A 57671-nucleotide genomic window follows, 5' to 3' on the forward strand; every position below is an offset into this window, starting at 1 on the left:
CGACCGCGACCTCGAGCGCGCGATCGCCCGCGGCGCGGAGGAGCGGCGCCTCGGCCGCGAGGGGCTCGTCGTAGAGCAGCGCGTCGGCCGCGACCCTGCGGACGCCGGGATCGCGGTGTTCGAGGGCGGCGATCTTCAGCGGCTGGAAGCGCGGCTCCTGAAAATCGAACGTCATCGTCTCGATGGCCTCCTTGTGGAGCGGGTGCGCGGGATCGCGCGCGACCGGCTCGACGAGGTCCGCCTCGGCGCGCCCCATCGAGAGCAACGCGTGACGGCGGAGCACCAGGTCGCCCTCCGCCCACGTGGTCCGGAGCCACGCCCCGCTCGGCTGGAGCCCGGAGCTCCTCAGGATCACGCCAGCCGCCTCGCGCGCGGCCTCGGGGAGCTCGCGCGCCGCGAGCATGCGCGTGAGCGGCGCCTCGGCGCGGGGATCTTCGAGGGCCGCCAGGGTCGTCGCGATCTCGTCCCGCTCGGCCGCGGGGAGATCGGGCAGCACGAGCCAGCCGAGGAGGCGCGTGGTCCATGAACGATCCTCGTCCCTGCGAATCTCCTCGTGAGGGATCGACGTGATCATCGGGGCGCCGGGGGGCCGCTACAGCGGGCCGAATGCCCTCAGCGAGCCGCCTTGCCGGCGGGCTCGACCGCCCTCGCGACCGGCTTCACCGGCGGCCAGCTGGCCATCGCCCGCGTCACGACCCCGCGCAGCACGTCGCGGCGCGCCGCGGACTCGAGCAGCACATCCGCGGGCTGGCCGGCGGCCTGGAGCGCGCGCGCCCGCACGAGATCGATCGCCGCGCGGTGCTCGGGCGGCAGCCGCCCGAGCGCCGGGTTCTCCGCGCCCGTGATCACATGATCGACGAGCGCGCGCCAGGGCACCTGGAGCTCCCGGCGCGGCGAGAGGAGCCGCTCTGCCATGTCCATGTCGCCCGCGCGCGCGAGCTCCGTCCCGAGGAGGATCGCCACGGTCGCGTCGATCCGCTGGAGCGCCGTCGGCCCGGCCGAGGCGCACGCGCTCCACGCCTTCGCGGCGCTCTCGCCCGCCTCGTGGTGGATGCGCACCATGTCGGCGGTGTCGCGGTCATCCATCGACGCCATCGGCGCCTTGCCCAGCAGCGACCGCGCCCACAGCCCGGTCCACGCGCCGTTCGGCGTCGCCGCGAGCCTGTCGACGTACGTCCACGCGGGCACCGGCGCCTCGGCCGGCGCGAGCTCCGCGACGCGCGCGTACGTCACCGCCAGCACGAGATCGTTTTGCTTCTCCGCAAAGCTCTTCTCCGCCGCGCGCGACAGCCGCTCCGCGGCCTCCTTCACCCGCCCCAGCGCCACGAGCGCAATCGCGTGCTCCTCCACGAAATAAACGTAGCTCGGGCTCGCCTCGGCCCTCTTGAACAGCACGTCCGCCTCCGCGTGGCGGAGCTCGAACACCTCGATCAGCGCCTTGCGCAGGAGCAGCGGCGGCGCGTCCGGGTGCCGGCCGAGCGCCTCGTCCAGGACGACGTGCGCCTCGCTCGGGGGGAGCACACGCGCGAGCAGCGACGCGGCCTCCGGGCCCTTGTCGCCGGCGGCATACCACGCCCTGTACTCGTCGATCACCTCGGCCGTCCGGCCCAGCCGCAGCATGTAGCTCTGGTGGCTGCGGTGGGCGTCCTCGTCCTTGGGCATCTCGTCGCGCCACGCCGCCGCCAGGGCCGCCCCGGCGACCTGCCCGCCCACGGCCTCGGTGAAGTGCAGCGCCGCCGCCCTGGCCGCGAGATCGCCCCGCTGCGCGCGGCTCACGGCGCGCGCAAGGCCCGCCGCGACGTCCGGTTGCTGGTTCGCCGAGAGGTAACCCGCGGTCGAGCGCCAGCCCCCCGGCGCGACGTCGGCGTGTGTCTTCAGGAGGTTGCCAGAGGACGATTTGGTCGACAGGGACGAGGGCGGCGCCTCGAAGACGTAATCGACCCCGTACCGGGAGGCGAACGGTCGGCCGCCGAGGAACTCGACCTTCGGCTCTTTCTCGCGCCGGTCATCCGTCCTCCTCGCGTACTCGACGGTCTCCACGTAGACCGGCGCGGCGCCGAGCACGTTGTACACGTGCAGCGCGTTGCTGCCGGCCTCCTCCATCCAGAACGCCCCCTCGTCGATCACCGCGCCCTCGCGCGTGAGGACACGCGCGCGGTGCATGCCCGTGCTCGTCCACGAGGACGACCTCTCCCCGGGCCCGACCTCGCGGCGCGCGCCGTCGATCTCGACCACCACGGGGACCTCGAGCCCGTTCACGACCCACAGCGGCGCGTGCCGCAGGTAATACCCGCTGCCGGCGAGGCCGAGCAGCAGGCACACGAGCAGCGCCGCGGGCACGTTCGTCGACCGCCACCGCGGCGGCGTGGTCTTCTCAGTTGCCATAGGGCGAGCTCCCCTTGTACGGCGCGTTTTGCCGGCGCAGCTCCTCGACGCCCCCGAGGCCCAGATCGGCGAGCAGCGCCCGGAGGAACTGCGCGTAGAGCCCCGCGAGCCCGCTCTCCGGCCCGGCCCCGGCCGCGCTGGCCGACGTGGTCACCGCGAAGCTGCGGCGCTCCGCGCCCCCCGCGACCACGCGCACCTTCCACGCGGCGTCGATCTGGCTGCTCCCGCCCGCCCCCGCGCCCCGGGTGAGCGTGCAGTCGACCTCGATCGCGTTCGCCTCGCCGGAGCGCCCGCCCGCGCCGGGCGCGCGCTTGATCCGCGCGGATCTCAGCCCGGCCTGCGCGAGCGTCGCCCCGAGGTCCGCGCCGAGGTTGCCGAACACCGCGTCGGCGTCGCCCGCCGGGACGCGCGCGCCGCCGTCCGAGATCGCGAGCGAGAGCGGCACGACGCGCGCGCCGCTGTCCTCCACCGCGTGGCCCAGCGCCGCCAGCGCCTCGGCCCCCGGCGCGCGGCGGTCCAGCGCGAGCGCGAGCGCCTCGGCCCCTCGCTCGCGCCGCCGGATCAGCGCGCGGCGCGCGTCGTCGGCGAAGCGGCCGTCGGGGCGCGCGCGCAGGTAGGCGTCGTACGCCGGCGCGGCGTCGCGCGTCAGGGCGTCGCGGAAGGCCAGCTCGTCCGCGTACCGCGCCCCGCTCACCATCGCCCCGACCCAGAGCACGAGCGCGACGCCCGCCGCGGCGGCGAGCCGGCGCCGCTGCGCCCAGAGCCGCGCCCCCGTCGACGGCGGCGGGCGATCGAGCTGCGTCGGCGGCAAGAGCTCCACCCCGTGCTCGGCGTCGAGGTACCCCGCCGCGAGCAGCTCCAGCGCGCGCTTGCGCGTCGCCAGCAGGTGATCGAGCCACGCCTGCGCGAAGCCCCCGTCGAGGAATGTCAGCGACACCTCGGCGCCCCCGAAGCCGAGGCGGAGCACCGTGTGGGAGTACACGCCGTTCTGGCCGTGGTGCACCCCCTCGGAGCGGCTGAGGCAGAAGAGCGGGTAGAGCTCCGTCCGCTCCGGGTCCGCGCGCACGAGGTAGAGCGGGTGAACGGTCGTCAGCCCCTGGATCGGGCTCTTTCTCCGGACGTGGACGACCCGCGCGACGTGCGCGAGGAGCAGGGCGACGCCGCCGAGGAGCGCCGCCATCACGATCGCGCCGGCCGCCGTCCCGGTGAACGGGACCGACGCCGCCGCCTCCGTCGCCGCCGCCTCGGTCGCCGGCGCCGGCGCGCTGTAGAGGAGCAGGTAGGCGATCAGCGACAGCGCGCCCGCGCCCGCGGTCGCCTTCAGCGGGCTCCCCCACGGGTTCATGCGGAGCGTCGGCCCGTCCTGCGCCCGCTCCTGCTCCGCGAGCCACTCCAGCGCGGCGGGCGGCAGCGCCGACGTCTCGAGCGTCGCCTTGGACGGGTACGGCCGCAGGACCAGGCTCTCCGGGTGCAGCGCCCGGCACACCGAGAGCAGGTTGTTCGCGCGCGAGCTCCGGTCCGCCGCGAACAGCGCCGCCGCCGGGGCGCCCAGCTCCGACGCGACGTGCTTCGGCAGCTCCGGGTCGCCCGAGGCGCGCACCTGCTCGACGAGCCGCTGCACGGCCTCCTCGGCCTCGTGCGGCCGCATCGACTGGTAGAGCACGTGCACGCGCCGGAGCTGGATGCTGACGCCCTTCAGGCTGCTCGCGTCGTGGCGCGCGGCGGCCTCGTCCAGGATCGCGAGCGCCTCGTCCGCGTGCTCGTTCCGCGTGAGCGCGTCCACGAGCGCCGCCTGGATGCCCTCGTGGTCCGGGGCCAGCGCGTGCGCCTTCCGCATGGCCTCCTCGGCGGCGTCGGGCTTCCCGAGCGCGCCGAGCGAAAGCGCGCGGAGCAGGTGGTACCGCGCCGTCTCCGGCGACCGCTCGATCAGCGCGTCGAGCGCCGCGATCGCGCGCTCGTGGTCCTTGCTCCGCGCGTACGAGGCCGCGAGCTTCTCGCGCAGCAGGAGCACGCCGGGGTGCGCGTCGATCGCCTGGCGCAGCGCCGCCTGCGCCGCGTCCTCGTCGCCGGCGGTCGAGGCCTGCTCCGCGGCGGCGAGCGCCGCCGCGACGGCGTCCTCGTACTCGCGGTACCCCTTCTCCTGCGCGTCGTACCGCTCGCGCGCCTCGGCGTCCGAGAGCACCTCGTACGCGGCGCGGATCCGCTTGAACTCGTCCGGGTGCGACTCCGGCGGGTACGTCCGGATCAGCGCGAAATACGCCTTCTTGATGGCGCGCGCGTCCGCGCTCCGCTCGACGCCGAGCGTCGCGTAATGATTCGAGGAAGACGGTTCGCTCATGCTCCCCCCCACACGGCGTCGATCGCCTCCCGCAGCGAGTCGACGAACACCACGCTCAGCTTGCCCTCGATCTCGCGCGGCAGGCTGCGGATCGCGGCCAGGCACCGCCGCGGCGCGATGACGGTGCGCACGTCGCCCAGGTACGCCGCGAGCAGCTTCTCGGCGAGGCCCGCCACGGGCATGACCGCGCCGTCGAGCGAGATCTGCCCCGTGGCGGCGAGCGCCCCCGGGAGCGGCCTGCCCCGGTAGGCCGAGAGCGCGGCCAGGGCGAGCGCGATCCCGGCCGACGCGCCCTCCTTGCGGAAGTCCGCGTCGGCGTAGTGCAGGTGCAGGTCGCGCTCCACGACCTGCGCCTCGATGCCGAGCTGCCTCGCCCGCGCCTTGAGCAGCGAATGCGCCACCCGGGCGGCCTCCTGCCCGGATCCGTGCACGTTCCCGGTGAGGCGCAGCTCCCCGCGCCCGGGCACCGCCTCGGCCTGGAGCGGCGAGACGATGCCGCCGGTCGGGTTCCAGGCGAGGGCGCCGATGCGGCCCGCGGCGGGCGCGCCGTCCGCGGCCGGCCGGCGCGGCGCCCTCACCGCGGCGATCTTCGCGCCCAGGAAGACCTCCGGCCGGATCGCCATCGCGGCCTCGTACCGGCCGAGCGCGTCGTCCGGGCGGCCCAGCTGGTAGAGCGCGTCGCCGAGCGCCTCCAGCACGTCCGCGTCGTCGGGCGCGAGCGCGGCGGCCGCGGCGAGCGCGGCCTCCGCCTCGCCGGCCCTCCCCGCCTCGAGCGCGATCTCGCCGAGCCGCGCCCACGCCGTCGCCGCCTCGGGCGCGCGCTCCGGCGCGGCGCCGAGCGCGCGCCGGAGCGCGGCCTCGGCGATCGCGCGATCGCCGCCGACGAGCGCGATCTCCGCCCGCAGGAGCTCGAAGAGGGGCGTCGCCCGCGCGCCTTCCGGGGCGGTCACGAGCGCGCGCTTGGCGCCGGCGACGTCCCCCGCGCGCAGCGCGACCGCGGCCGCGCGCAGCGGCCCCGCGCGCGCGGCCTCCGCCCACGGGGGGCCGCCGAGCGCCCGCTGCGCGCGCGCGAGCACGGCCGCGGCCCCCTCGCTCAGCGGCGATCGCAGCACGCCGGCCACCTGCCCGGTGTGCGCCCGGACGGCCTGCATCCGGCTCGCGAGCTCCGCGTCCGGCGCCGCCCCGCCCCGGGCCTGCTCGATGTGCCGCGCCGCGCGCGCGGCGAGCCCGTGCACGATGCACAGGTCGATGACGCGCAGCCTCCGCGAGCGGTGGGCCCCGTCGACGCGCAGCGCCTCTTCCAGGTGCAGGATCGCCTCGTCGTACCGGCCCGCGTCGGCCAGGAGGTCCGAGAGCTCCTCGCGCGCCGCCGCGTCGTCCGGATCGCGCTGCACGGCCTCGGCGAGCGCGCGCTCCGCGAGCACGGGCCGCTCCTGCGCGCGGTACGTGCGCGACAGGAGCCGGCGCGCGGCGGCGTGCGCGGGGTCGAGCGCGAGCGCCCGCGTGAGCTGCTTCTCGGCGCCGTCGAGATCGCCCTCGCCGAAGAGGGCCTCGCCGAGCTCGTACCGGGCGTCCGGGTCCTCCGGCGAGAGCAGCACCCGCCGCTTTTTGTCGGTCAGCATCCGCGATCCACGCCCGCGCGCCTCCGGTCATCCACGGTCAATCCAGCTCGAAGAGCACGTCCGTCAGCCGCGCCTCGTGCCGCGCGATCGCCGCCCGGTCGCCCGCCTTCAGCGCCTGCTCCAGCGCCGTGATCACCGCGCCGAGCTCCGCCGCCTGCGCGGCGGGCAGGCCCGCGAGCCTGCGCCTGCCGGCCGCCAGGAGCTCCCCCTCGGGCGCGGCGGCCGCCGCCGTCGCCGGCGGAGGCGACGCCGCCGCAGGCGACGCCGCCGCAGGCGACGCCGCCGCAGGCGACGCCGCGGCGCCCGCCGGCCTTTCGGGCGCCCACTCGCGATCCAGCCGCGCCGCCGAGGACGTGCGCTCCTCGATCGACATGCGCTCGGGCGACTTGTCGATCGTGATCGACGCCTCTTTCCCGGTCGACAGCACCTTGGTCGTCACCTGGAGGATGCCGTTGATGTCGTACGAGAACGTGATCGCCACCTTCTGCGAGCCCTTCGGCCCCGGCGGGATGCCCTCGACCGTGTATTGCCCGAGGAACACGTTGTTGCGCACCATGCGCGCGTCGCCCTGGAACACGCGCACCTCCACCACGCGCTGCTGGTCTCCGGCCGTCGCGTAGATCTCGGTGCGCGACACCGGCACCGTCGAGTTGCGCGGGATGATCGGCGAGAACATCCCCCCGACGAGCTGCGAGCCGGCGGTCGCCGACACCTCCACCCCGAGCGTGAACGGGCAGACGTCGGTGATCATGATCCCCGTCTGCGCCGAGATCGCGCCCGTCTTCAGCCCCGCCTGCACGGCCGCGCCCAGCGCCACCGCCTCGTCCGGGTCCACCCCGCGCCGCGGCTCCTTGCCGAACAGCTCCGCCACCATGCGCCGCACGAGCGGCACGCGCGACGAGCCGCCCACGAGCACGACCTCGGCCACGCCGCGGGCCTCGACCTTCGCGTCCGCGAGCGCCGACCGCACCGACTCCAGCGTGGATCGCACGAGCGGCTCGATGCGCTCCTCGAGCGTGCGCCGCGGCACCTCGACCTCGAACGACACGGGCGCGCCGCCGCGCGCCGCGATGCCGCCCAGCGCCACGACGGCCGTCTCGCTCCCCGAGAGCTGCCGCTTCGCCTCCTCGGCCGCGGCCAGCACGCGCGCCCGGAGGCGCGGATCGCGCCGCGCCTCGACCGCGTGCGCGCGCTCGATCTCGTCGAAGATCCAGTCGGCGAGGGCGCGATCGAAGTCGCCGCCGCCGAGCCGGTTGTTCCCTGCCGACGCCTTCACCTCGAGCACGCCCTCGTACATCTCGAGCACCGAGACGTCGAAGGTGCCGCCGCCGAGGTCGTACACGACGACGGTCTGCTCCTTGTCGAGGTGGTCGAGCCCGTACGCGAGCGCCGCGGCCGTCGGCTCGTTCAGGATGCGGTCGACGCGCAGCCCCGCGAGGTGCCCCGCGTCCTTGGTCGCCTGCCGCTGCGCGTCGGTGAAATACGCGGGCACGGTCACCACGGCCTCGTCCACGGCCTCGCCGAAGAAGCGCTCCGCGTCCTCCTTCAGCGCGCGCAGGACGAGCGCCGAGATCTCGGTCGGCGAGTACGTGCGCTCGCCCAGCCGCACGCGCTCGGCGCTGCCCATGAGCCGCTTCACCTCGGCCACGGTCCGCTCCGGGGCCACGGTGAGCTGCGCCTTGGCTGCGTCGCCCACGAGCAGCCGGCCGCGCGCGTCGAGCCCCACGACCGAGGGCGTCATCCGCGCGCCGGTCGCGGCCGGGATGATCCGCGGGCGCTCTCCATCCATGAACGCCACGAGAGAGTTCGTCGTACCGAGATCGATCCCAACAATACGTCCCATCGCGAAAGCGTCCCTTCGGCCTCGTGATCGTCGTACGCGCCGTCGCCTCGTTACGTCAACACACCAGCACCTCTGCGCTGTCGCCGGGCGGCGCCGCGCGCCGGAGCCACGCCTCGCCGCCCGCGCGGAGCGCGGCGAGCACGTCCCCATTTCACTCGAGGGTACAGGACCTCGCGGCGCGAGCACCAGGGCCGCAGCCGCTTGTCCCCGCGTTGCTCGTGCGGCCGGCAGTTGAGCGCGGGCCTCAGCGCAGGGCCCGCGCGAGCGACGCATCGTCGATCTCCTCCTCGGCGGCCAGCTCGAGCGCCGCGCGGAGCCCGTCGTCGACCGTCGCCTCGGCGGCGACGCGGATGTGCTCCTGCGCCTCGGGGTGGTCGGCGATCCGCAGGAGGAGGGCCGCGCCGATCCGGCGTTCCGGCGGGGCATTCGCGTCGTCGAGGGTGCCGAGCGCGTCCTCCGGCGTCAGGCCGGCCGCGCGGTAGTCGCCGGCGCCGAGCAGCTTGCGGAGGTCCTCGCGCCAGGCCGCGACGTCGCGCCCGCACCGGTCCAGCGCCTCGACGCCGCGCGGGGCCGCGCCCCCCGCCGCGCGCTCCTGCGCCTCGCGGATGCGCTGCGCGAGCGCCTCGGCCAGGCCGTTCCCCGCCCGGAGCGCGACCGGACGATTCGTGCGCCGGGCGAAGAGGAAGAGCTGTTCATAGTACGTCTCCACCCCGGTGAGCTCGGCATAGGGAAGCCAGGCGGTCGAGAAGGGGCGCTCCACGCGCACGCCGTCGCTCCCTATCACGACCTGCACGGGGCGAGCGGCGCGGCGGAGCAGCCAGGTGGGCACCAGGCTGAGGGCCAGCCACGCCGCGATCACCCACGCGAAGGGGGTGGAGCGGAAGCCGTGGGCCTCGAGGAACGGCAGGAGCACGATGGCCCACAGGAACATGAAGACCGGCAGGCCGGAGCAGCCCGCCACGAGCTCGCCGCTCGGGCTGCCGAGCGAGACCGCGACGCGCCGCTCTGCCGCGCCGAGCCCGAGGGCCGCGAGCAGCCGTGCGCCTTCCTCCTCGGTCGCGACCCGCAGCTCGAGCAGCTGCCCGCGCCGGAGCTGGAGCTCGACCCGGGAGATAGGCCCTGGCACGACCAGACCGGAGCGGATCCCGGCGCGCGGGATCCAGCGGCTCGCGTTGCCGCGGCGGAGGCGCAGGCCGGTCGGGCCGGCGGCCACGCGCAGCGGTCCCCGGAGCTGCTCGGGCGACCGGGAGACGATGAGGCTCCCCAGCGCGAGCGCGACGGCGACAGGCAGGGAGATGCCGCTCAGCGCCATGGCCCCGCGAGCCGTGCTGCGGAAGCTCGGATCGCCGAGCACCTCGCCGAGGAGAGCGATGAGCGCGCCCGTGATGAGGGGCCCCACGGCCGACAGCAGGGCGAGGCTGCCGAGGACGCGGCCGAGGCCGCGGTGGTGCGTCGCGACGTGGTGGCTCGTGCCCTCGAAGGGGAATGGGGAAGAGGGCGGCACGGGACGGGATTGTCACGCTGCCACCCCCGGCTGGCAATGCGCGCCGGCGCGGCGCGCTCGCCGGCGCCGTCCGTCGCGTCGCCGCGCCGGGTTACACGATATTGCTCGGCCGGTACCAGTCGAAGTTGTTGGGGAACGGGAAGCTGTTGATCCCCAGGCTGATGCTGACGTCGAGCGCGCGGACGTGGTGCCACCAGCCGACCGGGATGAAGAGCGCCTCGCCCGGCTCGAGCACGACGTCCTTCACGAGCACCGGATCCATGGGGTCCCGCTCCGGGTCGCGGCCGGCGTACATCGCGCGCGCGCCCTCGAACAGCGACGTCTCGAACGGCGCGATCATGCGGTAACGCTTCCGGCCGTACACCTGGCCGAAGAGGATGTTGGAGGTGTCGTAATGCAGCGGCGTGACGGTCCCCGCAGGCCCGAGCCACAGGGCCGAGCTGCCGATAAGCCGCTGCATGGCGCAGTAGCCGTCCGGGAGCACCACGTCGTTCAGCAGTGAGCCCAGCCGCGTGCGCTCGAGGACGCGGTTGTTGGCGACCATGTAGAAGTCGTTCGTCTCCGCGCCCGCGGCCTCGACGCGCGCGACGAAATCGCGCAGCGGCGTGCTCTCGGTGTGCCGCGCGGCGTGCATGTCGTAATCGGGGTCGCTCTCCCGCCCCGTCGTGACGTCGACCGTGACGTCGCCGAAGTGCTCGGAGAGGTACGCCGGCGTCCACCGGCCGAACGCGGGCCAGCGGGTCACGACGTCGGTCAGGATGACCGGCGTGTTCCCGGCGACGAACACGTCGCGAAGCTCCGCCGCGGACACGCCGGAGCGCCGCGGGATCCCCGTCGGATCGAGCGCGGCCTGCGCCATCCTCTGCTGGAGCCGCACGAGCAGCTCGTGCCGCCGGGCCGCTCGGGCGAAGGGCCGGGCGGCGACGAAGATGGGCGAGCGCACGATCGCCGCGATGAGCTCCTTCGCCTGGGCGCTGCTCACGCCCGCGGCCTGGAGCTGCTCCGAGACCTGGCCCTCCTGCACGCCGCGCAAGAGGTTCTCCGTGGCCCAGCGCCACCATTCAGGTGCAACTTCCATCGCGCGATCCGGCTCGCCCATCTCAGACCTCATGACGCTCGAGAATGCATCGATGCGACGGGGAAATGACCTACTCGCACGGCGGCGGCATCGGCGGCGGCATCGGCGGGATGGGCCCATCGTCCTCGTCCGCCTCCTCCGCCGGCGGCGGCATCGGCGGGATGGGATCACCGCCCTCGTCCACCGGCGGATGCATCGGCGGGATGATCTCGCCTTCTTCATCCGGCGGCGGCATCGGGGGTGGCATCGGCGGGATGGGGTCGCCTTGCCCGTCCGGCGGCGGCATCGGCGGGATGATCTCGCCTTCCCCGTCCGGCGGCGGCATCGGCGGGATGATCTCGCCTTCCCCGTCCGGCGGCGGCATCGGCGGGATCACATCCGCGCTGCTTTCGCCACAGTCGCCCTCAATCTCACCTTGCGTGGTGCCCTGGTCGCCATCGTCCCCTTGTCCGGTGCCCGGCGAGACACAGGCGATCGAGAGGACGGCTGCGGCCGCCGCGGCAGTCCGGGACACCGCCCGGACCAGGGCCGGCGTTCGCGGCGGGGGAGTCGGCAGCGGCGATAACAAGGCCGCATCATCGAAGCGAGAGAACTCGGACATAGAACCTCCGCGATCACCCCAGTGCATAGCCGATGCCAGTGCCACGCCGCCGGAAGGCGCCCAGATCACCATCCCGCAGCGATCCCCGCTCGGGCCCCCCCGCCCCATTTGGCTCAAGGTGGCTCATCTGCCGTGTGCCGTGGTGTGCGACTACCGCGGATCCTCCACGTGCTGCGAGGTGCCCTCCAGCGCCGGGAGCCAGTGCTCGCGGCGTTTGATCCAGATCTCCTGTCCCGGGGCGAGATCCGTGGGCGCGTCGTCCAGACACCCCAGCTTGACCTCGACCTCGCCGTGCTCCTCCCGCAGCGAGAACAGCCGCGATCCGCACGTAGGGCAGAAGCTGCGCCCGTCCCAGCACCTCGTCTCGCCCTCGGTCTCGAAGCTCGCCCACGGCCACACCGCGTACGCCATGAAGACGCTGCCCGTCTCCTTCCGGCACGACGTGCAGTGGCACAGCCCCACGAGCGCGGGCTCGCCGCGGACTCGAAAGCGCACTGCCCCGCAGGAACAGCTGCCGTTACGGACGCGCTCGATCTCGGTTTGCATCTCTCTGCCTCCAGCCGGGGGCGCGCAGGACATGATAGTCCACGTCGGTCGAGCCCCGCGGCCTCCTACCACGGCCGCGGCGCCGCGCGGCTCTCCTCCTTCCTCTGCTCCCCTTCCCCCTCACCTCCTCACTCCCCCTTCGGCAGCGGCCGACTGCCCGCTCTCCGCCCGGCCGTGTGGAGCTCCACCGGGCCTCCACGAGGGGTCTTGACGCTCGCGCGCCGCTCGACTTCCTACCCCCCGAGCGCCGCGCATGCCGTTCTCCTCCTTCGCCCGCGCCACCGTGCTCCACCCCGAGTTCCGCCGCGGCGCGCGCGACATGCTGGCGCTGTCGTTCGGCATCGCCGCCTGGGGCCTCGTGACCGGCGTCGCGATGGTCAAGAGCGGGCTCGCGCCCCCGCTCGCAGCGCTGATGTCGGTCCTGGTCTTCGCCGGCAGCGCGCAGCTCGCCGCGATGCCGCTCATCACGTCGGGCGCGCCGATCTGGGTCGTCTGGGCCACGGCCACCTGCGTGAACCTGCGCTTCGTCATCTTCAGCGCGATGTGGCGGCCCTACTTCGCGCGCTTCCCGCGCTGGAAGCGGTGCCTGTTCGGCTACGTCAGCGGCGACCTCAACTACGTGGTGTTCATGAAGCGCTTCCCCGAGCCGACCCCGGCGCCCGAGCACGAGCCCTACTTCTGGGGCGGCGTCGCCACGAACTGGTCCGCCTGGCAGGGCTCCTCCCTCGCCGGCATCGCGCTCGCCAACGTCGTCCCGGTCGCGTGGGGCCTCGGCTTCGCCGGCGTGCTCGCGCTGCTCGGGATCACCTGCTCGCTGCTGCAGGACAGGGCCACCTGGCTGGCCGGCGGCACCGCCGCCACCGCCGCGGTCGCGGCCTATGCCCTGCCGCTGAAGCTCAACATCCTGCTCGCGATCGCCGCCGCCATCGCGGTCGGCCTCGGCGTCGAGGCGGCCGAACAGGCGCGGCGGCGCGCGCGCGAGCGCGCCGAGGAGGCCCGTCGATGAGCTCGTGGGAGACCGCCGTCACCATCGTCGGCCTCGCGTTGATCACGGTGTTCACCCGCAGCTTCTTCCTGTACCCCGACCAGGATCTCTCGATGCCCGGCTGGCTCCGGCGGGGCCTGCGCTACGCGCCCCTCGCGGCGCTGGTCGCCGTGATCGCGCCCGAGGTGCTGATGACGCAGGGGCACCTCATCGAGACCCTCAAGGACGCGCGGCTGCCCGCCACCGTCGCGGCCGGCGCCTACTACTTCTGGCGGCGCGACATCCTCGGCACCATCGTCACCGGCATGGCGGTGCTCCTCCCGCTGCGGCTCGGGCTGGGCTGGTAGGCGCACGCGCACCGTCAGAACAGCACGGGCAGCCGCCCTATCCCGCGCAGGAAGGAGTCGCCCCAGCGCACCTCGTCGGCGGGCACGGCGAGCCGGAGGTCCGGGAAGCGGCGGAAGAGCGTCTCGAAGGCGATCTGCCCCTCCATCCTCGCCAGCGGCGCGCCCACGCAGAGGTGGATTCCCTTGCCGAACGCGATGTGCCGATCGGCGTCGGGGCGGGAGATGTCGAACACCTCCGGGTCGGTGAAGCGCTCGGGATCCCGGTTGGCCGAGGCCAGGCCCACCATGATGGGCTCTCCCTTCGGGATGGCCGTCCCGCCGATCTCGAGATCCTCCTTGGCGATCCGCCGGCTGATGAAATCGACAGGACCCCAGCACCGCAACGTCTCCTCGACCACCCCCTTCACGAGCCCCGGATCCGCCTTGAACTTCGCCAGCTGGTCCGGATGGGTGAGCAGCCCGAAGACGCCGTTGCCGATCAGGTTCACGGTCGTGACGTGGCCCGCGAGGAACAGGATGAGGACCATCGACAGGACCTCGTCCTCGTCGAGCTTGTCGCCGTCCTCCTCGGCCCGGATGAGCTGGCTTATCATGTCGTCCGCAGGGCTCCTTCGCTTCTCCGCGAACAGGTCGCGCAGGTACGCGGTGAACCGCCGCATCCCCGACCGGGCCTCCTCGCTCAGCTCGCGGCCCCGGCGGTTCACGTTGAGCAGGTTCTCGGTCCACCCGCGCACCTGCTCCCGGTCCTCCCGCGGGATGCCGAGCATGTCGCAGATCACCGTGACCGGCAGCGGGTAAGCGAACGCCTTGATCAGCTCCATCGCGCGGTCCGGCGCCGCCTCGCCGCGCTCTTCGGCCGCGCGCGCGGCGTCGTCGAGGAGCTCCTCGGTGATCTGCTGGACGCGCGGCCGCAGCGCCTCCATCGCGCGCGCCGAGAAGCTCGGCTGGACGAGCTTGCGCAGCCGCCCGTGGTCCGGCGGGTCCGCGGTGAGGATGCTCCTCTCGAGCGGGCGCAGCTCCTCCGGCAGGGGGGGCAGCTTCTTCTTCTGCTCCGGGGTCATGGCCGAGCGCGGGTCGGCCGAGAAGCGGCTGTCGAGCAGCGCGGAGATCACCTGCTCGTACCGCGTGACGAAGAGGTGATCACGCGCCAGGAACTCGCGGAACTCGGGCGCTCCCTCGCCTTCTTTGCCCTCGAGGGAAAAGGACACGCGGACCACCGGCGCCTTCGCGCGCACCTCCGCGTAAGCGTCGTAGGAGACATGGGGGTCCAGGTGGAGCTTCGCGACGTCCGGCTGCGGCGCCTCCGCCGGCGAGGCGGCGCTGCCTCGCTCCGACCTCGGCTGCGCCAGCGTCTTTTGTGTTGCGTTCGACTCGTGCATTGTCATGTCAACCTCCCTCCTCGTCCTTGGGGTAGATTCTCAGGTTCCTGATCGCCGCTCCCGTGCGCGCGCCTGCCAGCACCACGTCCACGATCGCCGCGGCGTGCTCCTCGGTCAGCGGCTCATGCGTGAGCATGAGGAATGTGACGATGGGCGAATACACGAGCTCGACCACGAGCTCTGCGCTGGTCCCCTCGGGCAGCTCGCCGCGCGTGATCCCGCGCCGGATAGGCTCCATCCGCCGCGCATAATTCGCCGTCCTCAAGCTGCGCGCGATCTCCTCGACCTCCTGCTCGGCGCGCTCGCGCAGCATCATGCGCGTGACGCCCCGGCCGATGGGGGAGCTCGCCCACTCGGACATGCGCTGGATATGCTCCAGCAGATCTCCGCGCAGCGTCCCCGTGTCCGGCGGCGCCTGCTCGTCGGTGATCTGCCGCAGCGCCGCCGCCACGAGCGCGCTCTTCGTCGGCCAGCGCCGGTAGATCGTCGTCTTGTTCACCCCCGAGCGCACGGCCACCTCCTCGACGCGCAGCGCCGCATACCCCACGCGGCCCAGCTCTTCCGCCGTGGCCCTCAGGACGTCCGAGACGACCCTCGCGGCACGTCCACGCGTGTGGAGACCTTCGGTGCGGCGAGTGCTTCGCTCCGCGTTCATCTATTTTTGTGACCCTGACTACGTGAAGTCGCCGTATGGCAACTTCTAGTTGCAAATTAGCCCGCGCCGGCGGGATGGCAACCCCATGTTGCCAAAAAAAAACGTGTGCACCTCGAAGCGGGGCCGCGTCGCGCAGCAACGTTCGAGGAGATCCGGAGATATTCGCCTGAACGGAAACAGCCAGGCTACCGGGGATCCCGGTGAGGCTCGGCGATTCGGTGTGGGAGGGAAAGGGGGCGGGGCGTGTGTCAGCAGCCCCGGCCCGCTAGCCGCAGGGGTCCGCTAGCCGCAGGCGCAGAAGCACTTCGGGGTCGGCTTCGACGAGTGATCGCCCAGCACGACGAGCCCGTCCGCAAGGTCGTCCGGGGGCTTCGGCAGCCCGAGCGTCAGGGACTGCCCCGTCACCTTGGACGACGACGAGAAGACCGCCGGCGTGATGCTCACGTCCGGCAGCCTCTGCTCCGCGTCCGCGCGGTCGGCGACCTCGACGACCTTCAGGTCGAGGCCCGGCGGCACGGCGTACCCCACCTCCCCCATCGCGGCGCGGGCGTCGGCGAGGAGGCGCTTCTGGAAGTCAGGCTCCCTCCAGGCCTTGTTCACGGCCCTGAGCCAGGCGCTGGTCCAGAGGCTCCACCCCTCGAAAGCATCGTCCACACTGCCGGTATTCATGGTCATGGTCCTGTCTTCTCCGTGTTCGCTCACGCCGGGCCGCCGGCCAGCTCGCCGAGCAGCGCCCTCGCCTCGGTCAGCTCCGGCAGCGCGAGCCCTGGGCTGAACGCGCCCAGGCTCGTCGAGAGCAGCCCCCTCGCCTCCGCGGCGCGGCCTCCTGCCGCGAGCGCGCGGCACAACGCGACGGTCGCGCGCAGCTCGAACGCCCGGGCGCCTTGCGCGCGCGCGGCCTCCGCGGCCCTCCGGAAGCACGCCTCGGCGACGTCGGGGCCGGCGCCCCGCGCGAGCTGGCAGGCGCCCTGGAGGCGCAGGAGCTCCGGCAGGTAGAAGACCGTGCCGGTCTCCTCCACCTGGGCGACGCAGCGGTCCAGCCGCTCGAGCGCCGCGTCGTGCCGGCCGAGCGCGGACTCGATCTCGGCCAGGATCGAGCTCCAGTACGACCACCCCGAGCGCTGGCCCGCGGCCTCGACGAAGCCGAGCGCCTGCGACGCGCCCTCCAGGTCGGCGTCCGCCCAGGCCCGGACCAGGTTCCCGTAGGCGAGGTTGAACGGCATCGGCTGGCGGCTCGACAGCTCCCGGAGCCGGTCCGTGATCGCGATCGCGCGGCCGCGATCGCGGCGGTAGTGGTGCAGCGTCGCGAGGGCGAACAGCACCCCGCCGCTCGTCTGGGCGTGGCCGAGCGCGTCGATCCGCGCGAGCGCCAGCGCCTCGTGCTCCGCCGATCGCTCCGGATCGCCCATCATCCAGAGCAGCGAGCTCACCATGGCGTGGGCGGTCCCCGCGGGGTCCGACCCGTACGTGAACGCGTGGCCGCCGTGCGCCGCCGGATCGAAGATCGCGATGGCGCGCTCGCAGCAGGACCGCGCCCCGTCGAGCTGCCCCTCCGTGAACCGCAGGTGCGCGAGGACCGGGAGCACCGCCACCTGCCGCGCCGCGTCCCCGGCGCCCTCCGCGAGCGAGAGCAGCCGCTCGGCGACCCCGCGCGCCTCCGCGCGCCGGTTGCTCCCGTAATGCAGGAGCGCGATCGCCCAGAGCGTGGGGAACATCTCCTGCCGGTCGCCGAGCGCGTCGATCAGCGCCTGGGAGCGCTCGAGCGTCGCGGCGTACTCCGGCGACGTGAACCCCTTCGTCGCCATCAGCGCGGGCGTGATGATGCCGTTCATCGCGAGCTCCCGCTCCGCGCGCTCCCGCTCGTCCGCGACCGCGTCGAGCCACCCGATCGCCTGCCGCGCGTGCGCGATCGCCTCCGCGTTCGCCGAGCGCCCGAGCGCCGACGCCGCCGCGCGGTGCGCGTACCCGAGCGCCTGCCGGGTCTGCTCGGCCGCGCCGTGGTGGAGCGCCATGAGCTCCGGCCGCTCCTCCACGAGGTCCGGGCTCAGCCGCTCGAGCGCCTCGGCGATGCGCGCGTGCACCTCGCGCCGCGACCGCTTGAGCATCGAGTCGTACGCGGCGTCGCGGATCAGCGCGTGCTTGAAGAGGTACGCCGGGCTCCGGAGCCGCCGCTTGCGGTGCACGACGTCGGCGGCGATCAGGCGCTCGATGTCCTCCTGCACCGCGGCGCCGCCCTGCGGGCTCACGGCGGCGAGCAGATCGAAGGTGAACTCGCGCCCGATCGCGGCGGCCACCTGGGCCGTCGCCTTGGCCCGGCCCAGCCGGTCGAGGCGCGCCGTGAGCAGGTCCCGCAGCGTGCTCGGGATCTCGGCGCCCGACAGGGGCGCGGCGAGCGCGTAGCGGCCGTCCTGCTCGGCGAGCGCGCCGGAGTCGATCATCATGCGGACGAGCTCCTCGACGAAGAGCGGCACGCCGTCGGTGCGGCCCGCGACGGCCTCGATCACCTCGGGCGGCAGCGCGCGGCCCCCCGTGACCTTCGCGGCCATCTGCTCGATCTCGGGCCGCTCGAGGCGGCCGAGCTGGATCGGGAGCACCGCGGCGGACGACCACGCGGGCGAGCCCTCGGAGCGCGCGCAGAACACGGCCAGCAGGCGGGACGACGGCGCCTCGGCCACGAGCTGCTCGAGCAGCTCCAGGGTCGTCGGGTCGGCCCAGTGCAGGTCCTCGACCACGAGGACGACCGGCTCCCGCTCGGCCATCTCGAAGAGGAGCGAGAGGATCGCGTCGCGGGTCAGCTCCCGCTGCTTCTGCGGCGTCGCGTCGAGCGGGCGGAAGCGCTGCGGCAGCGGGATGGAGAGGAGGGAGGCGAAGAGGGGCATCGCCTCGGCGAGGTCGAAGCCGTGCCCGGAGAGCCACGCCTCCAGCCGCTCGGCGCTCGCCGCGCGGCCGGCGGAGCGGCCTGGATCGAGCAGCCGCTCGATCAGGTCGACGATCGGGTAGAGGGCGCTGTTCGCGGCGTCGGGCGCGCAGCGGCACTCGAGCCAGGTGTGCGCGTCGGCGCGGAGGCGCTCGCCGAGCTCGCGGACGAGGCGGGTCTTGCCGATGCCCGGCTCGCCCGTGACGAGCACGGCCTGGCCGGATCCGCTGCGCGCGCGGATCCAGCGCTCGAGCAGCGTGTCGAGCTCGCGCTTCCGGCCGACCAGGGGCGTCTGCGCGCCCGCGGCCGGCTCGCCCTCGGCGAGCTGGTAGACCTCGACGGACCCGCCGCCGTCGAGCGGCCGCACGCCGTCGGGCTCCAGCGCGAAGTGCCCGCGGAGCAGCCGATAGGCGTCCCCGCTGACGAGCACGCTGCCGGGCTGCGCGAGCGCGGAGAGCCGCGACGCGAGCTTCGGCGTGGTCCCGACGACGTACCCCGGCCCGGCGCTCGGCGACGGGCGCAGCTCGCGCGCGACCACCATGCCGGTGTGCACGCCGACGCGCAGGTCGACCCGCACCCCGCGCTCGGCCTCGCGGGCCGCGCTCTGCCGGCGGACGTCGGCCACCATGCGCAGGGCCGCGAGCGCCGCGCGCCGGGCGTCGTCCTCGCGCGCGCGCGGGTAGCCGAAGTAGAAGAGGCTCGCGTCGCCGAGCGCGCTCGCGGCGTGCCCCTCGAAGCGGCGGGCGATCTCGGCGCACGCCTCCTGCTGGAGGCCGACGATCTGGTCGAGCTCCTCGGCGTCGACCGCGCCGCGCCGGACGCTCGAGGCGGCGAGCGCGCAGCAGACGACGGTGATCTGCCGCCGCTCGCCCTCGATCAGCCCCTGGCTCGGCGTGCTCCCCGACGGCGGCGTGCCCCCGGGCGGCGTGCCCCCGGGCGGCGTGCCCCCGGGCGGCGGCGTACCCCTCGGCGGCGTGCCCTCGCGCAGCGTGCTTCCGGGCGGCGTGCCTCCGGGCGGCGCGGCTCCGGGCGGCGTGCCTCTGGGCGGCGCGCCTCCGGGCGGCGAGGCGCCGCCGCGGCCGCCGCCGCGAACCGCGCCCGCGCCGAGGTGGGGCGCGATGAGCGTGGGCTCGGGCGAGGCGATGTCGTGCTGCGTGGCGGCGTGCTGCGTGACCGCGGTGGCCCAGCCGATCGGCTGGTGCTCGCGCCCGAGGTCGAGCGGGGTGCGCACCTCGCTGAGGTCGCACGCCTCGAGCTCCCGGAGCAGGCCGTCGGTCGTGACGTCCCGCATGGCGGGCTCCTTGGCGGTCGCGCGCCGGAGCAGGCGCCCGAGCGGGTGGTCCGCGATCGCCGGCGGGATGGGGACCGGCTGCGGCGAGAGCTGATGGAACATGACCTCGGCGACGGTCTCCCCCTGCATGATGCGCTGGCCGGTCAGGCACTCGAGGAAGACGAGGCCCCAGGCGTAGAGGTCCGAGCTCGGCGTCAGCGTCAGGCCGCGGAGCTGCTCGGGCGAGGCGTAGGCGGGGGTGCCGATCGACTCGCTGGTCAGGGTGATCCGGGTCTCGTCGACGCTCGCGTCCTCGGTGAGGGTGCCGATGCCGAAGTCGAGCACGAGCACGTTCCGCCGCGCGCCCGTGGGGACCACCATGATGTTCGACGGCTTGAGGTCCCGGTGCACGACGCCCTGGGCGTGCGCGCACGCGAGGGCGTCGAGGAGCTGGAGCATGAAGTGCCGCGCCTCGACGGCGCTCAGGGCGCCCTCCTCCGCGATCACCTGCGCGAGGGTCTTGCCGGGGATGTACTCGAACACCGAGTACACCGCGCCGCCGTCGGCGCGGCCCGAGTCGAGGAGGCGGACGATGTTCGGGTGGTGCATCTGCCCGCAGAGCTGCATCTCCCGCTGGAACCGCGCGAGCCGCCGCGCGTCATCGGCCTGCCCGACGCGGTTTCCGTGCAGGCGCAGCAGCTTGACCGCCACCGGCTGGCCCGTGGCGACCTGTCGCGCCTTGTACACGACGCCGAAGCCCCCCTGACCGAGCTCCGCGAGGAGCTCATAACGAGTCTGAAATGCCTCGCCGAGCACGCTCGGCGTCTCGCAGGGGATCGTTCCCATCGCGTGACCTCATCGCAGGGGCAGGAGCTTCCTTATAAATACATGCGTTTCCGGACAGGCGGAAGCGGCAATACGTTCCGTCTTCGGCGGGAACGAGACTGTTGCCGGCGGTGACGAGACCGTTGCGGGCGGTGACGGGACCGTTGCTGGCGGTGACAAGACCGTCACCGGTGGGAACGAGGCCGGCGCCGGCGGGAACGGGGCCGGCGCCGGTGGGAACGAGGCCGGCGCCGGTGGGAACGAGGCCGGCGCCGGTGGGAACGGGATCGTCGCCGGCGGCAACGGACCGCGGGGGTCGTGTGAGCCCGCGCGGAGGCGCGGAGCCGTGTAGCCTGCAGCGGTGACGGCGACCTCCGGATTTCGTCCCGGCGCGAGGTGCCGCGTCGCGCTCGCGTTGGCCGGCGGGGCAGCCCTGGTGCCGCTCGGCGGCGCGCTCCTCGTGTTCGTGGGGGCCAACGGCGCGACCCTCTCGGCGCTCGCCCTCGCGTCGCTCCCCGTGCTGGTCGTGCTCCTGTGCTTCATCGCGCCGCGCGTCGGTCGCCGGCGCAGGCGGCGCGTCCTCCGCGCGGCGCTGGCGCTGTTCCTCGTCGACGCCGTGTACGTCGGCGCGCGCCTCGTCCGAGCCGCGCCCGGCGGCCCCGCCGTGCGGTACTGCGAGGAGGGCGATTGCACACGCGTGCCGCCGCTGCTCGCGCGCCTCGTCGACGAGGACGAGACGGCTCTCGCCGGGCTCGGCTTCGCGTCGATGACGGGCCTGATCGGGGGCGCCGAGGAGCGCGCGCTCGAGGCCCTGCTCCGGATTTCGTACGGAGAGCTCCGCGCCTCGCCGCGATTCGAGGGCTCGCCGAACGCCGCCCTCGTGGGAGCGTCCTCCGGGCAGGCGCGTGCCCTCGCCTGGGTGCCGCCCGGACGACCGAGCGCGCCTTGCCTCGTGTTCCTGCACGGCTTCGGCGGGCAACTCTCCATCTACCTGAGCGCCCTTGTCGATGCCGGCCTCGGTGACGAGTTCGTCATCGTCGCTCCCTTCCTGGATGCCGGGGCCCAGTGGTGGCGTCCGGAGGGGGAGGCCGCCGTGCGCGATCTGGTGGAGCATCACCTTCCCCCGAGCGCGGATCGGGGGCGTGTCTTCCTCGTGGGGTTGTCGAACGGGGCCATCGGCGCCGCGCGGCTCGCGCAACGGGGCGAGGTGCGGAGGCTGTTCCGGGGGGTGATCCTGCTCTCCGGAGCGGCGGAGGCGCAGGCGGCTGACCTCGCGGGGCTCGACGTGCTGGTGATCACGGGCGCGGAGGATCCGCGCTTCCCGCTCCGGGGGATCGAGCAGGATGCTGCGTCGTTCCGGGAGCGCGGCGCGGCGGTCGAGCTGGAGGTGCTCGCGGGAGACCATTTCGTGCTGCTCAGCGACAAACGCGCGGTCGCCGCCCGGATGCGCACGTGGCTGGAGCCCCGGAGCCGATGAGCCGGACGGGATGAGGCCACCCACAGCCCGCAACCTGGGTCGGGCCGCGTGGTCTGCCCCCCAGCTCGCGCTCCGCGCTGCGGTCCGCAGGGGTCTCGAGCGCCGCCGGGCGCTCTGCATTGCGGTCCGGAGGGGTTCCGACCCCCCTTCTGGCACAATTTCGAGACCACGAGCGGGGTTCTTGGCACAGAATTTCGCTCTGAAGTGCGAATTCTGGCACAGTTTGGCTCCTGAAGACGCTCTTCAGAGCGATCGCGAGGGGTCCGGACCCCGGTGTGTCGCAATGCATTGCGTTTGAGCCACTGTCCGACCCCCCTGATCTGGCACAGCTCAAGGTGGTCTGGCACAGGGCACGGCGCGCGACCGCAACCTGGGTCGGACCGCGCGACCGCGGCGACCGCAACCTGGGTCGGACCGCGCGACCGCGACCGCGACCGCAACCTGGGTCGGACCGCGCGCCCGGCTCGTTCTGAGCGAATCCGGCTCGACCCGGGTTGAGCCGACCCGACCCGGTTGAGGAGCGGTCCGGCAGGCCGGCGCGAGCACGACCCACACGCACGGAGGGCTCACGGCGCAGAGACTTACGGGTCTCGTTGCCTGATCGTTGCGAAATGTTGATTCGGGTCGGTTTCTCCTTCGCATACAGGGGCGTCATCGATGTACGGACCTGAGGGCCGCCTTGGTGTCTCGACACGTCGAGGTGTGTACGGCTGGCTTCACCAACGCATGCTGGATAGGACGACTGGTATCTGCTATCGCGCGGTCCCATGGGTCAACCTGACCAGTTTGCGAAGAGGACCTTCGCCGAGGAGACCGAGCGCATCACCGCGGGTGCAGCCAGGTGGCAGGATCCACCTGAAATCGGGCTCGAGAAGGTCCAGTGCGATGGCTTCCTCGTGATCCGCCGTCCGGACCTTCTCGTGCATCTTCCCGCTCCATGGCCGGAGGCGCAGGCTCACGACATACCTTCCAGCGTGGCTCGAGCAGACCCGCAACCCCGTTCGGTTCGCCCCCGGCTGCTATCGCGTCGAGCCGCTCGGCCGCCTTTTCCTGTGGATCGCGGCCAACGAGCTCCCGTTGCGCGACGATCTCGTGCCGTTCCTGGTCGCCCGGTCCGGTCGGGCGCTCGACGAGTTCGCCCGATGGGTGGCGCCGCGAAGGTCACCCCGGTGGGTGGCGGGCATGCTAACTTACCTGGCGATGTCGACGAGCGTACGCGAGGAGCTCATCTGGGGGATGGCTGGGACCGAGGACCCTGACATCGAGGCCCGGAAACAGCGAATCCTGGAGGTACTGCTCTCCACCTCGCCTCAGGTGGAGGAGCGGCTGATCGAGAAGGGACGCCTGACCGAGGCGCGTGCCGCCCTCCGCCGTGTGCTCGCGCGACGGCAGCTCGAGCTCAGCCCCGGGGACGAGGAGCGCATCGAGGCCTGCGGCGACCTTGCGACGATCGAGCGGTGGCACGACCAGGCGATCACCGCGGCAAGCACGTCCGAAGCGCTGCAGTAGCCCAGCGCCGCTGGCGCTCCGTATCCCGCTCCGGCGGTCGGGCGGTCGGGCGGCAGCCGAAGACCTGGCTGCATGGGCCAGAGAGCCGTAGGCTCTCCTCGTGAGCGATGACGCCAAACTTCGCGAGATTGCGTCCAGGTACGTCTGGTGGCAGGCGCCTGCGGTCACCCTCGCCCGCCCCCACCACTTTCTCTGCCAGGTGATGGCGCTCGGAACTGCGGAAGACGTGAGAACCGTGAGGCGCCTGCTGGGCGATCAGGCCTTGCTGGACGCGCTGGAGCACGCTCCCCCGGGCGTGATGGCCCCGAAGTCCTGGAACTATTGGCATCTCTTCTTCGGCCGGCGACCGCCGCCGCTGCCGGAGCGCCCGCTGCCTTGAAGCACCTGCTGCCCAGACTCGACGTGCTTCCGTTGGATCATCACGAGCTCGATCGCGAGCTCCCATGGCTTCGAGAGGGCGATGCATTGCAGGAAGAGGCCAACGCAAGGACGATGCTTGTCCGGTCCTCGGGGAAAACATGAAGCTCTCGTTGTTCGGGAAGATTACGTTCGGGCGGGTGGGCGAGCCGGAATCGACGGAGGGCGGGATCCTTCGCGTGGCGATCGCCGCGGCCAGCAGCGCCGGAGCGCTGTAGTATCCCGGCAACGGCGGTGCGCCGACCGCAGCCCGCGGCGGCCGCGTTGAAACCCTCCCGGGGTGCCCGGCCTGCCGCTCGCAAAATTAGCCCCAGACACGCCGAGCTCCATCTATCGTGCGTGTGGGCCATCCTCCCACCGGATCGGCCGGGGGCGCGCTCGAGTGCTTGGAGGCAGAGTCGGTATGCAAAAGCAGGGGGTCTCCAGCGTGTGGATGGAGGTCGAGCTCGCGCGTGACGGGGCCGAGCTCCGCGTCCGCGCGCGGGGCAGCCGGGAAGAGAGCACGTGGTCGCATCGACTCGCTCCCGAGCTGACGGCCGCCATCAGCCGCTTCACCGCCGCGGTGCGCGAGGCGGCCGGGCGGGAGCGCCCGCTCGAAGGCGATCTGCTGGCGCTCTCGCACGAGCTCCACCGCGCGCTCCTCCGCGACGAGGTCGCCGTCCTCCGGGCACGCCTGCACGAGGCTGCCGGGGGCGAGCCGGTGCTGCTCCGGCTCGCGATCTCCGAGGCGGTTCTGAAGGCCGTCCCCTGGGAGGCGCTCTGCGAGCCGAGCTCCGCCATGGGATTCTGGGGCAGCTCCCCGGACCTCCTTCCTGCACGGAGCGTGGCCACGAACGAGCCGTGGCAGCCGCGCGAGGTGCGAGGGGCCGTCAAGGTCCTCGCGGTCGCGCCCTCGGGCGGCGCCACGCTCGCTCGGCTGGAGGGCGCGCTCGGCGAGAGGATCGCGTCCGGCGAAGTCGAGTGGCGCGATCCCCTCGTCGGCGCCGCAGCCAACCTCGACCTCTTGCGCGAGCGCCTGCGCCGGGAGAGCCCGCATGTACTCCACTTCCTCGGGCACGGCCGCGTGCGGGACGGCATCCCCGAGATCCAGCTCGCCGATGCCCATGGCGAGCAGCAGTGGCTCCCGGCGGAGCTGCTCGGCCAGGACCTCAAGGCGAGCCTGCGCGGCGACCTCCGGCTTGTCGTGCTCGAGGCCTGCCAGGGGGCCCAGCCCGGCGCCTTCGCGAGCGCCGCGGAGGCCCTGGCGAGGTCCGGGGTAGACGCGGTGATCGGCCACCTGTGGCCGGTCGACGCCGAGGTGGCGCGGCGCTGCTCGGAGCAGCTCTACCGGGCGCTGGCCGGCCGGGACCAGGGCCGGGGCGACGTGGCGCGCAGCCTGAACCAGGCGCGCTGGGCCATCCTCGCAGGCTTCGGCGGCAGCGCCGAGGCGTTCTCGCCGGTGCTCTACCTCCGGGCTCCGCGCGCGGCGCTCTTCGACTTCGCCGGCCGGAACGTGGTGGAGCCGTCGCCGCCCCCTCCTCCCTCGCGCGGGGGAGCGCGCGCTGTCGATCCAGCGCTGGAGCGGCTCCGGCGCCGCCCCTTCTCGCTGGTGCTCGGGGATCACTTGAAATCGGAGCGCCCGGCGCTCGAGGGGTTTCGCGAGCGGCTCCTCAAGGAGCTCGACCGGGCTCCCGGCGCTGCGCCGCCCGGTCTGCCGATGAGCGCGCTGGCGCAGCGGTTCGCGCTCCGCTGCGGGGCCGACACGCTGGAGGCGGAGTTCCAGCACGTGTTCCGGGCCGCCGCCGCGATCCCGCCGCTCTTCGCGGCCCTCGCGCAGAGCCTCGGCCCCGGCGTACACACGACGCTGCTGCGCACGCCGGTGCTCGAGCAGGCCCTCGCCGAGCACCAGCCGGACCGGAATATCTACGCGATCCAGCCCGATCGGGAGAGCACGGTGGTCCTCCTCCGGGAGGCCGGGGGCGCGCGCTGGGAGCGGCTCTCCGGGCCCTCGCCGGCGATCGATCCCGAGGAGGACCTCGTGGTGCTGCGCCTCTACCGCGGCTTCCGGCCGGACGACGCCTTCTCTCCGCCGCTGCTCACGGAGGACGACTACCTCCTCGGCTTCCGCGAGCTCGAGAAGGCGCTGCCGCCCGAGTCGGCCGACGACATCCTCGACACGCTGGCGACCGAGCCCGCGCTGCTCATGGGGCTCTCGCTGCACCTCTGGGACCACCGGATGCTGCTGTACCGGCTCTTCGGCAAGCGCCCGCTCCCGCGCCGGAGCCTCGCCGTGGTCGAGCCCGAGGACGGCGAGCGCGAGCTCTGGGAGAAGGGCACGAGCCTGCCTGGCAAGGAGGGCGTCGCCGTGATCGAGGCGAGCGCCGAGGAGATCGGCGTGTGGCTCGGCGCGGGCGCGAACGGAGGCCGCCGATGAACCCCTTCCCCGGCCCGCGCCCGTACCGAGCCGAGGATCGGGCGCGCTTCCACGGTCGCGGCGATCAGGCGAAGAAGCTCGCGCGGCGGGTGCTCGCCCACCCGTGCGTCACGCTCTTCGGCCCCTCGGGCGCGGGCAAGTCGTCGCTCATGCAGGCCGCGGTGATCCCGGTGCTCGCCGAGGAGCACGCGTTCCGCGCGGTGCGCGTCGACGGCTGGCCGCCCGGCGAGGCGCCGGTGCCATGGCTCGTGCGCGCGATCTTCGCGGCGCTCGATCTGGGTGAGGCGCCCGCGGATCTGGGCTCTTCGGGGCGGGCTATCGATGCGCTCGACCAGGCATTGGGTCTGGCGGAGCAGCGCTCGGATCGGCCGATCCTGATCTACCTCGACCAGCTCGAGCAGGTCCTCTTCCCGGGGCGGAGCGTGGACGAGGCGAGGGCGCTCGTCGAGGCGGTCGATCGGATGGCCAACAAGCGGCTCCGGGGCCTGCAGGTGGTGGTGTCGCTGCGAGAGGACTACCTCGGACGCCTCCGCGATCGGGCGCGCGGCCGGCGCGAGCTGCTCGATCACGGCTTCCGCCTGGGTCCGCTGACGGTCGCCGAGATGACGAGGGCCGTATGCGAGGCCGCGGCCGAGGCGGGGCAGGCGTGGGACGCGGCGCACGTCCGCAAGCTCATGCTGCACGTGCGGACGCCGGGGCAGATCGAGGCGGACGAGGCCGAGGTGCAGGCGGCCTTCGGCCAGATCGTATGCCGCGCGCTCTGGGAGCGGCGGGCGGGCGGCCAGGCGGGCGCCGCAGGGGCCAAGGACGCCGAGGAGATCGTGCACCGGTACCTGGACGAGACACTGGAGGAGCTCGGGCCGAGGAGGGAGGCGGCGCAGCGCTTCCTGGAGGAGCACCTGGTCGATCCGGAGGGGAACCGGACGCTGCTCACGGAGCAGGAGGCGCGCGGGGCGCTGCCGACGGGGGATGCGGAGAGCGTGCTCGAGCACCTCCAGCGAGCGGCGGTGCTTCAGGCCGAGGCGCATCATGGAAGCCGGTACTTCGAGCTCGGGCACGACTGGCTGGCGAAGAGGGTGTTCGAGCGGAGGAAGGAGCGAACGCGGCAGGAGGAGCAGGCCCGGGCGCAGAAGGCGCAGCGGACGCTGATCGGGATAACGACAGCAGCGGTCGCGGTGGCGGTCGTGATGGGCGCGCTCTTGGTCTGGGCGCTAACACTTAAGAGAGAGGCTGAGGCGCAGAGGCGAGCCGCCGAAAAGGCAGAGGAGCAGGCGGTAGCGCAGCAGCAGGCCGCCGAAAAGGCAGAGGCGCGAGCGGTGGCGCAGCGGATCGCGGCGCGCGATGCCTCGGCGATGTCCGGGATCCGGGAGCTCATGGCGCGGGGCGAGTCGCTGTGGGCGCGGATGCTGCCGCTCGAGGTGCAGCGTCCGGCCGAGCAGCGGGCGTGGTTGGAACTCACAATGGAGCTCTTGGACGAGACACCCTTCAACGCGACGCTCCGCCAGGCGGGTCTATTGCTAAGCGCTCAGTTCAGCCCGGATGGGAAGCGCGTCGTCACCGCGTCCGCAGACAACACCGCGCGGGTCTGGGAGCTCGACGGCTCGGGCAGATTCATCGACCTCAAAGGGCACGCGGCCCTGGTCTGGTCTGCGGAGTTCAGCCCGGATGGGAAGCGCGTCGTCACCGCGTCCGCAGACAACACCGCGCGGGTCTGGGAGCTCGACGGCTCGGGCAGATTCATCGACCTCAAAGGGCACGCGGCCCTGGTCTGGTCTGCGGAGTTCAGCTCGGATGGAAAGCGCGTCGTCACCGCGTCCGCAGACAAGACCGCGCGGGTCTGGGAGCTCGACGGCTCGGGCAGATTCACCGTTCTCAAAGGGCACGCGGCCCCGGTCCGGTCTGCGGAGTTCAGCCCGGATGGAAAGCGCGTCATCACCGCGTCAGAGGACAAGACTGCGCGGGTCTGGGAGCTCGACGGCTCAGGCAAATTCACCGACCTCAAAGGGCACGCGGACGGGGTCTGGTCTGCGGCGTTCAGTCCGGATGGAAAGCGCATCGTCACCGCATCCTGGGACAAGACCGCGCGGGTCTGGGAGCTCGACGGCTCGGGCAAATTCACCGTTCTCAAAGGGCACGCGGCCCCGGTCCGGTCTGCGGAGTTCAGCCCGGATGGGAAGCGCGTCGTCACCGCGTCCGATGACAAGACCGCGCGGGTCTGGGAGCTCGACGGCTCAGGCAAATTCACCGACCTCAATGGGCACGCGGACGGGGTCTGGTCTGCGGCGTTCAGCCCGGATGGGAAGCGCGTCGTCACCGCATCCTGGGACAAGACCGCGCGGGTCTGGGAGCTCGACGGCTCAGGCAAATTCACCGACCTCGAAGGGCACGCGGCCAAGGTCTGGTCTGCGGCGTTCAGCCCGGATGGGAAGCGCGTCGTCACCGCGTCCGCTGACAAGACCGCGCGGGTCTGGGAGCTCGACGGCTCGGGCAAATTCACCGTTCTCAAAGGGCACGCGGCCAAGGTCTGGTCTGCGACGTTCAGCCCGGATGGGAAGCGCGTCGTCACCGCATCCTGGGACAAGACCGCGCGGGTCTGGGAGCTCGACGGCTCAGGCAAATTCATCGACCTCGAAGGGCACGCGGCCAAGGTCTGGTCTGCGACGTTCAGCCCGGATGGGAAGCGCGTCGTCACCGCGTCCACTGACAAGACCGCGCGGGTCTGGGAGCTCGACGGCTCGGGCAAATTCATCGACCTCGAAGGACACACGGCCGAGGTCATGTCTGCGACGTTCAGCCCGGATGGGAAGCGCGTCGTCACCGCGTCCGATGACAACACCGCGCGGGTCTGGGAGCTCGACGGCTCGGGCAAATCCATCGACCTCGAAGGACACACGGCCGAGGTCATGTCTGCGACGTTCAGCCCGGATGGGAAGCGCGTCGTCACCGCGTCCGCTGACAACACCGCGCGGGTCTGGGAGCTCGACGGTTCGGGCAAATTCATCGACCTCAAAGGACACGCGGACGGGGTCTGGTCTGCGACGTTCAGCCCGGATGGACAGCGCGTCGTCACCGCGTCCGATGACAACACCGCGCGGGTCTGGGAGCTCGACGGCTCGGGCAGATTCATCGACCTCAAAGGGCACGCGGCCAAGGTCATGTCTGCGGCGTTCAACCCGGATGGGAAGCGCGTCGTCACCGCGTCCGCTGACATGACCGCGCGGGTCTGGGAGCTCGACGGCTCAGGCAAATTCAACGAGCTCAAAGGGCACGCGGCCGCTGTCTGGTCTGCGGCGTTCAGCCCGGATGGACAGCGCGTCGTCACCGCGTCCGATGACAACACCGCGCGGGTTTGGGAGCTCGACGGCTCAGGCAAATTCAACGAGCTCAAAGGGCACGCGGCCGCTGTCTGGTCTGCGGCGTTCAGCCCGGATGGACAGCGCGTCGTCACCGCGTCCGATGACAACACCGCGCGGGTGTGGCCGGTGACCATCAAGGCGCTTCAGGAGCTTCTTCGCACTACGAGCCCCGGCTGTCTCCCTGCCTACATGCGCCAGACCTACCTGGCCGAGACCGACACCGAGGCCAAGGAGGCCTATGAATCCTGCGAGCGCTCGCGCTCGCCCAACGCGGCCGCCCCCGATCCTTGATGGACACGCTTCGGCCCCCCTGAACCTGCCGGCCGCGCCACCCGATGCGCGTCGAAGGATCCTAAGAGCCCCCGGGGAACTCCGTCGCGCGCCCATGCTCACTACCGACGAGCACGGCGTTGATGCAATGCAGCACGAGCGCCCTGTTCTGTGTCGTAAGCGCCTCGACCTCCGTCGGGCGCTCACCTCCGAGGCCGCGGCGCGTGTTGCGTGCTCCTGCGTTGTGCCCGCACGTTACGGCTGCGTACGATTCCCTGAAGGATGGCCCCCTCCCGCGGCATCCAGGTGAAAGGGAACCCGCCCATGCCCAGGCTCCGACTCCCGCTTCGCGCTTCCCTCGCCGCCCCCCTCCTCGCGGCCCTCTCGATCAGCGCAGGCGCCTCGGCCGCCCCGCCCGCGGCGCGCGCCCTGGCCGCCCTCCCCGCGCCGCACGCCGCCGTCGCGGGCGGCCTCCCCCTCGCCTTCGCCCCGCGCCCCGCCGCCGACGGCTCCGGCCGCATGCTCCCCGCCGCCGCCACCGCGCCCGTCGTCCTGCGTTTCGCCTCGCCGCCGACCGCCGCCGACATCGCCGCGCTACGAACCGCCGGCGTCTCGGTGCGCCTCGACGAGGCCGGCGCGCCCATCACCTTCGGCCGTCACCTCCTCGCCGAGGTCTCCGCCGAGGCCGCCGCCGCAGCCGCGACGCTGCCGCGCGTCGAGGAGATCCGGCACGACGGCCCGGTGTTCCCGCCGCCACGCCCCCTCGACGAGACCGCCGCCGAGGTCGAGGCCCCCGATGTCTGGGGAACCCGCACCGACGCCGGGATACCACTCGCCGGCGCCGGGATGACGATCTGCGATATCGACAGCGGCATCGACGTCTTCCACCCGCTCTTCTTCCGCGCCGACGGCGGCGCACACGACTGGATCGACGTCGACCAGAACGGCACCTTCTCCCCGGGCGTCGACGGCGTCGACCTCGACGGCGACGGCGCCGTGGACCCCCTCCGGGTCCAGGACAGCCTCGTCCAGGATTACTGGGACGACTCGCCGCCCCTCGACTCCGACGACCCCGGGTTCGCGCCGGGGCTGGATTTCCTCTACGCCGACACGAACGATAACCAGGCCCGGGACTACGGTCCCGACGCCGGCTTCACCGAGGCGGACCCGACCTACGGCGAGCGCCTCTTCGTCGCCGACGACGTGAACCGCAACGGCCGGCTCGATCTCGGCGAGAAGGTCGTGGCGCTGGGCACGAGCAAGGTCAGCGCATTCCGCCTGAACCGCAGGACGTACCGGCGCGGCACCAACCTGATCGACGTGCCCGTGGGCGAGAGCTTCTCGCACGGCACCGGCGCCGCCGGCGTGTTCGCGGCCGGCGCGCGCGGCCTCACCCGCCTCGTCGGCATCGCCCCCGAGGCCGATCTCGTCATGGCCACCGACGAACAAGGCACCTCCGAGGTGACGATGACCCACTTCTGCATCCGCCAGGGGGCCCGGGTGGTGCTCCACGAGTACGCCCCGTGGGTCGGATATCACCTCGACGGGTCGAGCCCCATGGAGGCGCTGATCGACGAGACCGCCACGAAGAAGGACGGCTCCAGCGTCGTCCACATCAATCCGGCCGGGAACCTCTCCACGTCGAAGAAGCTCTCGGTGCGGCCTGTCCAGGCCGGCGCCGAGACGGCCGTCCCCATCGTGGTGCCGGAAACCGAGGAGTACCGGCTGTTCGGCGCCTCCTTCCTCTGGCGCGACGAGGCCCGCCCCCTCGCGCTCACGCTCGAGGATCCGACCGGCCTCGCCGTCCCGCTGCCCGAGTACGGCGCCGCTTACGCCGAGTGGCACGACGGGTTCGAGATCTATGTCGAGCGCGCGATCTCCGAGCGGGGGACCGCCCTCGTCACGGTCTACGTCTTCTCGCCGGAGGGCGATCCGGTGCCGAGCGGCACCTGGACGCTGCGGGTGACCGATACCTCCGAGGCCGGCACGCCGGATCTCCCGTTCGTCGCCTATGTGCTCGACGACGTCTCGGGCTGGGGACAGGGGATCCATTTCCCCGACTTCGAGAGCGAGGAGCACCTGATCGGGTATCCGGGCACCGCCGATCACGGCCTCGCCGTCGCCGCCTCCACCGGCCACGGCTGGTACGGCGGCACCCCGGGCGAGCGCGCCTTCTACTCCGGCCGCGGCCACCGCATCGACGGCGAGAGCATCCTCTGGGTCACGGCCCCCGACGACCCGATCTCCGCCAAGGTCGGCGGCAACCTGGCCATCTTCGGCGGGACGTCGGGCGCGAGCCCGCATGTCGCCGGCGCGGCGGCGCTGCTCCTCCAGGCCAACCCGATGTGGTCCGGCGACGACGTGAAGCAGGCCATCGCCCGTGGCGCGCTGTTCGAGGGCGACAAGGCGCCGGACGACGACATCGGCTGGGGCAAGCTCCGCATCTACCAGAGCCTTTACGGCGAGCCGCCCCCCGGCGGCTCCGCCCCGTCGGTCTGGGTGCCCCGCGTCCAGGCCACCGTCGGAGAGGAGGCCGAGCTCGCGATCCACGCGAGCGACGGGGACGAGCCCGCGTCGGCGCTCCTCCTCGACGTCGATCGCGAGTACGACGGCACCTACGAGGAGCGACTCTCGTCTCCATCGCTCCGGGTCCGGTACGACGCGGAGGGCACCTATCGCGTGAAGGTGCGCGTCACCGACAGCACCGGGCGCGAGGCCGCGGCCCTGGCCTTCATCGACGTGACCGCCCGGGTGGAGCCGCCCGCGCCCGAGAACGAGCCCGTAAGCCCGCCCGAGGACCGCGACACCGGGTGCGGTTGCTCGACCCCGGCGTCCCCGGGCCTCGCGTCCCCGGCCGCGCTCGGGGTGCTCGGGCTCCTCCTGCTGTCGCGGCGGCGGCGACGATAACGGCCAAGCCACGTTCCTGGGGACATCGCCGGCTGCTGCCAGAGCAGCAACCCTGCTCGGGCGCTGCTGAACCACGAGCACCAGCGCCGCGCCGACGACAGGCCGGGGCGCCAGGTACACAAGTTGCTGTACCGGGCGGCTTCACCGCGGCTTCACTTCATCCGTCACCCAGGAGAGACATGAACTATCGCCTGCTCGGAAGGACCGGCATCCACGTCAGTCCACTCACGCTCGGCTGCATGATGTTCGGCGGTCGCACGAACGCGGAGGACTCTTACGCGATCATCGACCGCGCCATCGAGGTCGGGATCAACCTGCTCGACACGGCCAACGTCTACAACGACGGGCGCAGCGAGGAGATCGTCGGCGACGCCCTGCGCCGGAACGGGCACCGCCACCACATCGTGCTGGCGACCAAGGTGCACGGGAACATGCACAAGGGCGACGGGCTCGATCCGAACCGCGCGGGCAACAGCCGCCGGCAGATCATCGAGCAGTGCGAGGCGTCGCTGCGGCGCCTGAAGACCGACTGGATCGACCTCTACCAGATCCACCGGCCGCAGCCCGAGTGTCCCATCGACGAGACGCTGCGCGCGCTCGACGATCTCGTCCGGAGCGGCAAGGTCCGCTACATCGGCTCGAGCACGTTCGCCGCCTGGCAGGTCGTCGAGTCGCTCTGGGTGTCCAAGGAGTATGGCCTCAACCGCTTCGTCACCGAGCAGCCGCCCTACAACCTGCTCGACCGGCGCATCGAGCGCGAGCTCATCCCGGCCTGCAAGAGCTACGGCTTCGGCATCCTGCCCTGGAGCCCGCTCGCGGGCGGCTTCCTCTCCGGCAAGTACCGGCGCGACGGCAAGCAGCCCGAGGGCCGCTTCGCCGACGGCACCCACCAGCGCGCGCCGGCGCTGCTCGGCAGCCAGCGCGCGTTCGACGTGGTCGAGGCGCTCCGGAAGATCGCGACCGAGAGGGGCTTCACCCTCAGCCAGCTCGCGGTCGCGTGGACGGCCCAGCAGCCCGGGATCACGAGCCCGATCATCGGGCCGCGCACGCGCGAGCAGCTCGAGGACAACCTCGGCTCGCTGGAGCTCAAGCTCGGGCCCGAGGACCTCGCGCGGATCGATGCCATCAGCCCGCCGGGCGACGTGGTGGTCCCGTTCTACCAGGCGTCCTTCGGCCCCCACGAGCTGCGCTGGTAGAAGAGCGCGCGCCGCCGGAGGCGGGGCGGGCCCCCGCGCGCCCACCGCAAGCGCGCGCGGGGCCCGCCCCGGCACCGCGCGGGGCGCGGGGCGCGGGGCGCGGGGCGCGGGGAGAACACGTCCAGGTACGACTTTGTGAAGAATCGTTTGGCGTGAGGTCATTCAGCGGCGCGAGGGAACCGGACGCGCTAACTCCCGTCCTCGTGTGACCATGACGAGAGCCCATAGGAGCCATCCGCTCCGAGGCGACGTGCTCTCTGCATCCCCACAGAGGTGAACACGAGATGATGAATTCTTACGGCATCCGCAAGCTGCTGGGCCAGGGAAGTCTCCTGCTGACGTGCTGGGCGCTGGGCGCCTGCACCGTGGCCGACGGCTCTTATGAGAACGAAGAGCTGGTCGAGACCGCCGAGCTCGAGCTGACGCAACAGGAGATCGTCTTCGGCTTCGAGAACACGACCAGCTGGACGGTGTCGTCCGGGACCGTCTCGTCGTCGACGAACCACTCCGAAGGCACGGCCGCGCTCGGCCTGCGGAATTTCACGTACTCGGAGCTGACCTCGCCCGCGCTCTCCACCCTCTCGGGCGTCACCGACCAGCTGGCGCTCGACATCCGGCTCCCCTCGAGCCCGGCCTGGGGTCAAGTCCAGGTGTACGTGAGCAGCACGACGCTTGGACTGAACAGCACCTGGGTGGGTCAAGCCTCGCTGCAGGGCCTGCCGGCGAACACGTGGAACACGCTGACGTTCGCGGTGCCGTCGTCGGTCAAGACCGCGCTCCAGGGCAGCTACTCGGACCTCCGGATCAAGCTGACGATCAACGCGCCGTCGTCGAGCTCGGACACCGTGCTCGATCACCTGCACTTCGTGGGCACGTCCACGCCGGCCTGCGGTAATGGCAGCCCCTATACCCTCAACGTCACCACCCTCCCGGGCTTCGACCAGTCCATCCTGGACGACATGCAGTGCACGTTCTTCGCGGTGTACCCGCAGCTCGTGCAGCGCTTCAACACCTCCGCGCCCACCTCGGTGGGGATGATCATCACGGACGATCCCGGCGTCGCCTGGGCGAGCGGCGGCAACACGTACTACAACCGGCAGGGCAGGCTCGATAACCCGGAGGACACGGACGTGGTCGTGCACGAGATCATGCACGTCGTGCAGGGCGGGTACTCGGGCGTGGTCCCCGGCTGGATCATCGAGGGGACCGCCGACTACGTGCGCGACGCCTACGGCCTCAACAACGCGGCCGCGGGCTGGTCGATCCCGAGCGGATGGACCTACGGCGCGCATTACCTGTTCGGCTACGGCGACGCGGCGGCCTTCTTCAAGTGGATCGACGCGACGTACCGCGTGGGCCAGGCGCCGGTGGTCGACGCCCTCGACGACATCCTGCGCGCCGGCACGTACTCGAGCCAGACGTGGGTCAACCTGACCGGCTTCACCGTGGAAGCCCTGTGGCGGCAGTACTCGAACAACCAGGCGCCGCTGCCGGCGACCTCGGGGATCACCGTCTATGAGAACGCGGGCTTCGGCGGCAGGGCGGTCGTGCTGGACCGCGGGACGTACAACGTGAGCGACCTCGGCGCCCGCGCGGTCGGGAACGACTGGATCTCCTCGATCCAGGTCCCCGCCGGCTACACGGTCACGGTGTACCCCCACTCGCCGTTCTCCGGCACGCCGACCGTGTTCACGGCCAACGCGGCGTCCCTCGGCGCTCTGGACGATCAGATCTCCTCCATCGTCGTCCAGTGACGGTCCGGAGCCGCCCGGCTCCGGCGGTCCTGTGAAGGCGACCCCGCGCCCCGTGGGGGAGGGCGCGGGGGCGCGGGGGCGCGCGCGCCCGGCAACTCGGCTACTTTCGTGGGGTCCCCTGAGCCGTGGGCCGCGCCTCCGGGGACTTCACGGGAGGAGCCTCGCTTGACCCGCCCCCTGAAGCTCGTCCGATCCCCGCCGCCGTTACCGAAGGCAACCTTCGCGGGGGACGACGCCGCCCTCGTGGACGGGTTCCGTCGGGGCGACCCGCGCGCGCGCGCCGCCCTCTACGACCGGTACGCCGATCACGTCCACCGGGTGCTGTACCGCCTGCTCGGTTTCCACCGTGATCTCGCGGACTTGCACCACGACGTCTTCGTGCGTGCGCTCGGCTCGCTGCCGGGCCTCGAGGACCCGAGCGCGCTCAAGGGGTGGCTCACCATGATCGCGGTGCACGTGGCCCGCTCGTCGATCACGCGCACGAAACGGCGCAGCTGGCTCTGGTTCTTGCCGAGCGAGGAGCTGCCCGAGGTCGAGTCCGGCGCGGCGTCGGGCGAGGTGCTGGACGCCTTGCGGGCGACGTACGTGGTGCTCGACGCGCTCCCGGTGGACGAGCGCATCGCGTTCGCCCTCCGGTTCATCGACGGCATGGAGCTTACCGAGGTGGCCGCGGCGTGCGACACCTCGCTGGCGACGATCAAGCGGCGGCTCGCCCGCGCCTCGGCGCGGTTCGGGGCCGAGGCGCGCAAGCAGCCCGTGCTCGAGGCGTGGCTCGAGGGAGGTACCCGGTGGGGCAATCCGAGCGATCGCTGATCCGCCTGGGGCGGCGTGTGGCCGAGCTGCAGGACCGGGCGCCGGCGGCGCGGCTCGATCTGGAGCGCGGGCGGGCGCGGCTGCTCGAGGTGGAGCTGCCCGGCCGCGGAGGGGGGCCTCGGGCCGAGGCGACGGGCGCGCCGCGGCTGGTATGGCCCGCGCGCGAGGGCGTCGCGAGCAGGCCGAGGCGTCGGGTTCCCGCGAGGCGCATGGCGGCCCGGGTCGCCGCCTCGCTGGCGGCGGCGGTGCTCGTCGCCGCGCTGGCGGTGGTGCTCGTGGTGCGCCCCCGCGCCCGCGAGCCGATGCACTTCGAGCTCGGGATGGCCGAGCCGGGCGTCGTCGGGGAGTGGATCGCCGCGCCGCCCGCGGCGGAGCTCCCGATCCGGTTCTCCGATGGCTCGCTGCTCCGCCTCGCGCCGGGCGGGCGCGCCCGCGTCGCGTCGGTGGACGCGGACGGGGCGGAGGTCGCCCTCGAGCGGGGCGCGCTCGACCTCTCGGTCGTCCACCGCGAGGGCACGCGCTGGAAGGTGCGGGTCGGGCCGTTCCAGGTGCACGTGATCGGGACGCGCTTCGAGACCCGATGGGATCCGGTGACCGAGCGGTTCGGGGTGGCCCTGCGCGAGGGGGCCATCACCGTCTCCGGGCCGGTCGTGGGCGATGCGCGCGCCGTCCGCGCCGGCGAGCGGCTCACCATTTCGCCCGCGACGAACACGCTGGAGGTTGCGCCGATCGACGCGACCGTGACCGACGCAACCCCGGTCGGCTCAACCCCGGTCGGCTCAACCCCGGTCGGCTCAACCCCGGTCGGCTCAACCCCGGTCGGCCCAACCCCGGTCGGCTCAACCCCGGTCGGCTCAACCCCGGTCGGCTCAACCCCGGTCGGCTCAACCCCGGTCGGCTCAACCCCGGTCGGCGCGCCGCCGGTGACCGCTCGCCCTTCGGAGGGTCACCTGGAGCCGCCGAGGGGTCACCCAGGCGTCGCGGATCCCTCCTCCTCCCTGCCGTCCGCCGTGCCCCAGTCGCCCGGGGAGGCGCCTGGCTGGCGCGCGCTCGCCCTCGACGCCAGGTACAAGGACGCCCTCGCCGCCGCGGAACACGAGGGGTTCGACGCGATCTGCGGGTCCGCGAGCGCCAGCGACCTGCACGCCCTCGGCGACGCGGCCCGGCTCGGGGGCAGCTCGGCCCGCGCCGTCCAGGCCTTCGCCGCCGTCCGCCGGCGGTTCCCTGGCTCCCCCGAGGCCGCGTCCGCCGCATTCCTCCTGGGGAGGATCGCGCAGGACCAGAACAAGGACCACGCCGGCGCGGCGCGCTGGTTCGCCCGGTACCTGAGCGAGCACCCGGCGGGCGCGTTCGCCGCCGACGCTGCCGGGCGCCTCGTCGAGGCGGAGGACCGGCGGGGCGACCCGGCAGGCGCCCGCCGCGCGGCCGAGCGCTACCTCGCCGCGTACCCGAACGGCTCGCACGCGGCGTACGCGCGGCGCCTGCTCGCGCGCGGGTCGCGCCCGTCCGCCGAGGGCACGTCCGTCGACGCGGACGCCGCCCCCGAGCCCCCGGCGCCGTGACACGCCGCTCCTCCGCGCCCCTCCTCCTCGCCCTCGCCGCCCTCGCAGCGGCTGCCTCCGCCGCGACGGACACGCGCGCCGACGAGACCCGGGAGGAGCTCCCCTCGACGATCGCCGTCCTCAGCGCGCCCGGCGACCGCTTCGGCCTGCGGGTCGTCGCCGAGCTCGAGTCGCTCGGCTTCCGGGTGGAGCTCCTCGATCCCGCCGCCGAGCCGGTGTCGCGCGCGTCCCTCGAGGCCTCGGCGCGCGAGGCGGGCGCGCTCGCCGCGATCCGCGCCATCCCCTCCGGGCGCGGCGTCGAGGTCTGGATCGCCGATCGGGTCACCGGCAAGACCGTGCTCCGCGAGATGGCGGGCCGCGCCGGCGACGGCGGCGCGGAGGAGCTCGACGACGCCGCGCTCGCGCTCCGCGTCGTCGAGCTCCTTCGCGCCAGCCTGCTCGAGGCCTCCCTGCCGGAGCCGCCGCCCGGAGAGCTGCCTGCGACCCGCGAGATCCGCGAGAAGCTGCGCGTCCCCGCGCCGTCTGCGCTCTCCGACGCGCCTGCGCCCGCCCCGGCCCCTGCGCACGTGCAGGAGCTCCGCGTCTCGCTCGCGCCCGGCGTGCTGCTGAGTCCGGGCGGCCTCGGCGCCGCGGTCAGCGCCGACCTTGGCCTTGCCTGGATGCCGAGCGAGCATGTCGGCGTCGTCGCATTCGCGGCGATCCCGCTGACCAACGCGCGCAAAGAGCGGCAGGACCTGAGCGTCGACCTCTCGGCCCTGCTCGCCGGCGGCGGGGTGCGCTTCACCACCCACGCGCGCCGGTGGGCTCCCTCGGCGGATCTCGGCCTGGCGGCCCTCGCGCTGCGGACCGCGGGGCTCGTCGCCGGCGCGGCCTCCACGAGGGGCGAGTCCTCCGCCGTGACCGTCGCCCCCTTCACGCGTCTCGGGCTCGCCTTCGCCGTCACCCCCTGGCTCCGCCTCCGCGCCGACGTCCTCGCCGGCGCGATCGTCCAAGGTGTCTCGGTCCAGATCGAAGGGAACGAGATCGCGACCTGGGGTCGCCCGTTCCTGCTTTCTTCAGCCGGCGTCGATATTCGCCAGTTTTGATGAGCCGCCCTCGCGATCCCGAGAGACTTCATCTCAGGAACCTGATCCGGAGGTTGATCGAATGAAGCGATGGATGATGGCTCTCGGGATGCTCTCGATGATGAACAGCGGTTGTGAGCTGGTCGTGCTCGACCCCTTTCAAGGCGGGTGGGACGAGCCGGAGTCTTCCTCGGGGTTCAGCAGCTCTGTGGCCTCGGGCGGCAGCTCCTCGGCCTCGGGCGTCGCCCCCGGGAGCCTCAACGTGATCGCGGCGCGAGCCGGCGACGTGCCCCCCGGCCGCACCCTGGTCCCCGGGCTCCTGAGCGACCCGGACGCGCTCGCTCTGTTCTTCAGCGACTCAGCTCAGCAGTGCGCCGACCCCGTGGTCTCGACGGCGTGTGATGACGAATTCGCCTGGCAGTTCATCCTGGTCCTGCCGCCCGGGCTCGACACGCCCGGCGTCGTCGCTCCGGGGACCCCGGGGGTCTACTGGCAAGAGTACGAACGTTATCCCAGTCCCAGCTGCGGCGGCGGGGGAGGAGGCGGCACGCCATTCGGGGGTACGATCGAGATCGTCAGCATCGACGCGACCTCTCTCCACGTGAGGGTGAGCGGCACCAGCAGGCCCCGCACGATCGACGGGGACCACACGGTCCAGCTCTGCAGCCCGCCCACCGCGCCAGCCCTCGGCGAATGACCGGCGGCCTCGCCCGCGCGCGCCCATTCACCTCGATCATCACATCCCCCTCATCCCTCCTGGCGGTCCGGGCCGCTCCAGCCGGGCGCCGCCGTCGACCGCCACGCGCACGCGCCGAGGCGCCCGCGCGCCGAGGCGCTCCAGCGACCGCCATGTAGCAGACCATGTGCCCAACATCCGCTGTTGTTGATGAGCCGCGCTCGCGGGCTCGAGGGACTTCATCCAAGGAACCTGCTCCGGAGGTCGATCGAATGAAGCGATGGATGATGGCTCTCGGGATGCTCTCGATGATGAACAGCGGGTGTGAATTGATCGTCCTCGACCCGTTTCAGGGCGGGTGGGACGACCCCGAGTCCTCGGGCGGCAGCGCCTCCGCCTCGGGCGGCAGCGCCTCCGACTCGGTCGACAGCTCCTCGGCCTCGGGCGTCGCCGCCGGGAGCCTCAACGTGATCGCGGCGCGAGCCGGCGACGTGCCCCCCAGCCCCACCACGGTTCCCGGGCTCCTGAGCGACCCGGACGCGCTCGTCCTGTTCTTCAGCGACGCAGCTCAGCAGTGCGCCGACCCCGTGGTCTCGACGACGTGTGATGGCGAATCCGTCTGGCAGTTCATCTTGGTGTTGCCGCCCGGGCTCGACATGTCCGGCCTCGTCGATCTGTCGACTCCGGGGGTCTACTTTCAAGAGTACCAGCGTTATCCCAATTGCGGCGGCGGGGGAGGAGGCGGCACGTCTTTCTGGGGTACGCTCGAGATCGTCAGCAGCGACGCGACATCTCTCCACGTGAAGGTACGCGACACCGACAGGAACCCCGCGATCGACGGGGACCACACGGTCCAGCTCTGCAGCCCGTGGCCCGCGCCACCCCTCGGCGAATGACCGGCGGCCTCGCCCGCTCGCGCCCCTTCCCCTCGATCACCCCGTCCCCTGATCCCCTGGCGGCCCGGGCCGCTCCAGCCGGGCGCCGCCGTTAACCGCCACCTCGCTCGCCGCCCGGCGCCGAATCGGACCACCGGGACCGTCGCCCGATGGCGAGCTGCTCATGGCGCACCTGAGCGGCGCTGACATGGCCTCAACCTCGGTCCCATCACGCGCCGAGGCGCCCGTGCGCCAAAACGCTCCAGCAACCACAATGTAGCAGGACATGCGCCCCGTAGACGTGGACATACACGGCCGTGATCAGAAGAGTGCTGACCGGGAATCACAGAACCGACCTGATGACTCGGCGGCGCTCGCAGGCGCCTCTACTGTATTTATTCACTTCGAGCGGAAGCCTGCGGCTCAACCCGTCCAACCCTGGAGAACCTTCATGCGCACCACTCGCATGCGCGCCACTCGTCTACCTGGCCCGATCTCCGCCTCTTCCTCGCGCTTCCGTGTCGCCTGCAGCGATGACTCTGCCGACGACGAGGACTTCGAGCCTCTGGGTTCCTGGCTGAGCGTCACGCCGTCAACCCGGGTATCGTAGCTTCAAAATAGGGAGACCGGCTCGCAAAGCGCGTCAGGGCAACTTCCTGCAGTAGCGCTAGATCGACAAACGGGTCGAACCAGCCCGAAACGAGCCGAATTTCGAACCGCCAAGGACGCCAAGGCGCCAAGGACGCCAAGGACGCCAAGACGCCAAGATTTTGTCTTCTTCTTGGCGTCCTTGGCGTCCTTGGCGCCTTGGCGGCTCATCTCTCGCTCGATCCGCACGATCTGTGTTCTAGGGCCGCGAGCGCACCAACTCCGCTGCCCGCGCGAGCCACTCCGCGGGATCCATCGCGTGATAGGGATGCTCCGACGGCTCGATGCCGTCGAGGAACTTCCGGTAGATGACCGCCTGTCGCGCAGCCGCCACGGGGGCGAGCAGCTCCGCCGCCCGCTCCGGATCCGAGCCCGGGATCGCGGCGCGCCACGCGCGGCTCCAGACGCTCCGGATCGGCTCGACGGCGCCCGGCGGGATCCTGTCGAGGAACGCCGACCGATCGAGCAAGGGATGCCCGACGCCGCTGTCGCCCCAGTCGAGCAGCACGGCCGACGCCGCGTCGCCGCGGACGTTGCCGGGATGGAAGTCGCCGTGAACGAGCGTGTCGGGAAGCCCGGTCTCGGCCAGGCGCCGGAAGCGCTCGGGCAGCGCATCGACGAACCCGGCGAGCGTCGTCCGATCGCCGGCGGACAGCTCGGGCGTCCGATCCAGCACGTCCGCGATGAGCCGGGTCAACGCCGGCGCGCGCCAGTCCGGCAACCCCAGCGCCAAGAGGTCGTCGACCTGCCCGCTCACGTCGCGCTGCAGCCCGACCAGCAGCGACACCAGCCGCTCCAGGATCGGCAGCTCGGCGTCGTAGAGATCCTCGCCGGGGATCTCCGGCATGAGGATCCGCCCCCCGTCGTGGCCGAGGAGCGCCGGCACGGGTCGGCCCGCGAGCCACGCGAGCAAAGCCCCCTCGTGCCCGAAGAACGGAGGGACGTGCTTCAGCCAGAACGTCTGACCGCCCGCCTCTAGCCGCCACACGCTCGAGAGATTCCACGACCGGATCTGCTCGGCGGGCGCCGTCCGTTCCAGGCCCCGCTCGCGCAGGACCGAGTCTGCCCAGGCGAGGTCGTCTCCGGGCCCGCCCGGCCGGGCCCACGGGTGCCGGAGCGGGTGTTCGTCGAGCGCCCCCTGCCACGGCTCGACGCGCGGCGGCGGCTCCTCGACCTCCGCGAGGTAGGTGACCGTTCCGCCGTGGGGACACGGGCGCTCGGCGGCGAGCATCCGGAGGACCGTCACCTGGACGCCGAGGTGCTCACGCGCCCCTTGAACGACCGGCTTGGCCTCCTGCCACCAGGGCGTCGCGACGGGATAGGGCGGCAGCGCGCCCAGGAGCTCACCCGCCGTGGTGACGAGCACGAGTCGAGCGAGGCGCGGTGGCTGCGTCATCATCAGGTGGCGCCGAGGAAAAACCAGATGGCCCGGAGACGTCAAGGGCGAGCCGCCGCGCCCGCCCCGAGGCAGCGCCCGCGCCGGGCGCACAAAAGGCGAGAGCCCGCCGCGCACGTCGCGCGGCGGGCTCCCCGGCGATTGCAGGCGACTCGCTGCTATTGCGGTCCCTTGCCCATCCAGTAGCTCTCGGGCGGACCCAGGTAGCTCTCCTTCACGCCACCCGCGTCCACGACGATCTTCTGCACGACCACGCCCGGATGGACCATCCAGAGCTTCAGCACGTGGTCACCCGGCGCGGCGACCGTGTGCTTGGTGCGCATGATGTTCGCGTTGTCCGAGGTGTGCCGCTCCCAGATCTTGTTCCCGTTGCCGTTGAGGTCGATCGCGTAGGTCGTGTTGACCTTCTGGATCGCGCCGTTGTCGATCGACACGGCGTACTGGAGCCCCTCCTGCCAGTTCTGGAAGTTGTTCCTGGGCGACACGTACACCCAGACCGTCACCTCGCCGCTGCTGGTGAGGTGCAGGTCGTACTCGAGGCGAGGCGAGGTGCCGCCGGGCTGCTGCGGCTCGGACGTCACCGGGAACGGCGTCACGCCCGACCCGGTGCGGCCGATGTCCGGGAGCGTCTTCCAGAAGATGTCGCCCGCCCCGATCGCGCGGCTGTAGTGCTCCGCCTCCATCGAGACATAGCCGTTCGCCTCGATGAAGCGGTTCGGCTTCCAGGCGATCCCCCGCGGGTCCTCGACGCGCGCCGTGACCACCACCGAGCTTCCATCCGAGCCCGTGACCGTGATCGGGATATCGAGCGGGAACTCCAGCGGACGCTGCTGCGACGTCTCGGGGTCCGTGTACGTCGTGGGGGCGAGGACCCAGTCCACCCGCACCGTCGCGCGCACCTCCTTGTCGACGACGCCGCTGCTCGGATAGACGGTCAGCCACGGGCGGCACGGGGCGTCCGCGGGCCAGCCGGAGGGGCACTTGACCGGGAGCTCGGGCTCGATCGTGTACTCGAGCGGCTCGCTGCCGCGGTTGAACACCTCGATGTACTGCTCGGGCTGCGTCTGGTACCGGCTGAACGTCGGCAGCACGGGCGTCGCGTCGCTCTCGTCGCCCGCCCCGTCCGCCGTCCAGTACGTGCTCGCGCCGTCGATCGCCACGCCGAGCTCGGCCGCCGCGGGGACCTCGATCGACACGAGCTCGGGCCAGATGAACTCCTGGATGTTGTTGTACTGGTACTCGGCCTGCTGCCAGGACGGGTTGCCCGGCGCGCCGTAGCTGATGTGGGGCTGCGTCTGGAAGCCTTCCCACTTCCCGCCGGCGAGCTCGTGGTTGTAGTAGTAGGAGAGCGCGAGATCGTCCTGGAGCCGCGCCTCGGCGACCTGCGCCATGTCGTTCGTGGCGGCCCGCCCCTGCTGCGCGTAGAGCCGGTTCTTGAAGCCCGCCAGGCGCAGCGCGTACAGGTTGGCGGTCGCCTTCACCTGGTAGAGCACGAGCTGGAAGTAGGCGTCCTGCGCCTCGTGCGGCAGGAGCTTGGCCGCGAACTCCGCCTGCGAGGCGAGCGCCTCCCACTCCTCCACGACCCGCTCGAGCTCACTGTAGTTCGTGAGGCTGAACGGGCTGGCGCTGTCGTCGTACGTGACGGCGGCGGTGTCCGGATCCGGGACCGAGGTCGAGGGCTCGGTGACGAGCAGGTCGTAATCGACCGTGATCTTCCGGTTCGTCAGCTCGGGCTTGCGATCCGACTGCAGCAGCGAGTAGCCGTGCAGGATGTCGGCGATGATGTCCGCGTGCTCCGCGCCGAACTGCAGCTCGGTCCACTGCCGCTCCCACTCGCCGATGCGCTCGATCGGCAGGCGGTCCGGGTTCCAGGCGTAGTCGAGGAAGAACTGGAGCGGGAGCTCCTCGTTCTTGAAGTCGCCGACGTTGACCACCCAGAGCCGGTCCACGCCGTAGCTGTAGGCGAGGTGGAGCTGCTCCCAGACGTTGGGCAGGAGCGTCGTGTCGACCCACTTGTAGTTGCGGCCGCCGCCGACGTAGTCGAAGTGGTAGTAGAGGCCGTAGCCGCCGGCCCGCTCCGCGCCGCCGAGCTGCGGCAGGCGCTTCATGTTGCCCCAGTTGTCGTCGGCCCAGACCACCGTGACGTCGTCCGGGACGCGGATGCCGGCGTCCCAGTACCCCTGGATCTCCTTGTAGAGCGTCCAGACCTGGGGGATGGTCGTCACGTCCTGTCCGGTCAGCTCCTCGAGGATCTCCCGCTGGGAGGCGATGATGTCCTGCATGAGCGGGATGCCGTCCCCCGGAGGCAGGCTCACGTCGCCGGGGCCGCGCATGCCGAGGGTGACCACGCCCTCGATCTTCTGGTCGACCATCCGCTGGATGCCCTTCCTCCAGTGCTGCTTGAGCGCATCGGAGTTCACGGAGAAGCGCCAGTCGCCGGTGCCGCCGTAGGGATCCGTCTTCGCGGTGACGATGTTGCCCGCCGCGTCCCTCACCTCGGGGATCACGTGGCGGTTCCACTCCTCGATGCCCTGCATCATCGGGGCCTCGTGCGAGGTGCCCATCACGATGCCGTACCGCGTGGCGGTCTTGTGGTTCTCCGGGTCGTCCTCGCCGAACGCCCTGCCCCACACGGCGGGCCAGATGTAGTTCGCCTTCATGCGGAGCGCGGCCTCGAAGACCTTCTCCCAGTAGAAGTGATTGAGCCCGCCCGGGTAGCCCGGCGCCTTGCCCGGCCCGAACATCTTGGCCGCCCAGTTGCCCGTCGCGGGGTTCTCGTCGTTGATGAAGAAGCCGCGGAACTTCACCGCGGGCTCGCCCTGGGTGTGGAGCCCCGGCAGCACGTACAGCGCGTGCTTCTTCTGGGGCTGGACGTCATCCCACCAGTACAGGGGCGACACGCCGATCTGCGCGGAGAGATCGTACGCGCCGAAGATGGCGCCGCGCTGGTCGCTGCCCGCGATCACGAGCGCTCGGTCCACGCCCTGCGCCGGGTCCTCGACGATCTGCGTGACGAACGTCTCCCACTTGCCCGACACGCCGTCGACATCGAGCTTCCCCTCCTCCACCAGCCCGTCGATGAGGGGGCTCTTGCCCAGCGTTCCGACGAGGATCACCTCGGTCGCCGCGTCCGGGATCTCGTCCTTGACGACCTCCGCCTCGGCGTCGGTCACGCGCTCGATGTCCGCCGCGAGATCGTCGGCGACGCGGAGCACGCCCTCGTAATCGTCGGAGCTGACGACCAGGGGAGGAACCTTGCCGCCCACCGCCAGGGGAAAACGCCCCGCTCCGCCCTCGGTCGACACGTACTTGCCCGGGTAGGCCGCGCCCGTCGCCGGATCACCCGGCCCGCCGTTCGCTCCCGGGTCCCCCGGATCGCCCTTCTCCCCGGGCTCGCCGGGGGCGCCCGGCGGGCCCTGCGGGCCCGGCTCGCCCTGATCGCCCTTCTCGCCATCCGACCCGCAGGCGGGCAAGGCCGCGAGCGACAGGGGGAGCAACAGGCAGACGAGTGAGGATCTGATCCGACCCTTCCTGAAGCCAATGCGTGCGTAGCTCATAACGGTGTTTCCCTCGTTGATGCGGCTGACAGGTGTCGTCAGCTCGCCCGCGCTGGGCACGGGCCGTGACGTCCGGCGGTGAGGCCGGACGCTCCTCATGCGATTGTTGAAATTCTGCGGAGATCCTCGCGATCCCGCGCGTGATCCCGGCGATCACGGCGCGTCGATCCGAGCGAACACGATGTGGCTATCCCGGTGAGCACCGATGCGCAGGTGCCCTGCTCCTCGCAGCGAGCATGCGACAGAGAGCAGAGCTTTCGCCCCGCTGTCAATACCCATGGTTCCCAGGATCAACGGGTCCGGCCCGCGCCGGCCGCGATGGACATGACACGTCGGTCCCAGCCGTTGAAGACATGGCAGCGAGTGGCCATGACGCGCGCACACTGCCCAGCGCGTCAGGCCCTTCGCAACACGTCGCGTCGTCTACGGTGAGGCTGGATTCCGCTAATGAAAGATGAAGCTCGGGGGGAGTGTATGCCTGCTCGCACAATAGGGTTCAACGTCCCCCAGGTTGCACCTCGCTGGTGTGGCCCAGAAGTATTCCCGCAGTGCAAGGATGTGATCACGCCACCGCAAATTTTTGTCCAGCCGACAAGATCGACGGGGGCACGGGAGGGTGCGCGGCGCGGCGCGGCGTCGGGATCGCGTCCAACGTCGCTGGCGGGCGACGCGGCCGATCCCCGGCAGGTCGGACTTCTGGTCTCGACCCGGGCGCTCGCCGTGGGGGCGGCGCGCTTCGCGCGGATCACCGGAGCGTGTACTCCAGGCCCCAGATGTCGACGGAGCTCCGCTCGGGGTAATATACGGTGAGATCGTCCGAGGTCTCGAGCCGGGCGGCGTCGATCAGGGGATCGGAGAAGAACCGCCCCGCGTCGGTGTCGTCGAGGAGCGCCCAGGTCGCGTAGCCGTCGCTCGGGGAGGCGCCGGCGATGCGCAGATCCGGGAGGATGGCATAGACGTTCTCGGAGGAGGAGATCGCAAGCTTGCCCCGGAAATTCTCGATCACCCGCAGGCCGAGGGCGTGGCGCGACCAGGTCCCCTCCGGGCTCCGGACATAGTGGAAGAACTCGCTGCGCGAGCGCGCGCTCGTGAAGTTCGCGTTGTCCGCCTCGCCGTCGGGCAGATGCGAGAGCAGCACGTGGACCCGGCCGCTCGCGTCGACCGCCATGTGCTCCTGGTTGATGAGCCCTCGGTTCTCGCCGATGCGCCACACCGAGAGGCCCTCCGTGCTTCGGTTGACGAAGGAGGCGCCGGTGGTCGCGACGCTGGCGCCTGCGCTGTTACGCCAGGTGCGCCCGTGATCGTCGCTGTAGACGTACAGGAGGTCGTGGTTCGTCGTGGGGTCGGGCGTGCCCCGCCAGCACCACGCCGCGTGCAGGCGCGAGCCGCCGCGCGTGTACGCGAGGCCGTGCAGGTAGGCGTTGATGCTGGCGTCCGTGCCCTCGATGTACTCGCCGAGCGAGCTCCAGGCGTGCGTCGCGGCGTCGTACTCCCACAGGTGCTCGTCGCCGCTGCCGCTCTCGCCGATGCGGGCGCTGAGCAGGAGCTTGTCCCCGCCGGGCTCGGTGACGAAGCGCGGGTAGGTGACGAGGCGCACGGCGGTCGATCCGACCAGCGCGCTCGACACGGCGCTGAAGCTCGAGGCGGCCCAGGTCGCGCCCTCCGGGTCGGTCAAGAGGCCGGCGACGGAGCGGCGGTAATGCAGGGTGCTGCCGTGGTGATCGAACGCGAGGTGCAGCGTGCCGTCGCCCGGCGCGATCCCGAGAGAGATCGTGTTGTGGGCGTCGTCGGCGCTCAGCCGGTAGTCCCTGAAGTCGAATTTCTGCCAGGGGCCGGCGGCCTCGCCGGGTCGGGCGGGCAGCCGCCGGCGGGCGAGGACGACGTTGCGGCTCGTGTTCCAGAAGGCGGTGTACTGGTAGCCGCCGAAGGACACGATCACGTCCTGCTGGAACGACTCGCCGTTCAGGTAACCGCCATAGGACACCACGTTGAGCCCCGACTCCGCGAGCCGCTCCTCGGCGCGCTTGACGATCCCGGGCGCGACGGCGTCCGCGCCGCCGCCGGTGGTCGTGCTGCCGGCGGTCGCCGAGGCGGCGCTCGCGCTGCCGGGGGCCCCGCCGCCGGCGCTCGCGCCGTCGGTCGTCGCGCCGACGGGGGGCCCGCCGCCGTCTCCAGCGCTCCCCGCGCCGCCCGCGGCGACTCCGGACGTCGTGGCGCCGGGGGTCGACGCGGGCTCGCCGTCGCTGCAGCCCGGCAGCCAGCCGACCGTCGCAAGGGCGAGGAGGAGAGAGGAGGAAAGGCGGAGTGTCATGCGTCTGCCCGGCGATACCGCCGGCCAGCGGCGGCATCAAGCGCCGCCAGCGCCGGCGGTCGACCGCCGCGGCTCCTCCATTACCTCCCAGGTAATCGACCGCCGCTCGGTCGTGGCTCAACTTCACGTCACGACGTGTGACGAGGAAGGAGAACCGCGATGAGGGAGCAGAACATCGACAGGCAGGCGGCACCGGTGGAGGTGGACGGCGGCCCGGCGGCGACGCCGGGGCAGTCGTCGGCGCAGGAGGCGCGACGCAAGCCGCGGCCCGCCTCGGGTCCGTTCGTCGAGGCGCAGGACGGCGCACGCCTGTTCCACCGCGACTGGGGCGCGGGCAAGCCCGTGCTGTTCCTCTCTGGATGGGCGCTGAGCAGCGAGATGTGGGGTTATTCGATGACCGACCTCGTCGACCACGGCCTGCGCTGCGTCGCTTATGACCGGCGCGGCCATGGCCGCTCGAGTGATCCGGGGCGGGGGTACGATTACGACACGCTCGCCGACGACCTCGCGGCCGTGCTGGAGCAGCTCGATCTGCGGGAGGTCACGCTGGTGGGGCACTCGATGAGCGGCGGTGAGATCGCGCGTTACCTCTCGCGCCATGGCGGAGGCCGGATCGCCCGCGCGGTGTTCCTGGCGCCGACCACGCCGATGCTCCTCCGGGCGGCGGACAACCCGGTCGGCCTCGACCGGGGCCTGTTCGAGCAGGCGCGCGCGGCGATGCGCGCGGATTACCCGGGGTGGCTGGCCGACAACGCGCCGCCGTTCTTCGTGGACGACACGCCGCCCGCGGTGAGGGGCTGGGTGCAGCACCTCATGCTCCAGTGCTCGATGAAGGCGCTGCTCGATTGCAACCGCGCCTCGGTGGAGGCGGACTTCCGGGACGATCTGCGCCGGATCGCGGTCCCGACCCTCGTCCTCCACGGCGACCGCGACGTGTCGGCGCCGCTCGCGCTCACCGGCGAGAGGACGGCGGCGCTCATCCCGGGCAGCCGCCTGGTCGTGTACGAGGGCGCGCCGCATGGGCTGTTCATCACCCATCGCGAGCGCCTCAGCCGCGACCTGCTCGCCTTCGCGCAAGGCTGAGCGAGGAGATCTCGCCCGGGCGGGGCGCGCGACGCCGGGGTCAGGTCCCTGCCCCGGTCGACCCGGGTCGGGTCGCGCTAGCGCCGCAGCGTCTTGTAGAACATGTAGCCGAAGCCGAGCGTGAGCAAGGCGAGGGCGGCGCCGCCGAGCGTGACGTACGGCAGGATCTTGGCCCGCGCTTGCCGCCCCATCTCGTTGACGCGCATCACGAGATCCTCGCGGACCGCGTCGGCCCTCCGCTCGAGGCGCTCGCGCTCCGGCGAGTCCTTCGCCTCGCTGTCCCTGACCATGGGCGTCGCGCCGCCGGGGTGCTCGGTTATCCGATCGAGCTCTTCCAGGCTCGCGCGGACGTTGGAGCGGAGCAGGGCGGCGCGCTGCTCCAGGTCATCGATGCTGTTTGTGTTCGTGCTCATGCGATCTCTTCCTTCAGCGTGTTGGCCTGGGCCTCGGCGTGCTCCTTGGTGGCGTCGAGCGGCGGCTCCCTCGGGATGCTCCGGTAGCCGACCAGCCCGGCGATGCCCGCCGTGACGAGCAAGACGGCCGCGATGACGAGCGCCGGCGCCGGCCCGCCGATCGCGAGCACCGCCGCGACGAGGAGCATCGCGATCATCAGGATCGCGGCGACGAGGGCGACGCCGAACGCGATCGCCGCGCTCTTGAGCTTGAAGGCGTCTCGCTTGGTCTCGTTCTTCGCGAGCGCGATCTCGATCTTGATCAGCTCCTGCGTGTCCTGGATGGCGCCTTTGACGAGATCGACGAGCCCGCTCTCCTCGGGTTGATTGTGGTTCGCCATGGGTTCCTCGCGTGTGACGGATCGGTCGGGCAACGCTCCCTCCGGCGTCTCGCCGGCGGGTTCAGCTGGTCGTCCGGGCTGGTCAGCTCCGTCGACGCCAGTCGTAGGAGCTCCAACTGCATCGATCGGACCAGGCAAAACGTAGGCCCGAGGGCCTGGCTGAGCGGACTACCAGGGCATCTGAGACAAGAGGGCAGCATCCATCGCGCCACATGTGGCGAGCCTGCGCGTGCGGAGAAAGGCAATTCACCGGGCTCCTCCGCGAGCGCCGCGCCGCGCCGCGCCGCGCCGCGCCGCCGCCCAGCGCCACGGCGCGGTGCGGCACGGGGCGCTGCCGGCGTCGGCAGGGGGTCAGGTGAGCTGCCAAGTTCACGCGCCGGAGAGCTCCACGAAACGCGACCCCCGGTACGGTGGCGCGCATGACGCGCATGGAGCTGGTCGAGCAGATCGTTGCAGCAAAGATCGAGCGCAAGCTCACCTGGAAGCAGCTGGCGGAGGCGGTCGGGCGGAGTGAGGTGTGGACCACCTCGGCGCTGCTCGGCCAGCAGAGCATGAGCGCCGACGAGGCCGCCGCCGCCGGCCGCCTCCTCGGCCTCGGCCCGGAGGCGGTGCTCCTCCTCCAGGTGCCGCCGTCCAAGGGCGCCCTCGGGCCGACGCCGCCCACCGACCCGCTGATCTACCGCTTCCACGAGATCGTGCAGGTCTACGGCGCCACGCTCAAGGAGCTGATCCACGAGAAGATGGGCGACGGGATCATGAGCGCCATCGACTTCGAGATGACCATCGACAAGGTCCCCGACCCGAAGGGCGACCGCGTGAAGGTGGTCATGCACGGCAAGTTCCTGCCCTACCGCAAATGGTAGCGGCCACCGGATGAAAGGTCGCGCCATGACGTGGCTCGTTCGGCTCATCGGATTCCTCTCGCTGCTCCTGCTCGGGACGTCGTGCGGGAGGTCGTCGGGCCCCGAGGCGGGGCCCTCCAAGGACGAGGCGCCCGGCGCCGCCGCGGCCACGACGGCCGGCGCGGCCGCGGGCGCGCTCCCCGCCGCGAAGCCCGCCGGCGCGCCGCTGCGCATCGCGTACAGCGACTGGCCGGGCTGGGTCGCCTGGGAGATCGCCCTCCAGAAGGGGTGGTTCAAGGAAGCCGGCGTGGAGGTCGACTTCAAGTGGTTCGAGTACGTGCCCTCCATGGAGGCCTACTCGGCCGGCAAGGTCGACGCGGTGTGCGTCACGAACGGCGACGCGCTCGTCACCGGCGGCAGCGGCGCGCCGGGCGTGGGCGTCGTCGTCAACGACTACAGCAATGGCAACGACATGGTGGTGGCGAGGCCCGGAATCACCCGCGTCGCCGAGCTCAAGGGCAAGAAGGTCGGCGTCGAGGTCGGGTTCGTCAGCCACCTCCTGCTCCTGCACGCGCTCAAGTCCGCCGGGCTCGCCGAGAAGGACATCCAGATCGTCAACGTGCCGACGGACCAGACGCCCCAGACGCTGAAGTCGGGCAGCGTCGACGCCATCGTCGCCTGGCAGCCGAGCAGCGGGCAGGCGCTGCGCGAGCTCCCCGGGTCGACCGCCATCTTCACGAGCGCCGACGTGCCGGGCATCATCTACGACCTCCTCGTCGTCAACCCGAAGAGCCTCGCCGAGCGCCGCGCCGACTGGGTGAAGGTGGTCAAGGTGTGGGACCGGATCGCCAGGTTCCTGCTCGACGAGAGGAACCGCGACGAGGCCGCGCGCATCATGAGCGCGCGCGTCGGGCTCACCCCGGAGCAGTACACGCCGCTGCTCAAGGGGACGTTCTTCCTCGACCTCGCGGGCGGCATGAGGCACCTCGCGAAGGGGGAAGGCCTCACGTCGGTCTACGGATCGAGCAAGCTCGTCGACGAGTTCAACGTCAACCACAACATCTACAAGGCGCCGTTGAAGGTCGAGGACTACCTGGATCCCAGCCTCACCGCCGAGGCCGTCAAGGCAGGTCAGGCGCCGTGAGCGCGGCGCCCCTCCGCTCGCCCGCGCCGCGGGCCGCGGCGCGCGCGGCGGACGAGGCTGCCCCGCGCGCCCGGCAGGCTCGCCCGCGCCGCGCGCCGGGCCTCTTCGCGGTGCAGGCGCCGATCAGCCGGAGAGCGGGCCTCCGCCTCGGCGTGCTCGCCTTCGCGCTGCCGCTCGCCGTCTGGTGCGTCATCAGCTACGTGCCGTTCGTCTGGCACCCGCTCGTGCACGTCTCCCACCCGGGCGACACCGCCGTGCCCGGCGCTTATGCCTACATCGCCGAGGGCCAGCTCGTCGATCGCGAGGTGTTCGAGCAGCGCAACGTCGAGCTCGCGCGGGCCGGGAAGCGGCTCGCGGAGGGGGAGCGCGCCAATCCGATCTTCCTCCCGGCGCCCCACGAGGTCGGCCGCGCCTTCTACTCCGCCTTCACCACCCCTCCGCAGCGCACGGGCGACTACTGGCTGCACGAGAGCCTGCTCCAGAGCTGCAAGATCATCTTCTGGGGCTTCTTCTACGCCGCGCTCGTCGGCGTCCCGCTCGGTGTCCTGTGCGGGGCGTTCGCGCTGTTCTCGCGGCTCGTCGAGCCGTTCGTCGACTTCGTGCGGTACATGCCGGCGCCCGTGTTCGGGGCCCTCGCCGTCGCCGTGCTGGGGCTCGGGGACGCGCCCAAGATCACCATCGTCTTCATCGGCGTCTTCTTCCAGATGGTGCTCGTCGTCGCGAACACGGTGCGCTCCGTCGATCCGGCCCTGCTCCACGCCGCGCAGACCCTCGGCGCCCGGCCCCACCAGCTCGTCGCCCACGTCGTGATCCCGGCGGCGCTGCCGGCGCTCTTCCGCGACCTGCGCATCCTGCTCGGCTGCGCCTGGACGTACCTCGTGGTCGCCGAGCTGATCGGCGAGAAATCGGGGCTGAGCGCGTTCCTCTACCAGCAGCAGCGCTACCGGCACTTCGACAACGTGTACGCCGGAATCGCGATGATCGGCCTCATCGGCTTCGCGACCGATCAGCTGCTCGCCCTGCTCGGGCGGCTCCTGTTCCCGTGGGAGACGGGGAGCACCACGCTCGCCCGCTGGCTGCGCGGCCTGCGCCGGCTGCTCCCCGCGCGCGGCCGCCTCGCCGCCGACCCTACCCCGTTCCGGGAAAGCCTCGACGAGCCGCCCTCGGCCGCGGCGTAGGCCGCCCTCGCTCGAGGCGCCCTCACTCTTGCTCGCCCGGCGCGCCGGGATCGCAGTCGAACAGCACCCGTGTCCGGTACACGGACGCCGGGTCCTCCGGCGGCGGCATCAGGACCGTCTTGCCGCACTCCGCGCTGTAACGAGCGTGCAGGATGGCAGGCGCGTCGCTCGTTGCGTCGGTGTAGCTGGTCCACTCGAGGGTCGCGGCGCACGACCGGGTGCGGCAGTCGACCTCGACGATCTTGAAGCGCGTACGGTCCTTCAGCCCGAAGAGCGCCTCGCCGAGCGCAGCGCCGGTGCGGCTGGCCCAGCCGGGCTCCACGGGGGCGAGGTCGTGGTCCGCGAGGGCACCCCGGAAGCGCTCGAGCACGCGCGCCGCGTCCTCCGGGCTGCCGGCGGGCTGCGCCGGCCCGAGAGCCCCGGGCGCGGGCCGCGCCGCGTCGACCAGGCTCGCCCGAGGCTCCGGCGCGCGCTCGGACCCCCTCGCCTCCGCGAACAGGAGGGAGGATCCGGCCCCTGCGGCGACGCCCGCGAGGACGGGCAGAGCGATGCGAAACACGGCGAACGTTCGGCTGATCATGGGCGCTGTTCCTCCGGGCGAGAAGGTGGGCTCGGGTCGTCCTGCCGGGATGGCGCGCTTCACCTCGCCGCGTGTGCCGCCGCGAGGTGAAGCGCGCCGAGGGCCGCCTCAGGGTTGGTTGTCCATGTAGAAGCCGGTCAAGCTGCTCACGCCGTTGGTCGGGACGTAGTTGCCCTGTCCGGGCAGCGTGACGTGGAGATAGGCGAAGTCGCCGCCGTTCGTCCGCAGCGCGCCGAGCTCGGAGGCCGAGCTCAGGTGAAGCGCGAAGTTCCCGACCTGCGGGTGGCTCGTGCTCTTGGTCGCGCCGCACGCGCCGCCGACCCAGCTATACCACGACACGCAGGCCGCGACGGAGACCTCGTCGTTCGAGTGCCCGTCGGTCCCGTGGACGTTCAGGTGCGTGATCGTCTCGTGGGGGAGCCGATCGTCGTTGTCCATGGGGCAGTAGAGGTCGCGGTACCCCCAGTTGAGGCCCCCTGTCATGTTGCCGAGCCCGCGGGAGTAGCCGTCGAAGTCGACGCCGCCCTCCGTGTAGCAGCTGAACGCGGACACGCGCTTGATCGCCGCGTCGGCGTCGGCGCTCGAGGTGACGACGAACGTGGAGAGGGCGGCGACGGCGCAGAGAGAGAGGCTGTGGACGAGCGAGCGAAGCGTCATGATGAATGTCCTCCGGTCCTGATGTGCGGGCCGCCGAGCGGCGCCGCGTTGAACGGCTGCACCGCCCCAGTGCACGGCCCGGACCAGCCGCCGGAGACGCGATTTCCGCGGGAGCCTCCCGCGGCGTGCGACGCGCGGAGGGCACCGCGACGCGCCTCGCCCCGCCGGGGTGCCCCTCGCCCGTCGCACCCCGGAACACGCCTCGCGCCCGCGGCCCCGCGCCGCCTCGAGCAGCGCCCGCACGCGCATTGTATCGCACATCGATACGATCGCGTCTTGAAAATCGCGACGATGCGACACGGGAGGATCCCGCCTGCTCCTCCGTAGTACGGGGTGATGGCGTTCCTGGACGGACGTCGGAACATCCACCCAAAGGCCCCTCCGGCCGGGCTCCCGAGATGCCCCGGCGCGGCGAGGCAGGAGATATCATTGCGATGAAGAAGACATGGATTTGTGCGGTCGCGCTGGGGCTCTTCGGCGCGCTTTCGGGTGTTGGCTGCGGCGAAGCTCAGGATCCCGGCGCGTCGGGGGGCGGCGACGTGGAGCCGGTCGCGCTCGACGCGCTGGCGGGCGAGTTCGCGGACGTGTACTGCGAGCGGATCTTCAGGTGCTGCGATGCGGCCGAGCAGGCGCAGCTCTTCGAGCTCTTGAGCCCCAAGCCCGAGACCCAGGAGGAGTGCTCGGCCGAGCTCTCTCTCCTCCTGTCGCTGTTCTCCCGCCAGCAGAAGGAGTCCGTCGACGCGGGCCGGCAGACCTACGACGGCGAAAAGGCCGCGCGTTGCCTTGCTGAAATGGAGGGCACCTGCGAAGGCGGCCTCGGCGGCGACGACAATCCGTTCGATGCGACCCCCGAGTGCTCCACCATCTTCGTGGGCAAGGTGGCCGATGGCGGCGCGTGCACCGATGACGACGATTGCAGCGGTGCGGGCTCGGCATGCACGGACGACGTCTGCACGCCGCCTCCGGCGGAGGGGGAGCCTTGCTCCTTCGGCGAAGGCTGCCAGGAGGGCCTGTCGTGTGAGTTCTCCGGCGACGGGATGCAGTGCGTCAAGCTCGGAAATAAACCCGGGGGGGAGGCGTGCACGGCCAGCTACGATTGCGCGAGCCGCGATTGCGACCTCATTCACGGCTGCGCGCCGCAGAAGGAGAACGGCGCGGAGTGCGGCTTCTCCGACGCGTGCAAGAGCGGGTACTGCGATGCGGAGACCTTCACCTGCGCGCCGGGCGGGCCGACGGACGAGCCGGCGGACGAGGGGCCGGTCTGCGACGGCAAGTGAACGTCGACGACGACACCTCGCCGAGCCACCTCGCCGAGGTGTCGTCGTCGCGCTCGCCGCGACGCCGCGCGCTCGCGTTCTTCAGCGTCGTGCAGGCGACGACGTCATCATGGATCGGGCTGATCGCGCCCGAGCAGCCCGATCCACGTCGATCCGCGCGCCGCTCAGTCGAGCTCGCCCGCGATCGCCCGCGCCTCCTCCAGCCCGGCGCGCTTCTGCCGCAGCGCCTCGACCTGCACGCGCGCCTCCGCGACCACCTCGGGAGGCGCCTTGTCCGCGAAGGACGGCAGCCCGAGCTTCTTCTCCAGCGCCGCGATGTCCTTCTCGGCCTTCTTGATCTCGCGCTCGACGCGCGCCGCCTCCTTCGACCCCTCGACCAGCCCGCGCAGCGCGACCAGCACGTCGACCCCGCCGGCCACGCTCATCACCGCGCCCCGCGGGCGCTCCGCCGACCGCGGCGCCACGGCCGCGTCGCCCGCCGTCTTCACGAGCGCGCGGATCGCCGCCCGCTCGGCCTCGAGCAGCCCCCGCACGGCGGCGTCGTCGCTCCGCAAGGTCAGCGGCACCTCGGCGCCGGGGTGCACCTCGTGCTCGCTCCGCACGGTGCGCGCGGCCCCGATCACCGCCTGCAGCACGCCCATGTCCCGCTCCGCCTCCGGGTCGCGCGCGGCCGTGGCCGCGTCCGGGAACCGCGCCAGCGCGAGCGACAGGGGGCTGCCCTCGGGGCGCGGCAGCCGCTGCCACAGCTCCTCCGTGATGAACGGGATGAACGGCTGGAGCAGCCGCATCGCGGCCTCGAGCACGTAGGCGAGCACGTCGCGCGTCTCGGCCGCGGCCTCGCTGCCCCGGTCCGCGAAGATCGGCTTCGTGAGCTCCAGGTACCAGTCGCAGAGCTCGCCCCAGAAGAAGTGGTACAGGCCGAGGCTCGCGTCGTCGAGCCGGAACTCGTCGATGCCGGCCCGGGTCGCCTCCACCACCGCGGCGAGCCGCGAGAGGATCCAGCGGTTCGTCAGCAGCGTCGCCCGGGGCGGCGCGGCCGAGATCCGCGCGCCCTCGAGGTACGGCAGCGCGTACCGCGTGGCGTTCCAGATCTTGTTGCAGAAGTTGCGGTTGCCCTCGATCTTCTTCGGCGAGAGCGGGATGCGCTTCGCCTGCGGCGAGTACGTGGCCAGCGTGAACCGGAGCGCGTCGGCGCCGTAGGCCGCGAATCCCGCGCCCATCTGCGCGGCCGAGGGGTACGCCTTCTTGAACTTCTTGAGCGACTCCTCGATGGGCGCGCCCGGCAGCGCCTTCTGCACCACCTGCTCGAAGCCGGCCCCGTGGATGAGATCCAGCGGGTCGATGACGTTCCCCTTCACCTTGCTCATCTTGTCGCCGGTCTCGTCGACCACGAGGCCGTGCAGCAGGATGCGGCGGAAGGGGGGCTGCCCCATGAAATGGATGCCCATCATCATCATGCGGGCGACCCAGAAGAACAGGATGTCGTAGCCCGTCTCCAGGTCGCTCGCCGGGTAGAACTTGCGCAGCGCGGGCGTGTCCTCGGGCCAGCCGAGCGTCGAGAAGGGCCAGAGGGCGGACGAGAACCACGTGTCGAGCACGTCCTCGTCCTGCCGGAGCCCGG

The 57671-nt window shown here is 72.2% G+C and carries 41 protein-coding genes (2 of these 41 only partly in view); 20 read left to right on the plus strand and 21 right to left on the minus strand.

Features of this window, described 5'->3' with window-relative positions:
• From WMF43_RS36995 to WMF43_RS37035, 9 genes are all read right to left on the minus strand, one after another.
• On the minus strand, positions 1 to 574 hold the start of the coding sequence (locus WMF43_RS36995) for a hypothetical protein (RefSeq protein ID WP_437672073.1). 989 nt of this gene lie to the left of the window's left edge; 574 of the gene's 1563 nt are visible here — the first part of the coding sequence; it begins with the start codon at positions 572 to 574; its stop codon lies beyond the left edge, outside the window.
• Between the two features lie 38 nt (positions 575 to 612).
• Entirely contained in the window at positions 613 to 2385 is a 1773-nt protein-coding gene (locus WMF43_RS37000; RefSeq protein ID WP_437672075.1) for a hypothetical protein, read from the minus strand.
• Positions 2375 to 4723 carry a DnaJ domain-containing protein gene (locus WMF43_RS37005; RefSeq protein WP_437672076.1) on the minus strand — a complete coding sequence of 783 codons (2349 nt, stop codon included), beginning with the start codon at positions 4721 to 4723 and terminating at the stop codon, positions 2375 to 2377. Before WMF43_RS37005 ends, WMF43_RS37000 begins: the two co-directional genes overlap by 11 nt.
• Positions 4720 to 6345: a S16 family serine protease gene (locus WMF43_RS37010; protein WP_437672078.1), complete on the minus strand. Its 1626-nt coding sequence runs from the start codon at positions 6343 to 6345 to the stop codon at positions 4720 to 4722. The genes WMF43_RS37005 and WMF43_RS37010 overlap by 4 nt, the downstream gene beginning before the upstream one ends.
• Positions 6346 to 6382: 37 nt before the next feature.
• Positions 6383 to 8188, minus strand: coding sequence for an Hsp70 family protein (locus WMF43_RS37015; RefSeq protein ID WP_437672080.1), 1806 nt, complete (start codon positions 8186 to 8188; stop codon positions 6383 to 6385).
• Between the two features lie 244 nt (positions 8189 to 8432).
• Entirely contained in the window at positions 8433 to 9692 is a 1260-nt protein-coding gene (locus WMF43_RS37020; protein WP_437672082.1) for a hypothetical protein, read from the minus strand.
• Positions 9693 to 9783: 91 nt separating this feature from the next.
• Complete coding sequence (locus WMF43_RS37025; protein WP_437672083.1) at positions 9784 to 10770, minus strand: cupin-like domain-containing protein; 987 nt, start codon at positions 10768 to 10770, stop codon at positions 9784 to 9786.
• A 70-nt stretch (positions 10771 to 10840) separates the two neighbouring features.
• Positions 10841 to 11146 (minus strand): hypothetical protein, encoded by a 306-nt coding sequence (locus WMF43_RS37030; RefSeq protein WP_437672085.1) that lies wholly within the window; start codon positions 11144 to 11146, stop codon positions 10841 to 10843.
• Positions 11147 to 11521: 375 nt separating this feature from the next.
• The gene (locus tag WMF43_RS37035) at positions 11522 to 11917 is read right to left on the minus strand and encodes a GFA family protein (RefSeq protein ID WP_437672087.1); all 396 of its coding nucleotides are present in this window, start codon (positions 11915 to 11917) and stop codon (positions 11522 to 11524) included.
• 253 nt (positions 11918 to 12170) lie between these two features.
• Between WMF43_RS37035 and WMF43_RS37040 the strand changes: the two genes are divergently transcribed.
• Positions 12171 to 12923 carry an AzlC family ABC transporter permease gene (locus tag WMF43_RS37040; protein ID WP_437672089.1) on the plus strand — a complete coding sequence of 251 codons (753 nt, stop codon included), beginning with the start codon at positions 12171 to 12173 and terminating at the stop codon, positions 12921 to 12923.
• Positions 12920 to 13249, plus strand: coding sequence for an AzlD domain-containing protein (locus WMF43_RS37045; protein WP_437672091.1), 330 nt, complete (start codon positions 12920 to 12922; stop codon positions 13247 to 13249). Before WMF43_RS37040 ends, WMF43_RS37045 begins: the two co-directional genes overlap by 4 nt.
• Before the next feature lie 14 nt (positions 13250 to 13263).
• Here WMF43_RS37045 and WMF43_RS37050 read toward each other — a convergent pair whose 3' ends face one another.
• From WMF43_RS37050 to WMF43_RS37065, 4 genes are all read right to left on the minus strand, one after another.
• Positions 13264 to 14634 carry a cytochrome P450 family protein gene (locus tag WMF43_RS37050; protein WP_437672093.1) on the minus strand — a complete coding sequence of 457 codons (1371 nt, stop codon included), beginning with the start codon at positions 14632 to 14634 and terminating at the stop codon, positions 13264 to 13266.
• Between the two features lies 1 nt (position 14635).
• Positions 14636 to 15283, minus strand: a complete 648-nt coding sequence (locus tag WMF43_RS37055; protein ID WP_437672095.1) for a TetR/AcrR family transcriptional regulator — start codon at positions 15281 to 15283, stop codon at positions 14636 to 14638.
• 282 nt (positions 15284 to 15565) lie between these two features.
• Positions 15566 to 15958 carry a nitrile hydratase subunit alpha gene (locus WMF43_RS37060; protein WP_437672097.1) on the minus strand — a complete coding sequence of 131 codons (393 nt, stop codon included), beginning with the start codon at positions 15956 to 15958 and terminating at the stop codon, positions 15566 to 15568.
• A 23-nt stretch (positions 15959 to 15981) separates the two neighbouring features.
• A complete protein-coding gene (locus tag WMF43_RS37065) occupies positions 15982 to 20316 on the minus strand; it encodes a TOMM system kinase/cyclase fusion protein (protein ID WP_437672099.1) in 4335 nt (1444 codons plus the stop codon).
• A 340-nt stretch (positions 20317 to 20656) separates the two neighbouring features.
• Between WMF43_RS37065 and WMF43_RS37070 the strand changes: the two genes are divergently transcribed.
• From WMF43_RS37070 to WMF43_RS37130, 13 genes are all read left to right on the plus strand, one after another.
• Positions 20657 to 21772, plus strand: coding sequence for an alpha/beta hydrolase (locus tag WMF43_RS37070; protein ID WP_437672101.1), 1116 nt, complete (start codon positions 20657 to 20659; stop codon positions 21770 to 21772).
• A 1077-nt stretch (positions 21773 to 22849) separates the two neighbouring features.
• The gene (locus WMF43_RS37075; RefSeq protein WP_437672103.1) at positions 22850 to 23281 is read left to right on the plus strand and encodes a hypothetical protein; all 432 of its coding nucleotides are present in this window, start codon (positions 22850 to 22852) and stop codon (positions 23279 to 23281) included.
• A 100-nt stretch (positions 23282 to 23381) separates the two neighbouring features.
• A complete protein-coding gene (locus WMF43_RS37080; RefSeq protein ID WP_437672105.1) occupies positions 23382 to 23660 on the plus strand; it encodes a hypothetical protein in 279 nt (92 codons plus the stop codon).
• Positions 23661 to 24101: 441 nt separating this feature from the next.
• Positions 24102 to 26111 carry a CHAT domain-containing protein gene (locus WMF43_RS37085; RefSeq protein ID WP_437672106.1) on the plus strand — a complete coding sequence of 670 codons (2010 nt, stop codon included), beginning with the start codon at positions 24102 to 24104 and terminating at the stop codon, positions 26109 to 26111.
• Entirely contained in the window at positions 26108 to 29758 is a 3651-nt protein-coding gene (locus WMF43_RS37090; RefSeq protein ID WP_437672108.1) for an nSTAND1 domain-containing NTPase, read from the plus strand. The genes WMF43_RS37085 and WMF43_RS37090 overlap by 4 nt, the downstream gene beginning before the upstream one ends.
• 303 nt (positions 29759 to 30061) lie before the next feature.
• On the plus strand, positions 30062 to 32644 hold the full coding sequence (locus WMF43_RS37095; RefSeq protein WP_437672110.1) for a S8 family serine peptidase: 2583 nt from the start codon (positions 30062 to 30064) through the stop codon (positions 32642 to 32644).
• 179 nt (positions 32645 to 32823) lie between these two features.
• Positions 32824 to 33840 (plus strand): aldo/keto reductase, encoded by a 1017-nt coding sequence (locus WMF43_RS37100; RefSeq protein ID WP_437672111.1) that lies wholly within the window; start codon positions 32824 to 32826, stop codon positions 33838 to 33840.
• A gap of 284 nt (positions 33841 to 34124) precedes the next feature.
• Entirely contained in the window at positions 34125 to 35594 is a 1470-nt protein-coding gene (locus tag WMF43_RS37105) for a basic secretory protein-like protein (RefSeq protein ID WP_437672113.1), read from the plus strand.
• A 165-nt stretch (positions 35595 to 35759) separates the two neighbouring features.
• Entirely contained in the window at positions 35760 to 36407 is a 648-nt protein-coding gene (locus tag WMF43_RS37110; RefSeq protein ID WP_437672115.1) for an RNA polymerase sigma factor, read from the plus strand.
• Positions 36383 to 37969 (plus strand): FecR domain-containing protein, encoded by a 1587-nt coding sequence (locus WMF43_RS37115; RefSeq protein ID WP_437672117.1) that lies wholly within the window; start codon positions 36383 to 36385, stop codon positions 37967 to 37969. Before WMF43_RS37110 ends, WMF43_RS37115 begins: the two co-directional genes overlap by 25 nt.
• Positions 37966 to 39054 (plus strand): hypothetical protein, encoded by a 1089-nt coding sequence (locus tag WMF43_RS37120; RefSeq protein WP_437672118.1) that lies wholly within the window; start codon positions 37966 to 37968, stop codon positions 39052 to 39054. The genes WMF43_RS37115 and WMF43_RS37120 overlap by 4 nt, the downstream gene beginning before the upstream one ends.
• A 61-nt stretch (positions 39055 to 39115) precedes the next feature.
• Complete coding sequence (locus WMF43_RS37125; RefSeq protein WP_437672120.1) at positions 39116 to 39730, plus strand: hypothetical protein; 615 nt, start codon at positions 39116 to 39118, stop codon at positions 39728 to 39730.
• A 263-nt stretch (positions 39731 to 39993) separates the two neighbouring features.
• On the plus strand, positions 39994 to 40605 hold the full coding sequence (locus WMF43_RS37130) for a hypothetical protein (protein WP_437672122.1): 612 nt from the start codon (positions 39994 to 39996) through the stop codon (positions 40603 to 40605).
• Positions 40606 to 41431: 826 nt separating this feature from the next.
• Here the strand turns inward: WMF43_RS37130 and WMF43_RS37135 are convergent.
• The 3 genes from WMF43_RS37135 to WMF43_RS37145 form a co-directional block, all read right to left on the minus strand.
• A complete protein-coding gene (locus tag WMF43_RS37135; RefSeq protein WP_437672124.1) occupies positions 41432 to 42631 on the minus strand; it encodes an aminoglycoside phosphotransferase family protein in 1200 nt (399 codons plus the stop codon).
• Positions 42632 to 42786: 155 nt separating this feature from the next.
• On the minus strand, positions 42787 to 46125 hold the full coding sequence (locus WMF43_RS37140; RefSeq protein ID WP_437672126.1) for a glycosyl hydrolase 115 family protein: 3339 nt from the start codon (positions 46123 to 46125) through the stop codon (positions 42787 to 42789).
• A gap of 805 nt (positions 46126 to 46930) precedes the next feature.
• Positions 46931 to 48496 (minus strand): BNR repeat-containing protein, encoded by a 1566-nt coding sequence (locus tag WMF43_RS37145; protein ID WP_437672128.1) that lies wholly within the window; start codon positions 48494 to 48496, stop codon positions 46931 to 46933.
• A gap of 159 nt (positions 48497 to 48655) precedes the next feature.
• Here WMF43_RS37145 and WMF43_RS37150 point away from each other — a divergent pair, with 159 nt between their 5' ends.
• A complete protein-coding gene (locus WMF43_RS37150) occupies positions 48656 to 49579 on the plus strand; it encodes an alpha/beta fold hydrolase (RefSeq protein WP_437672130.1) in 924 nt (307 codons plus the stop codon).
• 77 nt (positions 49580 to 49656) lie between these two features.
• Here WMF43_RS37150 and WMF43_RS37155 read toward each other — a convergent pair whose 3' ends face one another.
• Complete coding sequence (locus tag WMF43_RS37155) at positions 49657 to 49992, minus strand: hypothetical protein (RefSeq protein ID WP_437672131.1); 336 nt, start codon at positions 49990 to 49992, stop codon at positions 49657 to 49659.
• The gene (locus WMF43_RS37160) at positions 49989 to 50372 is read right to left on the minus strand and encodes a phage holin family protein (RefSeq protein WP_437672133.1); all 384 of its coding nucleotides are present in this window, start codon (positions 50370 to 50372) and stop codon (positions 49989 to 49991) included. Before WMF43_RS37160 ends, WMF43_RS37155 begins: the two co-directional genes overlap by 4 nt.
• Before the next feature lie 419 nt (positions 50373 to 50791).
• Between WMF43_RS37160 and cynS the strand changes: the two genes are divergently transcribed.
• From cynS to WMF43_RS37175, 3 genes are all read left to right on the plus strand, one after another.
• Complete coding sequence (cynS, locus tag WMF43_RS37165) at positions 50792 to 51235, plus strand: cyanase (RefSeq protein ID WP_437672135.1); 444 nt, start codon at positions 50792 to 50794, stop codon at positions 51233 to 51235.
• A 25-nt stretch (positions 51236 to 51260) separates the two neighbouring features.
• Complete coding sequence (locus tag WMF43_RS37170; RefSeq protein WP_437672137.1) at positions 51261 to 52358, plus strand: ABC transporter substrate-binding protein; 1098 nt, start codon at positions 51261 to 51263, stop codon at positions 52356 to 52358.
• A 110-nt stretch (positions 52359 to 52468) separates the two neighbouring features.
• Positions 52469 to 53536 carry an ABC transporter permease gene (locus WMF43_RS37175; RefSeq protein WP_437684165.1) on the plus strand — a complete coding sequence of 356 codons (1068 nt, stop codon included), beginning with the start codon at positions 52469 to 52471 and terminating at the stop codon, positions 53534 to 53536.
• Positions 53537 to 53558: 22 nt separating this feature from the next.
• Here WMF43_RS37175 and WMF43_RS37180 read toward each other — a convergent pair whose 3' ends face one another.
• Together WMF43_RS37180 and WMF43_RS37185 are read right to left on the minus strand one after the other, a co-directional pair.
• Positions 53559 to 54116: a hypothetical protein gene (locus tag WMF43_RS37180; protein WP_437672139.1), complete on the minus strand. Its 558-nt coding sequence runs from the start codon at positions 54114 to 54116 to the stop codon at positions 53559 to 53561.
• 108 nt (positions 54117 to 54224) lie between these two features.
• Positions 54225 to 54773, minus strand: a complete 549-nt coding sequence (locus tag WMF43_RS37185) for a hypothetical protein (RefSeq protein ID WP_437672141.1) — start codon at positions 54771 to 54773, stop codon at positions 54225 to 54227.
• A 434-nt stretch (positions 54774 to 55207) separates the two neighbouring features.
• On the opposite strand from WMF43_RS37185, the gene WMF43_RS37190 reads away from it, so the two are divergent.
• On the plus strand, positions 55208 to 56050 hold the full coding sequence (locus WMF43_RS37190) for a hypothetical protein (protein ID WP_437672143.1): 843 nt from the start codon (positions 55208 to 55210) through the stop codon (positions 56048 to 56050).
• Positions 56051 to 56214: 164 nt separating this feature from the next.
• Here WMF43_RS37190 and WMF43_RS37195 read toward each other — a convergent pair whose 3' ends face one another.
• A protein-coding gene (locus WMF43_RS37195) for a valine--tRNA ligase (RefSeq protein WP_437672145.1) crosses the window boundary here: on the minus strand, positions 56215 to 57671 show its 3' portion. The gene runs 1333 nt beyond the window's last position; the window shows 1457 of its 2790 coding nt (coding positions 1334–2790); its start codon lies beyond the right edge, outside the window — the gene reads right to left on this strand; its stop codon occupies positions 56215 to 56217.

Source organism: Sorangium sp. So ce131, assembly GCF_051519095.1.
In the GTDB taxonomy this organism is placed as follows: Bacteria; Myxococcota_A; Polyangia; order Polyangiales; family Polyangiaceae; genus Sorangium.

Coding starts and splice junctions, on each gene's coding strand:
- WMF43_RS37000 (WP_437672075.1), bottom strand. CDS start 2,385: ATGGCAACTGAGAAGACCACGCCGCCGCGGTGGCGGTCGACGAACGTG.
- WMF43_RS37005 (WP_437672076.1), bottom strand. CDS start 4,723: ATGAGCGAACCGTCTTCCTCGAATCATTACGCGACGCTCGGCGTCGAG.
- WMF43_RS37010 (WP_437672078.1), bottom strand. CDS start 6,345: ATGCTGACCGACAAAAAGCGGCGGGTGCTGCTCTCGCCGGAGGACCCG.
- WMF43_RS37015 (WP_437672080.1), bottom strand. CDS start 8,188: ATGGGACGTATTGTTGGGATCGATCTCGGTACGACGAACTCTCTCGTG.
- WMF43_RS37025 (WP_437672083.1), bottom strand. CDS start 10,770: ATGGAAGTTGCACCTGAATGGTGGCGCTGGGCCACGGAGAACCTCTTG.
- WMF43_RS37035 (WP_437672087.1), bottom strand. CDS start 11,917: ATGCAAACCGAGATCGAGCGCGTCCGTAACGGCAGCTGTTCCTGCGGG.
- WMF43_RS37040 (WP_437672089.1), top strand. CDS start 12,171: ATGCCGTTCTCCTCCTTCGCCCGCGCCACCGTGCTCCACCCCGAGTTC.
- WMF43_RS37045 (WP_437672091.1), top strand. CDS start 12,920: ATGAGCTCGTGGGAGACCGCCGTCACCATCGTCGGCCTCGCGTTGATC.
- WMF43_RS37050 (WP_437672093.1), bottom strand. CDS start 14,634: ATGACAATGCACGAGTCGAACGCAACACAAAAGACGCTGGCGCAGCCG.
- WMF43_RS37055 (WP_437672095.1), bottom strand. CDS start 15,283: ATGAACGCGGAGCGAAGCACTCGCCGCACCGAAGGTCTCCACACGCGT.
- WMF43_RS37060 (WP_437672097.1), bottom strand. CDS start 15,958: ATGACCATGAATACCGGCAGTGTGGACGATGCTTTCGAGGGGTGGAGC.
- WMF43_RS37065 (WP_437672099.1), bottom strand. CDS start 20,316: ATGGGAACGATCCCCTGCGAGACGCCGAGCGTGCTCGGCGAGGCATTT.
- WMF43_RS37085 (WP_437672106.1), top strand. CDS start 24,102: ATGCAAAAGCAGGGGGTCTCCAGCGTGTGGATGGAGGTCGAGCTCGCG.
- WMF43_RS37090 (WP_437672108.1), top strand. CDS start 26,108: ATGAACCCCTTCCCCGGCCCGCGCCCGTACCGAGCCGAGGATCGGGCG.
- WMF43_RS37095 (WP_437672110.1), top strand. CDS start 30,062: ATGCCCAGGCTCCGACTCCCGCTTCGCGCTTCCCTCGCCGCCCCCCTC.
- WMF43_RS37100 (WP_437672111.1), top strand. CDS start 32,824: ATGAACTATCGCCTGCTCGGAAGGACCGGCATCCACGTCAGTCCACTC.
- WMF43_RS37105 (WP_437672113.1), top strand. CDS start 34,125: ATGATGAATTCTTACGGCATCCGCAAGCTGCTGGGCCAGGGAAGTCTC.
- WMF43_RS37125 (WP_437672120.1), top strand. CDS start 39,116: ATGAAGCGATGGATGATGGCTCTCGGGATGCTCTCGATGATGAACAGC.
- WMF43_RS37130 (WP_437672122.1), top strand. CDS start 39,994: ATGATGGCTCTCGGGATGCTCTCGATGATGAACAGCGGGTGTGAATTG.
- WMF43_RS37135 (WP_437672124.1), bottom strand. CDS start 42,631: ATGATGACGCAGCCACCGCGCCTCGCTCGACTCGTGCTCGTCACCACG.
- WMF43_RS37145 (WP_437672128.1), bottom strand. CDS start 48,496: ATGACACTCCGCCTTTCCTCCTCTCTCCTCCTCGCCCTTGCGACGGTC.
- WMF43_RS37150 (WP_437672130.1), top strand. CDS start 48,656: ATGAGGGAGCAGAACATCGACAGGCAGGCGGCACCGGTGGAGGTGGAC.
- WMF43_RS37155 (WP_437672131.1), bottom strand. CDS start 49,992: ATGAGCACGAACACAAACAGCATCGATGACCTGGAGCAGCGCGCCGCC.
- WMF43_RS37160 (WP_437672133.1), bottom strand. CDS start 50,372: ATGGCGAACCACAATCAACCCGAGGAGAGCGGGCTCGTCGATCTCGTC.
- cynS (WP_437672135.1), top strand. CDS start 50,792: ATGACGCGCATGGAGCTGGTCGAGCAGATCGTTGCAGCAAAGATCGAG.
- WMF43_RS37170 (WP_437672137.1), top strand. CDS start 51,261: ATGACGTGGCTCGTTCGGCTCATCGGATTCCTCTCGCTGCTCCTGCTC.
- WMF43_RS37180 (WP_437672139.1), bottom strand. CDS start 54,116: ATGATCAGCCGAACGTTCGCCGTGTTTCGCATCGCTCTGCCCGTCCTC.
- WMF43_RS37185 (WP_437672141.1), bottom strand. CDS start 54,773: ATGACGCTTCGCTCGCTCGTCCACAGCCTCTCTCTCTGCGCCGTCGCC.
- WMF43_RS37190 (WP_437672143.1), top strand. CDS start 55,208: ATGAAGAAGACATGGATTTGTGCGGTCGCGCTGGGGCTCTTCGGCGCG.